The following is a 50510-nucleotide window of genomic DNA, read 5'->3' on the forward strand; positions in this document are numbered from 1 at the left end:
CCAAAACTCCTGCTGTAGAAGGCAGTGAACCACGGAGAACCAATATGATCAACAGTCTGATTGGGGTTTGACCCTAGAGCATACTCTCCCGGAATTCACCGGGAGAGACAAGGTGCATTATCGGATCGCTTTATAATGATCGCCTAGGCTCAGGCAAAAGTGACATCATTTTCCGACAATTCGGCAAGCGTAACATTTTCGATAATGATTCCGTTTGCACTACCATCAATGCTCACAAAAACGCCTTCGGACGTATCGACAGATGCGGCAACAAAGCTGTCAAAGTTTGTGATGGTATCTACGCCTCGGAACAGGAGGACATCTCCGCCATCTACGTTGAAATCGGTTACGCGATCGAGACCTCCGGACTGAACAGATTCATCGTCCCAGATAAATGTATCGGCACCACTGCCACCGGTCAGAATGTCGGAACCTGCCCCGCCCAACAACCGGTCCGAACCCTCACCACCGTTCAGTTCGTCGTCACCATCCCCACCAAGGAGATTGTCGGAACCGCTTGCGCCGTAGATATAGTCATTGCCCCCACGGCCATCATAGGTGTCATTCCCGCTAAACCCTTCCCGAAACGTCTCCGAGCTAGTGATACGGTCATCGCCGTCGCCGCCGAAAATTTGAGCCCCCGTGGTCGCCGAGCGAACATCGAGGTTGAATTTCTCTATCGTGGTGTAAGATGCGGCATCGAAAGTAAAGCCACGGGCAACGTCGTCAAAATTCACCGAGAGCGTGTCGGTTCCTTCACCGCCATCAATACTGCCGAGGTTGCCGTCACTATAAATCGAGAACGTGTCGTCACCGGCGCCGCCAGACATCTGAAACCAGTATCCGGCATAGTAGCTATCCTGCACACCGGCCGAAAAACTGTCATTGCCATCGCCACCAATCATGATGTCGCCATCTGCGTTGTAACTGATGAACGTGTCATTACCCGCGCCACCGATCAAGGTGTCCGTGCCTGGTCCTCCGTAGAGAATGTCATTACCGTCGCCGCCGTTGAGAGTGTCGTCGCCGTCACCACCATTCAGGATATCGTTACCCCGGCCTCCCAGCAGCGTATCATTGCCTTCATCCCCGGAGATATTGTCGTCGCCATTGCCACCGTCGATAATGTCATTGCCGCTGCCGCCGCGGATTTCATCGGCACCGCCTCCACCCCAGATATGATCATGTCCCGCACCGCCGGAAATCTGATCATTCCCAGCTCCAGCCACAATCTTATCGTTGCCGGCACCCGCGTGAATGTTTGCAAAGGCAAAACCTGACGCATCGATGACATCATTGCCTGCACCCGTCTGAAGATTCAGACGTTCGACATCTGTGAAATAGAGGTGATTGTCACTAACCGTTGGATCTCCCCAGTAAGCGTGCCCTTGCGCCGCACTGAACACAACGGCGTCTTGCTGGTTCGACAGATCGGCTACAAGCGTATCAATTCCTTCCCCGCCGCGTGCTGCGCCGCCGACAAAATTGAAGACAAGACGGTCATTGCCGGCCCCTCCTGTAAGTTCATCAAATCCAGATGCTTCTCCGCCGGTGGTTGTCAGAACGTCATCGCCCGCGCCCCCATCAAGAATGTCGCTGCCGCGGCCTCCATCGATAAAATCATTTCCAGTTAGACCCCATATACGGTCATTCTCGTCAGAACCGACGATATTGTCTGAATTGGTTGTGCCGACTATTTTTGCCATAGTACATCTCCTCGCATGGATGAGAACTATAGCTTAGAATTTTGGAAAATTAAGTAAGAATATATTACATATTTATTATATTTCAAATTTTGAATTATATTATTTTGTTATTATTTCTATAAGTATACTTATTCTATAAATATATTAACCTTATTATTCATAAATAATACCAATTTATAATCATATCTATATTATACTTTACTCTATCTATATTATTGTAGACCACTTGTCCCTGCGGAATGAGGCGCAGACTGATGAATTCGCGCCGTGATTAATGCCTCAAAAGTCAGATATTTCAACGATACGCCATGTATCCGACAAAGCCGGTGATCTTCCAGCGAGCGCCATCGCGACGGCAAAAATAAAGCGTTTGCCAGTTGAGACGATCAACTGTTCCGTCCTTCCTGGTTATCGTTCCATCAAATTTTTTCCGCGCGACGGCAACATTGCCCGTAATATCGATCACACTCAGGTTGGTCGCACGGAAGATACCGTCCGCCAGAGATTCAGCATATTCGACCACCGCACTTTCCGCCGCCTGTCGCAGCCATTCATCGCGATAACTTATGAGCGTCGGAAATCCCGCATCCCATTTATCGGGATCGCGATCATTGTGCGCATGAATGCCAAGGAAGCGCAATTCGTCGAAATCATCGGCCACCAGGGACCAGTCTTGCGACACGAAAGCTTCGATATCGCGCCGCACGAGCATTTCCCAAATCTGTTCGCGATCCTTGTCGCCAGCAAACGGATTGACCGCAGCCTTCATTCTATCCTCCTGATTATCCTAATTTTCCACGTGCGGCGACCGGCAGTATGTCAACGACATCTTCACCCAAAACAAGATGAACCTCGTCAAAGAGATTGGAAACGACGCAGACATGGTCGGGAATAACGCGGACCCGCAAGCCAACTTTCATGTCGGCGACGTCGCCGGTCAGTTTGCCGTGCTCCTCACTCAAGCCGATCACACGGGCGTCGGGACGCCCCATTATCTCGCCATAATCGCTCAGTCCCAACGTATCGCTGGATAGCGCCTTGGAACCGGCATCAATGATTGCGCGCTCAGATGTTGGGTGACTGACGACCGTTGAAAGCACCGTCAAGGCGCAATCATCCACTGTCCCCGCTCCCTTCGCGACCTGATAACGGTCGAAATAGATATAAGTACCAGGGCGATACTCGGTGACAACACTGTCACTGGGTTTGCGCCACATATCGGGTGTGCCCCCACTCGAAATTGTCTCACATTGAATACCGTTTGCTTCCAGCAGTTCTCGGGCCGAATAAAGCCATTGTTCAGCCTCGTCCGGCTTGCCCGCTGCGGGATAGGTCATCAGACCGCCGAAACGAAGGCCTGCACTTTGATCGATAATCCGTGCCAGTTCCAACGCTTCGGCTGGCGTCTGCACGCCACAGCGCCCCATGCCGGTGTCGCATTCGACAAGCACTTTCAACGGGTGTTTTTCATCGGTGAAACGTTCCGCCAACCCTGCAAGGGAGGTTGAATTATCAACCGTCACCGACAGCGTGATGCGTTGATGCAGGGCGTGCAGGCGGTCGAGCTTTTCCTGACCCAGAATATTATAGGGCAGGAAAATGTCCGTTAGCCCAGCATCGGCCATGACCTCTGCCTCGCCAAGCTTCTGGCAGGTGATCCCGGTCGCGCCCGCCTCCACCTGCATTCTGGCAAAGAGCGGCAGTTTATGCGTCTTGATGTGCGGGCGCAGTTTAACGCCCACTGAATCCGCATGGGCTTGCGCCTTGGCGATATTCGCTTTCACACGATCAATGTCGATGAGGATAGCGGGTGTATCCACCTCGTGCACGGTTTTCGGTCTGGTCATGTATCAGTCTCCCAGCGGCAAGCGCGGATCGTCTATGGTGAGCGTATTGAGGCTATGCTTGATGCGGCGCAGGCTTTCCAGCACCTTTGGGCCACGCGCTTCTGCTGTCGCCGTGGCGATCATATCGAGAATGGCTAGCAGCGCGAAGCGTGATGATGTCGGCTTGTAGATATTACCATCTTCATTGGCTTGATAAGGGATGAGCACGTCCGCCGCCTTGGCGAGATCGGAACCGGCAGGCGTGATCGCCACCGTCTGCGCTCCATATTGCCGCGCGACCAGCACGGCCTCTACCACCGAACGCGCAAAACCGGAGACTGAGAAAGCGATCACCGTCGTTTCATGTGTAGTGACGGCGGCATACATGCGCTGCAACTGCCCATCCACTTGCGCGCTGACAGGAAGCCCCAAGCGGAACAATCTGTTCTGCATTTCTGTTGCCAGCATGGACGAGATGCCGCCAGACCCCAGACATAGCACAGGGCCACCGGCGGCAAGCCGTTCCGCCACTTTCATCAACACGCTCATATCAAGCCCATCGCTGGCCCGCTGGATAGCGGCAATCGCCGCGTCGGTTACAGCCGTGGCTATACGACTCTCACGAACGTCACGAGCGGGAATTTCCGCCGTCAGATACTGGCCGCCAATGGCCAGCGCCTGCGCCAGAAAGAACTTGAAATCGCGAACCCCATCACAGCCAAGCGCGCGGCAGAAGCGGGTCACTGTGGGTTCGCTGACACCGGCTCTGGTCGCAATTTCCGAGATTGCCGCCTTGGAGGCGTAATCGGGATCAGCCAGCACGAGCGCAGCCAGCCGCCGGGCGGATTTCGATCCGTCCTGCGCCACGACATGCAGCCGCGTGATGATGTCGGCAACCTTGCTCATCGGAAGTTCAAAGCGGGAGACCGCTATCCTTGTCGAAAAGATGTATATGTTCGCTCTTTGCAGTTACAGGCACTTGCTCGCCCGGCGCAAGACGTACGCGCTCGCGAAACACAGCTCGTATGGGCTGTCCTGCGATCCGGCCATAAATATGCGTTTCGGGACCTGTCGGCTCGATCACCTCCACAGTGAGCGTCAGCCCCTTGCCCGTGGGCGCGACCGTGAAGTTTTCCGGCCGAATGCCCGCTTCCGCCTGCCGGACATCTGACGGCCCTGCTGAAACGGCGATTTCCTCACCCTCTCCGGTACGGAATATTCCGCCCGTCACCGTGCCCGGAATGAAGCTCATGGACGGTGAACCGATAAAGCTCGCAACGAACTTGTTGGCCGGGCGATCATAAAGATCCAATGGCGCGCCGATCTGTTGAATTTTGCCCTGATTCATAACCACGATCCTGTCGGCCATTGTCATGGCCTCGATCTGGTCATGGGTGACATAGATCACTGTCGATTTCAGCCGCTGATGCAGGGCCTTGATCTCCGTGCGCATCTGCACGCGCAACTGGGCGTCGAGATTGGAAAGCGGCTCATCGAACAGAAACACCGACGGTTCGCGCACAATGGCGCGCCCCATGGCAACGCGCTGGCGCTGGCCGCCTGAAAGCTGGCGCGGATAGCGGTCAAGATAGGAGTGGAGATTGAGGATAGAAGCCGCCCTGTCCACCTTCGCGGCCGTTTCTTCCGATTTCTCGCCGCGAATACGTGGGCCAAAACCGATATTTTCACGCGCCGTCATATGCGGAAACAGCGCATAGGATTGAAACACCATCGCGATATTGCGCTTTTGCGGTGGTAGCTCATTAGCGCGTTCCCCACCAATCAGAAGGTCACCGCCGGAAATGGGCTCAAGCCCGGCCACCATCCGTAAAAGCGTGGATTTTCCGCAACCGGAAGGGCCGACCAGCACAAGGAATTCCCCGCTTTGAATATCGAGGTCGACACGGTCGAGAACGGTCAATTGCCCGAAAGTCTTGGTGATACCGCGCAGCGAAACCTCTTTCATCGCTCAGTTCCCTCCGAGAATATCATCGAAGAAGCGGAGATTGCCCGCAGTCAGCCCGGCGTCGACAGGAAGGATCGCGCCGGTAATCCCCGATGCGCGGTCAGAGGCCAGAAATGCTACCGTTTCCGCCACTTCACGGGTGTCAACGATACGCCCCAACGGATAAAAGCGCTGCAGGCGGTCCAGCACGCTTGCATCCTGTGCGATACGATGGTCCCATGCAGGCGTTCTTATCGACCCCGGACAGACGACGTTGGCGCGTACGCCCTTCCTTCCAAACTCAACCGCAATACTGCGCGCAAAAGCATTGATTCCGGCTTTGGCTGCCGCATAAGCCGGGTTTCCGAAATGCAGGAGCCCATTGACCGAAGAAATGAAGACGAAAACACCGCTGCCCCGCGCCGCCATCGCCTGCGCCATCACATTGGAAAATCCTGCAACAGCGGTCAGGTTGAGGTCGATCTCAACCTCGATCTTGCCCTGATCCAGCCCATCGAAGGTCTCGGCGCGGGTCCAGCCCGCATTATTGATGACAATATCGGGCAATTCGGATTCCGCTATGATCCGCGTTGCAGCCAGTTCAAGTCCATCGCGATCAAGAAGATCGAAGGCGTAGCGAGCATGAAGAGCGTCGCCCGTCATCGTTTCCAATGCCGCATCGCAACCGATCACGCGGGCGCCGCGTTCAGAGAACAGTTTGACCAGCGCGCTTCCAACACCGCCACCGGCCCCGGTAACCAGCACCGACTTCCCGGCAAATTCGCCTGCTTGCTCCACGCTGTTCCCCTTTTATGTGGCAGCTTTCTGCACCTGTTTATTCCCACCAGCGTAAAAGTCAAAATGTAAGTTTGCAACAAAACTTTTCACTTGAAAGTGCCGATTAAGCCGATAATGTAAGAAAATAACAAAAATAGATCGTCATCGCACCAATGCGGGGCAAAACAAGGGAACGGGAAGATGTCTATCAACAAATGGAAGGCTGGCCTGCTGGCCGGATTGAGTATTCTAGCGCTGTCGTCGGTCGCAAATGCTGGCGAAGTACGCATGACCGTGGCGGAGTACAGCTCCAAGACCGGCCCCTATTTCGAAGAGGTCAAGAAGGCGTTTGAAGCCGCTAATCCCGGCATAACCCTCAATTTCGAAGTAGTGCCGTGGGATGTGCTTCTGCAGAAACTAACAACTGATATTTCGGCCGGCACCAATGCGGATCTTTCGATCATCGGCACGCGCTGGCTAATCGATTTCGTACAGCAGGGCATCGCCGAACCGCTCGACAGCTACATGGACGACGCATTCAAGGGCCGCTTCATCGAAACTTTCCTGTCACCGTCCGTTCTTGAAGGCAAGACCTACGGCCTGCCGATCGCGGCATCTGCCCGCGCCATGTATTACAACAAGGATCTGCTGGCCAAGGCAGGCGTTGAAAATCCGCCCGCAACCTGGGACGAACTGAGAGCCGCCGCCACCAAGATCAAGGCGCTCGGCGGAGAGAATTACGGTTTCGGCCTGCAGGGCAAAGAAATCGAGACCGACGTTTATTACTATTACGGCATGTGGTCCTACGGCACGGAAATCCTGAACAAGGACGGCACGTCAGGCCTCAGTACACCCGGAGCACTGGAAGCCGCTAAGCTTTACAAGTCGCTGATCGACGATGGCCTGACCCAACCTGGCGTCACGTCCTATGCACGTGAGGACGTGCAGAATCTGTTCAAGCAGGGCAAGGTCGGCATGATGATTACCGCACCTTTCCTTTCCAACCAGATCAAGGAAGAAGCGCCAAACCTCAAATATGGCGTTGCGGCTATTCCAGCCGGACCGACAGGCGCGCGTGGCACCTATGGCGTGACCGATTCCGTCATCATGTTCCAGAATTCCAAGAACAAGGAGGAAGCCTGGAAGGTGCTCGACTTCCTGTTCCAGACCGAATGGCGCGCCAAGTTCACGCAGGGCGAAGGCTTCCTTCCGGTCAACAAGGAAGAAGCGAAGATGGATTATTACGTCAATAATGCCGATCTCGCCGCCTTCACCGCGCTGCTGCCGGATGCCCGCTTTGCACCGATCATTCCGGGTTGGGAAGAAATTGCCGACATCACGTCCAATGCCATGCAGAGCATTTATCTCGGCAAGGGCGAACCTGATGCCGTGCTGAAGGACGCCGCCGCCAAGGCGGACGCGATCCTGAAGAAGTAGCACTCCCCGCCTGCCCGGCAGTGCCCTCGCGCCGCCGGGCTTTTTTCCTTTTCGGGATTTTGATTGCCTATGCAAAGCCGCACCCTGCCCTATCTCCTGATCCTGCCGAGCCTGCTTCTGGCTGCGGTGGTGATCTTCTGGCCCGTGGTGCATCTCGTCGAAATTGCCAGCCATGACGTGAACCGCTTCGGGCAGCTACGCGATTTCAACGACGGCGCAAATTTCACTGCGCTTTTCGCAACGCCCGATTTCCTCAATGCACTCTGGCGCACCGCACTTTGGACCGTCGCCGTGGTTGGCGGCGCGTTGATCGTTTCCATTCCAGTCGCCATCATCCTCAACATGGATTTCTATGGCCGCTCGGTAGCGCGCGTCATCGTCATGCTACCCTGGGCGGTTTCGCTCACCATGACTGCCATTGTCTGGCGTTGGGCGCTCAATGGTGAAAGCGGAATGCTCAATTCCGCACTGCGTAATCTCGGCATCATCGACAGCAACATTCAATGGCTGGCGAGCGCAGCTACCGCCTTTCCCATGCAGATACTGGTCGGTATTCTGGTCACCGTGCCGTTCACGACCACCATATTTCTCGGCGGACTGTCATCCATCCCGGAGGATCTCTACGAAGCCTCATCCCTCGAAGGCGCCAGCCTGTGGCAGCAGTTTCGCGAAATCACCTTTCCGCTGCTCAAGCCCTTCGTGAATATCGCCATCGTACTCAATACGATTTATGTCTTCAATTCATTCCCGATCATCTGGGTCATGACACAGGGCGGACCGGCCAACTCCACCGATATTCTGGTGACACATCTCTACAAGCTCGCCTTCCGGCTCGGAAAGCTGGGAGAAGCCTCCGCAGTATCGCTCATCATGCTGGCGATCCTCCTCGTCTTCACGGCAATCTATATCCGCCTCGCAATGCGGGGAGAACGCGCATGACCGGCTCAAAGCTGAAACGCACAATCATTGCCTGGGCCGTTCTGTCGCCGCTTATCGTGCTGACACTGTTTCCCTTTGCGGTGATGTTTCTTACCGCCGTCAAACCGCCACAGGAAGTCCTCTCTCCAACGTGGTGGCCAAGTACCTTCCGCTGGCAGAATTTTTCGGAAATGTGGGTCCAGACCAAATTCGGGCAGGCACTTCTGAACTCGCTTTACGTTTCGGTCATTGCTTCCGTCGGTGCCATCATCGTCTCCATTCCTGCTGCCTATGCCATGTCGCGCTTCCGCTTTGCTGGCCACGATGCATTCCGGCAATTCCTGCTCGTTTCGCAGATGATCTCGCCCATCGTTCTGGTGCTCGGTCTTTTCCGGCTGCTCGCCGCCTATGGGCTGATCGAAAGTGTCTCCGCGGTCGGTGCGGTCTATATGGCTTTCAACATCGCCTTCACCGTGTGGATGCTGCAAAGCTATTTCGACACCATACCGCGTGATCTGGAAGAAGCCTCGTGGATGGAAGGCGCCGGGCGCGGCAAGACACTGATAAAAGTGTTCCTGCCGCTTTGCCTGCCTGCAATCGCCGTGACCGCCATCTTCACCTTCATCAATGCATGGAATGAATTCGTCGTCGCACTGACCATGCTGCGCAGGCAGGAGAGCTACACGCTGCCCATACAGGTTTTCTCGCTGGTGGCCGGACGCTACACCGTCGAATGGCATTATGTCATGGCGGCGACCTTCCTCGCCACGCTGCCGGTCGCCGTCCTTTTCATCTGGCTTCAGCGTTATCTCATCAAGGGACTGGCGCTTGGGGCCGTCAAATAACCGGAGAAATCATGTCCAGAAAACAGGTCTTCGGCGCATCGCATGTGCCACTTTCCCCTGCCGTTCGCGCAGGCGACACAGTCTATATTTCGGGTCAGGTGCCAGTCGGACCAAACGGCCAGATCGTTGAGGGCGGCATTGAAGCGCAGACAAGACAGGCGCTCGAGAACGTCAAGGCCGCACTGGCACTTGCAGGCGCCACAATGGAAGACGTGGTCAAAACAACCATCTGGCTAGAAGACGCGCGGGATTTCGGGCGAATGAACGCCGTTTACGGCAGCTATTTTCCAAAAGAGCCGCCCGCGCGCACCACGGTCGAATCCCGCCTGATGATCGACATCAAGATCGAAGTCGAAGCCATCGCCTACGCACCAAAAAAATAAGCACGTCACCTCCCCGCACAGAGTATCTCCATGCGCATTTTCACTGCATCGCTTGCGACAGAAACCAATACGTTTTCACCGGTTCCAACCGACAGGGCCTCGTTCGAAATGGCCTTCTATGCTGCACCGGGCAAGCATCCGGAAACGCCGACGCTTTGCTCTTCACCTATAGTTGCATTGCGCAAACGCGCGGCGGCGGAAGGATTGATCGTCATCGAAGGCACCGCCACCTGGGCGGAACCCGGCGGGCTGTTGCAGCGGCAGGCTTTCGAGGAATTGCGCGATGAAATTCTCGATCAGCTCAAGGCGGCAATGCCCGTTGATGCAGTCGTTCTCGGCCTGCATGGCGCCATGGTCGCCCAAGGCTATGACGATTGCGAGGGTGATCTTCTGGGGCGCGTGCGCGCCATTGTCGGGCCGGATATTCTGGTTGCCAGCGAATTCGATCCGCATAGCCATCTGACGCCGAAGCGTGTCGAAAACCTCAATATTTTTGCGTCGTTCCTGGAATTTCCTCACACGGATTTTTACGAACGCGGCGAGCATGTGGTTGACCTTGCACTTGATGCCCTGAAAGGTCGTATCAAGCCGGTCATTTCCACTTTCGACTGTCATATGATCAGTGTGTTTCCCACAAGCAAAGAGCCAATGCGCTCCTTCGTCGACTGCATCAAGGCAATGCACGGTAAGGATGGTATCCTGTCCATTTCCGTCATTCATGGCTTCATGGCTGCCGATGTGCCGGAAATGGGAACCCGTATCCTCGTCGTTACCGATAATGATCCGGCCAAGGGTGCAGCACTTGCTGAAAAACTCGGGCGTGAACTGATCGCCATGCGCGAGCAAACGCTGATGACCATGTTCGACACCGATCAGGGCATCGACCGGGCGCTGGCCGCCCATGCGGCCAATCCCGCAAAGCCTGCAGTGATCGCCGATGTGTGGGACAATCCCGGCGGCGGCGTTGCAGGAGATGGAACCTATGTTCTTCGCCGCCTGATCGAACGCGGTATCGACAATATCGGCATTGCCACGATCTGGGATCCCATCGCAGTGACCTTCTGTCATGCGGCGGGCGAAGGTGCTGTGATCGACCTGCGTTTCGGCGGCAAGTCCGGCCCGCTTGGCGGCGAGCCCATCGATGCGCGCGTGACAGTCGTGAAAACCCTTGCCGAAGGCTGGCAGAGTTTTGGCCCAAGCCGCGTGACGCTTGGAGCCTCGGCGGTGATACGAATTGAAGGCACCGAGATCGACATCATTCTCAACACCAACCGGACGCAGACATTCGAGCCGAATATCTTCTCGAATATCGGCATCGACCCGATGAAGAAGGAGATGTTGGTGGTCAAATCCACCAATCATTTTCATGCAGGCTTTGTGCCGATTGCTGCCGAGATCATCTATGTCGCAGCGCCCAGTTCCTATCCGAGCAATCCGCGCACGACCAATTACCGCAAGCTCAGCCGCGCCATCTGGCCTCGCGTCGAGAACCCATGGTGAGTAAATGAAAAAGCGCGGGAACTTCCCGCGCTTTTCTCCTTGATCAACCTGCCAAGTCTAGTGCGCCAGATAGGTTGAAATAATCGGCACGTAAGTAACCAGCGCCAGAAGAATAAACAGCGCCATATACATGCTGAAAGCCTGACGGGTGAAATCTCCAACCCTTACCTTCGCAATATTGCAGACCATCAGCATGACCGTTCCGACAGGCGGTGTCAGCGTGCCAATCGACAGGTTGATAATCACGATGATGCCGAAATGCACCGGATCAATGCCCAGAGCCTTTACCGTCGGCATCAGAAGCGGAACCAGAACGATCATCAGGGCCGTGCCTTCGATCAGCGCGCCAAGGATCAGCAGGATCACGTTGACTGCCAGCAGGAACGCATAAGGATTGCTGGTAAAGGACGAGATCAGCTGCATCAGCGACTGACCTGCCTGTTCAAGCGAGAACACCCATGCAAGCGCCGACGATGCCATGATGACCAGCATGACAGACGCAGTCGATTTTGCTGTTTCGATCAGCGAATCCACCACATGCGAGACGCGCATTTCGCGATAGATCACGAAACCAATGATCAGAACCAGCGTGACAGCAACTGCACCCGCTTCCGTCGGCGTGAAGATGTTCATACGGATGCCGCCGATGATCGCGAACAGCAGCAGGACCGCTGGCCATGCCGAAGCGAGCGTCGAAATAACTTCGGCTCCGCTCATCCGCTTTTCACGGCTTGGCTTGTAGCCGCGCTTTACCGATGTGACATAAGCTGCGATCATCAGGATAATGGCGCCGAGAATACCCGGAATGACACCGGCCATGAACATCTTGCCGATGGAAACATCCGCAATCAGACCGTAGATGATGAGCGCGATACCCGGAGGAATGATCGGCGTAATCAGCGAGCCTGCAGCCGTCACCGCGCAGGAAAACGCCTTGTCATAGCCACGCTTGACCATTTCCGGCACCATCATGCGGGTGAGCATGGCGCTGTCAGCCAAGTTGGAAGCGCTGACGCCGCCCATCAGGGTCGAAACCATGATGTTGGTGAGCGCCATGCCGCCACGCATACGACCGACCAGAATTTCCGCAACCTTGATGAGACGTTCTGCAATACCGGTATGCGACATCACCGTGCCAAGCATGATGAAGAACGGAATGGCAAGCAGCGACGTATTCTGTGCCGGGCTGATGAAACGCTGCACGGCAATCGCTATCGGCATCTGGTTGAAAAACGTAAAATAGGTGAAGACCGCGATCAGAATGGCCACATAAAGGCGCATATTGAGCGCGATCAGCGCTAACATGATGAGAACGATGGTGGTCAGGTTCATGCCTTGCCTCCCGCAAAAGCGGCACGCAAGGATTTGAATGCGCCTGCAAACATATAAAGAGCGATAATGACGAAGCCGACGGGCACGGCGATATCGATCCAGTAATAGGAGACCCGCAACACGTCAGTCACTTTGAACTGAGCGGCAACCGAAAGCTTGTAACCGGCATAGGATACGTAAAGCAGGAACAGTCCCGACAGGATGGCGACGATGGCGTTGACGACATCGCGCACCTTTTCCGAAAACATATCCACGAGCATCGGAATGGCAAGATGCTGGTTGCTGCGTTCCGCAGCGACACTGCCGAGCATCACGATCCAGATCATCAACAGACCGGCCATTTCCTCGGTCCATTGCAATGGCTGATGCATCCAATAGCGCATGACGACGGCGATGTTGAACATCGCAAGCAGGATGAACAGTGGCACTGCAGCCAGCCATTCGATCAGTTTTTCAAACAGTTTCATCGGATTGAATTCCATGAGCGAACCATGCCGCAGCAACGCCGCGACATGGTGATATCCGAATAAGGATGGATCAGTTCAGTTCGGCTTTGATCTTGTCGTAAAGACCAGGCGACCATTCCGGGAACTGGGTGTAGACCTTTTCAGCGAGCGCCTTGAAAGGAGCGCGGTCGACTTCGATGATCTCGACACCGGCTTCCTTCATTTTCTCGATCATTTCATTGTCTTTTTCGATCGTCAGCTTCTGGCTGTAGAGGCCCGCATCATAGGCAGACTCATGGATCATCTTGAGCTGATCTTCCGGCAGCGTGGAGAAGAAGGCTTCGCCGCCGACGATGAGCGCCACGTTGGTCAGATAGCCAACCTTGCTCAGATATTTGGCTTCTTCCTGGAACTTCTGGCCGTAAAGAACCGAAATCGGGTTCTCAACGCCATCGATCACGCCCTGCGCCAATGCCGGGAAGGTTTCGCCCAGCGGCATCGGGGTTGGGGTCGCGCCCATGGCCTCGAAGGTCTTGATCTGCATGACATTGTTCGGCACGCGGATCTTCATTCCCTTCAGGTCTTCAGGTGTACGGATCGGCTTCTTGGAAATGATCTGACGAATGCCGTAGAGATAGTTCGGCATTACGATGTGAATGCCCTTCTTCTTCAGCTCTTCGCTTTTTTCCTTGAACCAGGGGCCGTCATAAACCTTGAACAGCTGCGCCGGATCATCGGTCAGGAACGGACCATAAAGCACGCCGAGGTCCGGATCATATTCAGCCAGAAAGCCAACGTCGGAAATGGTCACGACGTTAAGGCCCATCATGGCCTGCTCGGTCACGTCCTTCTTCGAGCCAAGCTGCGAGCTTGGGTAGAGTTCGAGCGTGATTTCACCGTTGCTGCGCTTGGCAAGATCATCTTTCCAGTAATGCATTACTTCATCGAAAGGCTCGCCGGGGTTGTTTTCATAGGCAACCTTGATCGACACATTGGCAGCATATGCAGCCATGCTTCCTGCCAGCAACATGCTGGCGGCGATCATGCCGGTAACGAGTTTCTTCATCTTTGTCCTCCCGTATGGGGTCATTAAACAATTGGCCTTGAGGCCGGTTTCCTCCACTAGCGTCCGATGCCATCCTTCCTGGCACCGAACATTTGCTTCGATTTCAGTCATGCTCGATGATGATCTTCAAAACGTTGCGATCGCCGTCCCAATAGGGAAGCGCCGCTTCAGCTTCATCGAACGGAAATACCTTCGAGATCAGCTTGTCGGCATCCGCGCCAAGCTTTTCCAGATGCGCGATAACGGCTTCGAAATCCGCGAGTGTCGCATTGCGCGATCCCATGATGTCGAGTTCCTTCAGGTTGAAGAACTGCGTCTGATAGGTGACGGGGGCCTTGGAATAGCCGACATAAACCACCCGGCCCGCAAAGCCTGCCACATCGACAGCCTGCGTGAAGGTGATCGGCAGACCGACCGCTTCAAAAGCAACGTCCACACCGTCGTCATTGGTCAGTTCCTGAACCCTCGCGACGACATCCTCACCGCCCGGCAGAGCGTGCGTTGCTCCGAATTGCAGCGCCAGTTCGCGCTTTTCAGCGCTTGGGTCAATGGCGATAACCTTCGCACCGCGCGCAAGCGCGCCGATGAGAACGCCCATGCCAATCATGCCGCAACCGAGAACAGCAACCGTATCGCCTGCCTGAACGCGTCCGCGCTCGACAGCGTGGAAGCCAACCGAAAGCGGCTCGACCAGCGCCAGATGACGAGGTGCCAGCGTATCGTTCAGGATCAGCTTTTCGGCAGGCAGCACTATCTGGTCAGCCAGGCCGCCATTCTGCTGAACGCCAAGCGTTTTGTTATAACGGCACGCATTAAGCCGACCTTTGCGACAGGACGAACACTCGCCGCAATTCGTATAGGGCAGCACGATAACCCGCTTGCCCTTGGCGTAGGCGGCATCGACGCCCTCGCCTGCTTCGATAATCTCACCGCCGATTTCGTGCCCCGGAATACGCGGTAGCTGGACCAGTGGATTAAGCCCCTTGAAGGTGTTCAGATCGCTGCCGCACAGACCCACATGCCGAACCCGCACACGGACTTGACCGGCCAGCAATGGCGTTTCGTCGATTTCTGCAAAACGTGTGACGTTTTCGCTCTCGATACGCAGAGCTTTGACCATCGAATTATTCCTGTCAGTCGTCATTAGAGAAAGGGGATCAGGTTACGGCGCCGACCTGCCAAGGCACGAATTCGTTGTCGCCATAGTCGTAGACTTCGCTCAACGTCTTCTCGCCGGATGCGACCGCGATGATATGTTCGAAAATGCGGGTGCCGGACTGCTCAATGGTCTCATCGCCAGTGACGATACCACCACAATTGATGTCCATGTCTTCCTTCATGTGCTCGTACATTTCGGAATTCGTGGCGATCTTGATGCAAGGCGAAGGCTTGAAGCCGGAAACCGAGCCGCGTCCGGTCGTGAAACAAATCACGTTGCAGCCGCCAGCCACCTGTCCGGTTACTGCGACGGGATCGTAACCCGGCGTGTCCATGAACACGAATCCGGGTTCAGTCACAGTTTCAGCGAATTCATAGACGGCCTTGAGCGGCATAGAGCCACCCTTGGCAACGGCGCCGAGCGACTTTTCCAGAATGGTGGTTAGCCCGCCGAGCTTGTTACCATGCGATGGATTGTTGTTCAGCTCGTCGCCATTACGCGCCGTGTAATCACGCCACCAGTCGATGCGCTGCAACAGCTTTTCGGCGACCGCAGGCGTTACTGCACGACGGGTCAAAAGATGCTCAGCGCCGTAGATTTCCGGTGTTTCCGACAGAACGGTCGTACCGCCATTGCGTACGATAAGGTCTGAGGCATAGCCGAGCGCCGGATTGGCCGAAATGCCGGAATAGCCATCCGACCCGCCGCATTCCAGCGCCACTTTCAACTTCGACAGAGGCTGTTTAGTGCGTACCGCCGAATTGACCAGCGGCAGCATTTCCTTGATCTCGGCAATCGCATGATCGATGGTTTTGCGCGTGCCGCCATGCTGCTGGATCGTCATGGTGCGCAGGCGTGAGCCTTCCTCCATGCGATAATGTTCGAGGATCGGCGCAATCTGGTTGGTTTCGCAGCCAAGCCCGATCAGCAATATGCCGCCGAAATTCGGATGCTTGGCATAGCCCTGAATAGTGCGTGTCAAAAGACGATAGCCTTCCGACTTGGTATTGAGCGCGCAACCGCTGCCATGCGTCAGCGCCACGACACCATCGACATTGTCGAAACCGTCGAGACCGCCCATGCGGTTGAAATAATCCGCGATGTAACGCGACACCGTAGCCGAGCAATTGACCGACGAAATCACGCCGATGAAATTGCGCGTGCCGACACCGCCAGCACCCCGGTCATAGCCCATGAAATGACGACGCTCCGCCTCGGGCAGCATACCGTGTTCATCGATATCGATGGAGAACTGATGCTCGTGTTCGGAGGGCAGCATGGCGAGGTTCTGCAAATGCACATGCTCGCCCCGAGCAATATCCTTCGTCGCAACGCCGATCACCTGACCGTATTTCAGGACTTCCTTGCCTTCCGGAATATCGCGAATAGCAACCTTGTGCCCGCGTCCGATCAGCTCGCTGGCATTGATCCCGTTAAGGCCGATCGGATCACCGGCGCGAACCGAAATGCGCGCAACCGCAACATCATCCGACGGATGCAGCAGAATAACCGGCGCAACGGCTGTATCAACGGATTCATTCATGTGTCTGACCTCACTCCCAAATCGTCCCGGCTAATCACTCGCTGGGTTCGTTATCCATCCAACGCTGCTTGGATCGATCCAGATGCGTTCGCATGGCTGCCTGCGCCTGAAGCGGATCCCTCGCTTCCAGCGCCGCATAAATGGCTTCGTGCTCGGCCAGAGCCAGAGCCCATGTATCGTTATCCTCGAAGCGCGTCCTGATATGCGACGTCAGCGGACTATGCCGCTCGTCAAAAAGGTCGCGCACGATGCGCACCAGCACGGAATTTCCCGATTGCTCGGCAATGAGCAGATGAAACTGCCTGTCGAGCTCAATGGCCTTGCGCCCGGCATCGACATTGATCTTCATTGCATCAATCGTTGCGCGCAGTTCAGCCAGCGTTTCAGGCGTCATGCGCGCACAGGCCGTGACGACCACGCTGCCTTCGACCATTTCGCGCGCCTGCATGATTTCAAGTGGGCTCTCGCCAATGGAAGCGCCATGGGACAGCGAGCGCTTTTCTGACTCTGCCGTGACGTAGATGCCGGAACCCATGCGGATTTCGACATTACCGGCGATTTCGAGCGCAATCAGCGCCTCGCGTAGCGAAGGCCGCGACACGCCAAGTTGCTGCGCCAGCTCGCGTTCAGCCGGCAGCCTGCTACCGGCAGGAAACTGGCCTTCCTGGATAAGGCTTCTCACCCGGTCTGCAATCTGCTGATAAAGCCTGCGGGGTTCCGCGGTTGCCGTAAAGTCGCTCATTGTGCTCCCAAATTCGCCTCTCCTCGAATTGGCCTTACCATATTTCCAACCGGAAAGAAGCGCAATATGCTTAAAAGCCCGAAGAATTGCGGCAAAATGCACATTTCCACATCTGAAACCGAACCAGTCTCTCGATAAAGATTCCTACTGGCTTGACCAATTTACCGTGCATCGCTTAGTTAAAACCAACGATTTATGGGAGAAGGTCATGCGCGAGAAGCCAGCGATCCTGCAGTTCGGCACCAGCCGTTTTCTGTTGGCTCATGCCGATTTCTTTGTTTCGGAGGCACTTTCGAAGGGGAAAGCCATCGGGACAATTGCCGTCGTGCAGACGACTTCAAATCCGCAGAGTAGCCAGCGCATCGCGGCTTTGAACGAGAGCGGCAGCTATCCAGTAATGATCCGTGGGCTTATCGACGGCAAGCCGTCCGAGACCGAACATCAGGCCAAAGGCGTTACCGTTGCCTATTCCGCACATCACGACTGGGCAGCGATTCTCGACCTTGGCGCCAGCGTCGATGTGATCCTCTCCAATACCGGCGACAAGGGCTATGAACTCGACAGAAGCGATGACAGCTCACTTATTGCCAATCCGGATGCATTGCCGAAGAGTTTTCCGGCCAAGCTTCTGATGCTTTTGCATCATCGCTGGCAGCACAATCCCGATGCGCCATTGTCGCTCTTTCCCTGCGAGCTGATCTCGCGCAATGGCGACAAGCTGCGCTCGATCCTCAGTGATCTGGCCCATGACTGGAAACTGTCGGACGGTTTCGTGCAATGGCTCCAAACCCGGTGCGTGTTCGCCAACAGCCTTGTCGACCGCATCGTTTCCGAACCCATCGAGCCAATCGGCGCCGTTGCCGAGCCCTACGCGCTCTGGGCAATCGAAAAGGCCGATGGCCTGACGCTCCCTTGCGAACACGACGATATCGTCGTCACCGACGATCTTGCACGCTATGAGCATCTGAAGCTCTACTTGCTGAACCTTGGCCATACGTTCATCGCGGAACAATGGCTTAAGGGCAGCCGCCCGAAAGACGAGATCGTGCTGGAAGCCATGCAGGACGAGACGATCCGGAATGAACTGGAAGCGGTCTGGCGTGAGGAAGTCCTGCCGGTATTTACTGCGGACGGCCTTGGCGAACAGGCCGAAGCTTATGTAGCTTCCGTGCGGGAACGGTTTCTCAATCCCTTCCTCAAGCACCGCATCGCAGACATTGCTTCCAATCACGAGGAAAAGAAGCGCCGCCGCTTCGCGCCGGTCATTGCCCGTGCGACGGAACTCGGCCTCAATCTCGAGCAGCGCCGCCTGAAAGCGGCTGTCGGTTAGAGCGCCGTGCGTCCCTTCGGACGCACAAAGGATGCTCTAACCGAATGAATCTACGCATCGTGCTTTCCGAAAATCGAATCCGATTTTCGGGCCGATGCTGTAATCCAGTCGTTGAGCTCGATTTCGGCGCGTTCCAGCGCGCTGTAGTTCAGCAGTTTGCGCAAAAGCGCAACCGTCACGGCACGAGCCCGGAGGTTGAAGCGCCCTTCCTCCGGCTCACCCTTTTCCTGATAAACGCCAAGTTTTTCATAGAGTTGCTGCAATCTGTTCTGGACGCTTCTCAGCGACAGATTGCGGCGACGGGCAATGACACGATCCGTAAGCCCCAGTGCGATATCGACCAGAATTTCATATTCGCTTTCGCTGAAACCGCTGGCATGTCCAAGGCTCTTTTGCTGCAGACCACGCACCTCGCGGTCGATGACACATTGTGCTTCGACAAAGATGCTGCGCAATGCCAGCCGCAGCTTGTCGTCGGACGCCGATTTCAACACGTAGCCATAAGCAGCACCTTCCGGCACGATGCGCGACACACCGCGCACATAGGCTTCATCGGCATAGTTCGACCAGAACAGGATGCGGGTTTCTGGATTTTCCTTCCAGATGGTGCGCGCGGCCTCAATGCCATTGCGCCCGCTCATCTGCAGGTCCATGACGATATGGGCTGCGCGATGCTGACGGGCCAGCTTCTCACCTGCTGAGCCGTTGTCGGCTTCCAGAACATCGCTGCACTCAGGCAATGCTGCGCGCACCGCCTCGCCAAGATAAGCGCGGTGCAATGGATCATCTTCCACGATCAGAACATGCATTTTACTCTCCGGCCTCCCGGCACATCTCTGCAGGCAGATGGATCGTCACGCTGGTGCCGCCACCTTCCGCGTTCTTCCTGATAGCGAAACTTGCAGAAATCAACCGCGCGCGCGTGCGCATATTGTCGATTCCATGCCCGCCACCAAGCCCGCCACCCGGCCTTTGCATCTGGCGATCCATCCCGATGCCATCGTCCGCGACTTCAACGTGCAGGCGACCGCCCTTGTCGCGGAACATTACGCGCAACCGGCTGGCATGGGCGTGACGGATCGTATTGTTGATCGCTTCCTGCACGATGCGGAACAGCGAAGTCGCAACCGTTTCCTCCAGCCGGTCAGCCATGCCCTCACTGTGATCATCCAGCGTCCATTCGATGGATGAGCCGCTATCACGCACCGAGCGATCAAGGTGATTTTCCGTCGCTTGCACAAAACCGAACAACTGAAGGATCGAAGGCTTGGCTTCTTCAATGATTTGCCTGAGATCGTGCATGCAATGCTGGAGCCCGCGAAACAACAGCTCAAGCTGTTCGCCTGAAGGGTCCGGGGCGTGGGTCAGCCGTTCCACATGGCGCGCAAGACGTGTCAGGTCGGCCAGCGTCTGGTCGTGCAAATCCATACCGATGCGATGGCGCTCGGTCTCCAGGGCTTCAGTCAGTTTCAGCGCACCAAATCGCAAGCCTTCCTCGCGGGCTCGTGCTTCCGTTTCCACAATAGCAGAGCGTTTGGCCTGCTCCGCAGCTCGGATTGCAAAGAAGTATGGTGCAAGCAGATCAGCGATTGATTGAGCGTTTTCCACATCCCTCAGCTGGTAGCAGGCGGGCATGAGACTGGAACAGCTCAACGCGCCTATGATATCGCCCTGCGCCTTCAAAGGCACATGCAGGCGCCCTTTCAGGTCATGCTCGATAATCGGACTGGAAAACGAACCTTCGAAATGAAAACGCGGATCCGCGCGTGCGTCATCGGTCAGAAGGTAACCAGCCTCGCCCGACAACAGAGTACGGATAGGACTGCCGGACAGAAGCGCTGGCGGATTGCGGCTCCAGGCCGTCGAAATGCCGCTCTCATAGGCGATGTGGAACTTGCCATCCAGCATCTTGATGCAGACGTCCAGATGGTCATACGGCACGATATGCGTGATCTCCGCCGCCACCGCCTGAATGATGGAATCGAAGTCAAGCTGTCCCGCCAGCAATCTGGAAATATTCAGATAGTGGTCGAGCAACCTTTGGGGCGCGAGTTCGGCCAAGCGTTTCTCCTCCAGAACGCAAATTGCTCATGAAGCTCTATAATACGCCGTGACATGCTTGGCGCGTCTTGCGGGTTCCCGCAATTTTGCTGCGGAAACCCGCAAGACAGTTGCTTCATTCGGCCTTCACAGAAGGCTTCTCTTCTTTCATCCTCGCTTCACCAGAAAATTGCCCGCAAGACAAGAGCGTAAAATCGCGTCAGGCGCAGACTGGTGCCGTTGAGGAGCGGCGGTGCGGGAGGCTCGCATCACAATCAATTCAGACGATCCGAAGTGCCGGGGCGCTGCGGGTCGTATATTGGCAACCGGGAGGAATGAATGAAACTCGCAAAAATCCTATTCGCATCCGCAGCACTGGCAGGCGTTCTCGCCGCTGGCAGCGCATTGGCCGACACATCGTCAAAGAAGATTGCATTCTCCAACAATTATGCTGGCAACTCATGGCGCCAGGCCATGCTGGAGAGCTGGGACAAGATCACCAAGGAAGCCGTAAAGGCCGGTGTGGTCGCTGCGGCTGATCCGTTCACGACGGCTGAAAATCAGGCCACAGAACAGGCCGCACAGATTCAGAACATGATCCTGCAGGGCTATGACGCTATCGTCATCAATGCCGCTTCGCCAACCGCTTTGAACGGCGCAATCAAGGAAGCCTGCGACGCGGGCATCACGGTCGTTTCCTTTGACGGCACAGTCACGGAGCCTTGCGCATGGCGCATCGCGGTCGATTTCAAGGCAATGGGCGAAGGCCAGATCGACTATCTGGCAAAGCGCTTCCCCGATGGCGGCAACCTGCTTGAAATTCGCGGCCTTGCCGGTGTTTCGGTCGACGACAATATTCATGCCGGTATCGAAGAAGGCGTGAAGAAGCATCCGAAGTTCAAGGTCGTCGGCTCCGTCAATGGCGACTGGGCCGCAGATGTCGCGCAGCGCGCCGTCGCCGGTATCCTGCCCAGCCTGCCAAAGATCGACGCTGTCGTGACGCAAGGCGGCGACGGCTATGGCGCCGCGCAGGCCTTCGCCGCCGCCAAGCGCGAAACGCCGATCATCATTATGGGCAACCGTGAAGACGAACTGCAGTGGTGGAAGCAGCAGAAAGACGCCAACGGCTATGAAACCATGTCGGTTTCGATCGCACCTGGCGTCTCCACGCTTGCTTTCTGGGTTGCCCAGCAGATTCTCGACGGCAAGGACGTGAAGAAGGACCTCGTGGTTCCGTTCCTCAGCGTCAGTCAGGAATCGCTCGACAAGGACCTCGCCAACACCCAGAAGGGTGGTGTCGCCAATGTCGAATATTCGCTGGAAGACGCGCAGAAAGTCATCGACGCCGCCAAATAAGCAGGGCGTCCACATAATCGAGCGATTGGGGCGGGGTTCGTTCCCGCCCTTTTGCATCGCCTATTCTTCAGCATTTCCAGCAATCAGTTGAGCGTATGACAGAAGCAGCAGAGAAACGGGAGGTCGTCGCGGCGCGCAATATCCGCGTGCAGTTCGGTGCGGTAAAAGCACTGGATGGCGCCGAACTCGTGATCCGCGAAGGTGAATGCGTCGGGCTTGTCGGCCACAATGGCGCCGGCAAATCCACTATCGTCAATGTCATCAATGGCGGGTTGTCGCCGCATGAAGGCAGTATTTCCTATCACGAGGAAACAGGATACGGCGTGGCGATAGCACGCAAGCACGGCGTGCGTTGCGTTTTTCAGGAATTGTCGCTGTTTCCGAACCTGACCATTGCCGAAAATGTTCGCATCATGCAGCGCGATCTGACCGGAACTGGCTGGCGCGGCAACGCCATCGAACTGATTTCCAAAAAGCTCGACGAGATTTTTCCGGGCCACAAGATCGACAGCAGCGTTACTGTCGATGAGCTTTCCATCGCCGAGCGCCAGATGGTGGAAATCGCCATCAACTTCACCGCGCCCTGCACTGCGCCAAAACTAGTTATTCTCGATGAACCGACGTCATCGCTTGATGCAGGCATTGCCGCGCAACTGATGGCGTATGTGCGCCGTTTCGTCGGCACCGGCGGTGCCGTTATCCTGATTTCGCATATGTTGGGTGAAATTCTCTCAACCTCCGACCGCATCGTGGTGATGAAGGACGGAAAGGTGGTCGCCAATCGCGCGGCAAAAGATTTCACCAATCGCAGCCTCGTCGAAGCTATGGGCAGCGTTGAGCGCGAAAAGGCCGCGCGCCGCACCGCAAAAACCGATGCGAGCGGCACGCCCGTTCTGTCCTTCGCCAAGCGTGCCACTGACATAAAGCCATTTCAGGCTTTCAAGGGCGAAGTCATCGGTCTCGCAGGGCTGGCCGGACACGGACAGACCAGGATGCTGCTCGATCTCTACTATGCACGGCGGCCGAACTGGGTTCCGGCCCGCAATTGCGAAATCGCCTTCGTTGCGGGCGATCGCAGCCTCAACGGCACTTTCCCGCTGTGGAGCATCCTGCACAATCTCACCATCGGCTCGCTGGACCGGCTGTCGTCGCTGAAACTCGTTGACCAGAAGCGGGAAGATGCCCTTGGCAGTGACTGGAAAGATCGCATCCAGATACGCACGCCGGATATGGGCAACCGCATCCTGTCGCTGTCGGGTGGCAACCAGCAAAAAGTGCTTTTCGCCCGCGCACTGGCAACCAGCGCCAACACTATTTTGATGGACGATCCGATGCGTGGCGTCGATGTCGGCACCAAGCAGGAAGTCTATGAAATCCTGCGCCATGAGGCCGAAAACGGACGCACATTCGTCTGGTACTCCACCGAAATGGACGAAATCGAACTTTGTGACCGCGTCTATGTCTTCCGCGACGGCGCTATCGTCGCGGAACTGACCGGCGAAGACAATACGGAAAAGAACGTGCTTGCAGCATCCTTTGAGGGAGGTCACGAATAATGCGCCTTTCCTCTTCCTCCGTCCGCCTGCTCACGCCGGTTTTCTCGCTGGTTCTGCTGCTTGCCGCCGTCTTCTACATGCAGCCGCGCGCCATGAGCTATACCGGGCTGAATCTGCTGTTCAATCTGGCCGTCCCCATTGCGCTAGCAACCATCGCTCAGATGCTCATCATGGCGGTCAACGATCTCGATCTCTCGATGGGCACCTTCGTGAGTTTCGTGGTCTGTGTTGCCGCAACCTATCTCAACACCACGCCCGTCATCGGGGTATTGATCCTTGTGGCAGCCATTGCAGCTTATGCAGCGCTTGGCGCACTGATCCACTTGCGTAATTTGCCCTCCATCGTCGTCACACTTGGCATGAGCTTCGTCTGGGGCGGATTTGCCGTTCTGCTGCTGCCCTCGCCCGGCGGACAGGCGCCGGACTGGGCACGCTGGATCATGACCGCCAAGCCGCCTTTCATGCCCATGGCCATTGTGGCCAGTATCCTGATCGCGGTTGTCACGCATTTCATCGTCATGCGCTCCACCTTCGGCGTGCTGATGCGTGGCGCGGGTGGTAACAGCCGCTCCATCGAGCGTGCTGGCTGGTCTGTAACGATGATCCGTGCCGGAACCTATGCGCTGGCTGCCTTCTTCGCGGTGCTGGCAGGAATTGCACTGGTCGGTCTCACCACATCGGCAGATGCCAATATCGCGTTACGTTATACGCTTCTGTCCATCGCAGGCGTTATTCTCGGCGGTGGTGAGTTTGTCGGCGGACGTGTATCGCCCATCGGTGCCGTCATCGGTGCCCTGACGCTGACGCTTGCCGGGTCCTTCCTCTCCTTCATGCGCATTTCGCCGGACTGGCAGATCGGTGCGCAAGGCGGCATTCTCATCGTGGTGCTGGCTTTGCGCCTCTTCCTTAATCGCCTCGAAAAGAGGGAGAAAAAGCAATGAGCCGTCTCGCTGTCCTTACCAACCGCCCGTGGATATGGTCGTTCATCGCCACTGCCATCGTCTGGATCATCACCATCCTCTTTACCGGTGGCGCGGGCGCACACGGGCTCTCCCACGCGGCTTTCACTTTCGCCTCCTTCTCGGTTATCGTCGGCCTCGGGCAGATGTTCGTCATTACGCTCGGCCCCGGTAACATCGATCTGTCTGTCCCAGCCAATATGACGCTTGCCGCGACACTGGCGCTCAAGCTCATGGATACGCAGGACGGCATGGTTCTGGCGGGGCTAGGCGTTGCCATTCTGGTTGGTGTTGCCATCGGCATCTGCAATTATGCGCTGATCAAGCTTCTACGCATTCCGCCCATCATCGCCACCTTGTCGATGAGCTTCCTGATCCAGTCCACCGCCATCTGGAGCAATCGCGGCCTGCGCGTGAAGCCGCCGGAAAGCCTCGCGCAGTTCACCACATCCTCCACGCTCGGCATACCCAACGTCGCCATCATAGCGCTGATCCTGTCGGTCATCGGCTGGGTGCTCCTGAAAAGGAGCATCTATGGACGCTGGATTTCGGCAATAGGCCAGAACCCTTTCGCTGCGCGTATGGCGGGCGTTCCGGTCGATGGCACGCGCTTCGTCACCTATCTCCTCTGTGCAGTGCTCGCTTCGCTCTGCGGGTTCCTGCTTGCTTGCTTTTCGGGCGGTGCGGCGCTGAACATGGGTGCGGAATATCTTTTGATGTCGATTGCCGTCGTCATCATCGGCGGCACGGCGGTTGCTGGCGGCGATTCCAACATCCCCGGCATTTGGGGAGCCGCCCTCTTCATGTTCCTCATAGTTTCGATGCTCAACACCTACGGCTTCGGCGCCGGTGTCCGTCTTGTCCTGACCGGGCTCACCATCATTGCGGTGATTATCCTCGCCAGTGGCCGACGCGCCGAGCGTTAAATTCCTTCGGAGTAACTTTCCTTGTCAAAAACTGTTTCGATTTACGAAATCCACGACGAACGCTTCAAGCAGATGATCGTGCCGAGTGCCGATCTGGACGAACTTTATAGCGACTGCCGCTGGGCAGAAGGCCCAGTGTGGTTCGGTGACCAGAACTGCCTTCTGTGGAGCGACATTCCGAACCAGCGCATCCTGCGCTGGGTACCGGAAGCCCCCGTTGGCGACAGTGTTTCAGTGTTCCGCAACCCGTCCAATTTTTCCAACGGCAATACGCGTGACCGCGAAGGACGCCTCGTCACCTGCGAGCATGGAGGTCGTCGCGTCACCCGCACGGAAGCGGATGGCAGCATCACCGTGCTCGCCGACAGCTATCAGGGCAAAAAACTCAATGCGCCCAACGACGTCATCGTGCGCTCGGACGGCACCGTGTGGTTTACCGATCCGACCTACGGCATCATGGCCGATTATGAAGGCTACAAGGCCGCCCCAGAGCAGCCTTCGCGCAATGTCTATCGGCTGGACCCGAAGAGTGGCGAGATCAATGCCGTCGTTACCGACTTCCACCAGCCGAACGGACTTGCCTTCTCGCCAGACGAAACCAAGCTCTATGTCGCCGACAGCGCTTATAGCCACGATGAGAATGCACCGCGCCACATCCGCGTCTTCAACGTGGTGGATGGTGGGGAGCGGGTTACCGGCGGCTCCGTATTCTGCACCATAGACGATGGCCTGCCAGATGGTTTCCGTTTCGATACGGACGGCAATCTGTGGACCAGCGCTGGCGACGGCGTGCACTGCTTCTCGCCGGAAGGCACGCTCCTTGGCAAGATCAAGACGCCGCAGACGGTCGCCAATGTGACCTTCGGCGGTCCCCGCCGCAACCGGCTATTCATTGCAGCGACGAAGTCGCTCTATGCGGTCTATCTCACAGTAACCGGCGCGCAGTGCCCCTGATAAAACAACGGCGGCTTTCCAAAACGAAAAGCCGCCGCTCTCTATAAGTATAGTAATTCATTGAAAAAACTGCATTCGCCACATGCCGCGTTCATGCGAACATGCCAATAATGTTTCTTTATTTAAAACGGATCTTTCCGACCCAAAACCGGAACGACCCGCATATCAGGACCGTGAATGACGGAACAAATCAGACTATGATCTCTTCTGTCCTTCAGCCTGCACTCAACAAGCAAGGCCACAGCCTTGCAGATGAGTACATTGCCCTGATGCGCTGAGGTTATATAATCCAACCGTCAACACTATGGAAACAGTTTGTCAACAAATCGGCTCAAATTACTGTGAGTAAAATTTGAAAGAACTACAGATTTTCATGATGTTACCCGTAATTTCATAGTAAATATATTAGCGATACCTTTTATAAATTCCTATTTATTTCCCATTTAGTGAAAGGATGGCATTACGCATAACAAAGACTCGCGGATAACCGGTTACGCTGAATGTCTGAGTTCAAGAGAACGGCAGCTCGGCGCGCGATAACGGACGTGACAACCGCTAATGCCTTGATATTCGACATCGACGTCGACGCCAAAAACCTCGGTTATACGCTCTGCTCGCAACACCTCGCGCGGCGTCCCGAGCGCAACGAGGCTGCCTTTGTCCATCACCGCAATACGGTCGCAGAACATTGCGGCATGGTTCAGGTCATGCAACGCAGCCACAACCGTCAGTTTCTGGCGGCTGACAAGATCGAGCAGTCCGATCTGGTGCCCGATGTCGAGATGATTGGTCGGCTCGTCCAGAAGCAGTATCTGCGGTTCCTGCGCCAAAGCGCGGGCTATATGCAAACGCTGCCGCTCGCCACCGGAAAGCGTATGCCAGCAGCGGTCGGCCAGATGCGCCATATCGACATTGACCAGCGCCTGGTCAATGATTGCATCATCCTCCTCCGACCACGGCGACAGCGCGCCGAGATAGGGCGTCCGCCCAAGTTCGACCGCCTGACGCGCCGTAATGCGTTCCGTCGTTCCTGCCTGCTGCTCGACCAGCGCCATTTTCCGTGCGATCTCGCGGCGGCTGAAACTGTCGATGGGCGCGCCGCACAGATTGATTTCACCGACGCGGCACCTGCGAACGCCGGACAGCAGGGAGAGAAAACTGGTCTTTCCCGACCCGTTCGGCCCTATGATGCCAAGAAACTCACCTTCCGTCACTTCCAGCGAAACATCTCGCAAAATCTCGACATTGCCCACCGACCAGCCGATATTGCGTGCTGAGAGGATCATGACCAAGCCCTCCTTTGTCCAAGCAACAGGGCGAAGGCCGGCGCACCGAACAAGGCCGTGATGACGCCGATCGGCAGAACCTGCCCCGGAATGATGATACGCGACAGAATATCGGCGACGATCATGAAGATCGCGCCTATGAGTGCTGCCGCAGGCAACAGCCTGCCATGGCGGACCCCGACCACCATGCGCGCCGCATGGGGAATAACAAGGCCGATAAAGCCAACCGAGCCGACAATGGAAACCATCACCGCCGTCATCATGGCGCTGACGCCAATCAGCACCGCATAGACGCGACGTACCGGTATGCCGAGCGAAGCGGCGGATTCCGTTCCGAAGGTGAAGGCATCAAGCGCACGCGCATGCCACAGGCAGATTGCAAGCCCGATCAGGCAGGCAGGTAAAGCGAGAGTGACATCGGGCCAGCGCACCCCGGAAAGATTGCCCAAAAGCCAAAACATGATACCGCGCGCCTGTTCGGCATTTGCGGCCTTTGTGACGATGAATGATGTCAGCGCATTGAAAAGTTGCGAACCGGCAATGCCTGCGAGGATGATCGCGCTGCTGCCGCGTCCGGCCCGCAACGCCAGCAGGGACACAAGGCAAAAAGCAACAATAGCGCCAATGAACGCACCCAGCGATAGCGTCAGCACGCCGGCACCTATGCCAAGAATGGCAACGCTGACAGCCCCTGTCGAGGCACCAGCGGAAATGCCCAGAATATAAGGATCAGCGAGCGAGTTTCGAAGCAACGACTGCAGAATGACACCGGATATTGCAAGCGACGCGCCGCAACATGCCGCGATAACCGCACGGCTGAGGCGATAGCTCCAGACGATCCCTTCATCGATGGGTTCGAGCGGATAACCGGCGTTCCACACCCGATTGGCCACGGTCTTCGCAACCACCTCGAGCGGTATTGCCGTTTCGCCTATCGCCGCTCCGAGCCAAAGGGCAAGAAGAAGCAGGACAAGCGAAAAGGCCAGGAAGAACACGCCGGAGCGTGCCCTTCCCTTCTGTTTGAAGCCTGTTGTCGCCGCCCGAACCGTCACTTGTTCAGGCCCGAGGCGGCAATGTCGGCGGCAAGCGTTTCGATGCCTTCGATCACGCGAAGCGAGGTGCTCATCGACTGTGCATCCATGTCGAAGACATGCTTGCCCTTGACCGCTGGCATCAGCTTCGTCACCGCATCGTTCTCAAGGAACTGGTGTTTGACGGCAATGTCGTCAGCCGGATAGCGACGGCGATCCAGTTTTGCAGCAACGATCATCGAAGGGTTCGATTTCGCAATCGTTTCCCATCCGACCGTCGGCCATTCTTCCTCGCTGTCGATCACATTCTTGATGCCGAGTGCCGAAAGAATATAGGCGGGCGCGCCAAATTTGCCTGCAACGTAAGGATCGGCATCGACCTGCGTGCTGGAGAACCAGACGACAGCCGAAAGCTTGCCGTCAGTAGACCCAATTTTTTCACGCGCAGCCGCTTCGCGCGCCCTCAGGTCGGCGACGAGTTTCTCGCCACGGTCCTGCACATTGAAGATTTCCGCCAGTTCGGTAATTTCCTGATAGACGATATCCATCTTGAACGCCGCCGTACGAACGCCGTCGCCACCGCCGGAATTGTCCTTGCCAACGCAATCGGAAGGCGAGGTATAGGCAGCGATGCCCAGTTCCTCGAACTGTTCAGGCTTTGCCACGATGCCTGTCGGGCCGACATGCCACTGGAAATCCGCCGTCACGATATCCGGCTTCTGCGCCAGAACGCTTTCAAAGCTCGGATCATTATCGGCAAGCCGCTTGACCTTGGCATTCACCTGTTCAAAGCCTTTGAGAACAGGGCCGAACCACACTGCCGTGCCGACAACCTTGTCGCCGAGACCCAGGCTGTAAAGAATCTCTGTGCTGCTCTGGCCAACTGCAACCGCGCGGGCGGGTGCCTGCTTGAAGGTAACGTCACGACCGCAGTTTTTCAGCGTCAGCGGATATTGCGTTTCCGCTGCCTGTGCGGATACCCCGCCTGCGAGAAAAAATGCAGCCGCGCAAAAGGCGGCGCGAAACGGCATCTTGCCGAGAATATTCATGAAAGTCCCCGAAATGATGAGAGAAAGACGCCCTGTCAGGCGGCGGATAAATTCCGGCGCGGAAGACGGACAGGCATATCCGGGAACATATCGAAATCATGCGATGACGATGGGAGGAAGCGTCCTGCGACGCAGAAATCTGTCATAACCGGCTCCTGCTCCGGGCATCCCCGCCCGTGACAATGGACAACACTAAACGGCAGGTCTCCTGGCTCACGAATATCTGCTGATCATCTGCCTTCCCGCGCTTCTCCGGCACAGTGGCATGACGCTTTGAACGTCACGAGGATGAACGGCAATCCGCTTACAGTTGCGGGGGCAGCCACGGTCTTGGCCCCTTTTTGGGTCGTCCTCACCGTGTTCCCTATTAATCCCCTTCGCTCTCGGTCGGGGAACCGTTGTTACACTATTACGTTGGTCCGCTGCCGTCGTCAAGCAGGTCTCGGCCGCTATTTCCAGCTTGCGGTTTTCAAGTGATTCGAAAGCCCGTTACTTAAATTGCGGCCAAACTATCGTCGCATGCGCTGGCCTATTGAATTTGTTTTCGCTAATCTCCATGTAGTTTTCTCCCGCTAGAGGAGCGGGACTTTGGGGAGGTCCGCCGCAAGGCGGCATACATTCTATCTGGGAGGACATATGCGTAGATTTATTCTGGCCCTGACGTCGGTAGCGGCGTTGGCTATGGCAGGCTCTGCTTCTGCAGAAGACTACAAGGTGCTCGCGCCTGCGGCTCCGGGCGGCGGCTGGGACCAGACGGCACGCACGATGCAGAGCGCGCTTCAGGATGAAAAGATTTCCGGCAGCGTACAGGTCATCAACGTTCCAGGCGCTGGCGGCACCATCGGCCTCGCGCAGTTTGTGAACCAAAACAAGGGCGATCCAAGCCAGCTCATCGTTGGCGGCTATGTCATGGTCGGCGCTATCCTGACCAACAAGTCGCCGGTGACACTCGACGCCATCACGCCGATTGCACGCCTCACAGGGGAATACGAAGCCATCGTCGTACCGGCATCTTCCGATATCCAGAACCTCGGCGATCTTGCCGCGAAACTGAAGGCAGATCCGGGCTCCGTTTCGTGGGGCGGCGGTTCTGCTGGCGGCACCGACCATATCACCGCTGGCCTCTTTGCCAAGGCGGCAGGGGTCGATCCGACAAAGGTCAATTACATCGCCTTCTCCGGCGGCGGTGAAGCACTGGCGGCCATTCTCGGCAATCAGGTGACCGTTGGCATTTCCGGCTACGGCGAATTCGAAGCCCAGATCAAGGCGGGTACGCTGCGCATCATCGGCATTTCGAGTGACGAGCGCGTGGAAGGCATCGACGCACCAACCTTCAAGGAAGGCGGCGTCGACGTTTCGATCCAGAACTGGCGCATGGTGGGTGCAGCTCCCGGCATCACAGCCGAACAGGAAGCTGCCATCAATGCCGATATCGAGAAAATGGTGAAGTCTGAGTCCTGGCAGAAGGCCCTTAAAGACAAGGGCTGGGCAGATACCTATCTCGCCGGCCCGGCGTTCAAGGAACAGCTCGCCAAGGACGTTGCCGCGACGGAAACCATCCTCAAGGAAATCGGCCTCGTCAAATGACAGGATCAGAACCGCAGGAAAAGCGCCGCCCGGAAGGGGCGGCGCCAGATTTCGCCGCTCTTGTCATCGCCCTTGTTCTTGCAGCTGTCGCCATTGCCATTGCCTGGTCGACGACCTACGGCAACGACGTGACGAGCTACTCGCCAGTCGGCCCGAAAACCGTTCCCTATGTCGTCGCAGCCGGATTATTCGGCCTTGCCATTTGGACCGTGTTCGAAGCCCTTCGCGGCGATTTTCCCGAGCGTGAGCATCAGGAAATTGCTCCGATGGCGTGGATCATCGGCGGTCTGGCCATCCAGATGCTGACGATGAAAACCGTTGGCTTTTCTCTGTCCACCGGCCTGCTTTTTGCGGCGACCGCGCGCGGCTTCGGCTATCGCAAATTCTGGATCAGCGTTCCCGTCGGCATCGTCTTCGCCTTCGTGATCTGGTTCATCTTTGCGCGCGGCCTGCAGCTGTCGCTGCCGTCCGGCTGGCTCGAACAATTCGTTTAGGGACGGAGCGCTTTCATGGATACTGTCGCACTTCTCGCCAACGGGCTTCTGGTGGCGCTTGAACCATCGAATCTTCTTTATGCGCTGATCGGTGTCACGCTCGGCACCGCCGTCGGCGTGCTGCCTGGCATTGGCCCAGCGCTCACCGTCGCGCTCCTTCTGCCCGTTACCTACAAGCTGGACCCGTCCGGCTCCCTCATCATGTTCGCCGGCATTTATTACGGCGGCATGTATGGCGGCTCAACCACATCGATCCTGCTGAATACGCCGGGAGAAAGCGCCTCCATCGTCACCGCGTTGGAGGGCAACAAGATGGCCCGCGCCGGACGTGGCGGGCCAGCACTTGCAACGGCGGCCATCGGCTCGTTCATTGCGGGCCTGATCGCCACTCTGGCGCTCGCCTTCGTCGCGCCATGGGTCGTGAAATTCGCCTTGTCCTTCGGGCCTTCCGAATATTTCGCGCTCATGCTTCTGGCTTTCATGACGGTCTCGGCCGCATTTGGCGATTCCACGCTGCGCGGCCTGACATCCCTGTTCATCGGACTGGCGCTGGGCCTGATCGGCATCGACCAATTGACCGGTCAGGCGCGCCTTGTCATGGGAACGCCGAACCTGCTCGATGGCATCAATGTCACCACATTGGCAGTGGCGTTGTTCGCTATTGGTGAAACCCTTGCGGTCGTGTCGAAGAAGCTTCGGCCAGAAGATGAAGTCATTGCCGTCAAGGGTTCCGTCTGGATGACCAAAAACGACTGGAAACGCTCGTGGATGCCGTGGCTGCGCGGCACCGCCATCGGCTTTCCGATCGGGGCCATGCCTGCGGGCGGCGCCGATGTATCAAGCTTCCTTTCCTATTCGGCGGAACGGCAGTTCTCGAAACATCCGGAAGAATTCGGCAAAGGCGCTATCGAAGGCGTTGCGGGGCCGGAGGCTGCCAACAATGCTTCCGCTGCCGGAACACTCGTGCCGCTTCTGACGCTTGGCCTGCCCACCACGGCGACGGCAGCAATCATGCTGGCGGGTTTCCAGCAATTCGGCCTACAGCCCGGCCCTCTGCTGTTCGTGACCAATGCCACGCTGGTCTGGGGTCTGGTGGCGAGCCTTCTCGTTGCCAATCTGATGCTGCTGGTTCTCAATCTGCCGCTGATCGGCCTGTGGGTGAAGATGCTCACCATTCCGCGTCATTGGCTCTATGCCGGCATTCTGGTTTTTGCCACGCTTGGAACAATCGGCGCGAATGCCTCAACCTCGATGCTCTTCGGCCTGCCGGTTTCGTTCGAACTCGGCCTGCTGCTGGCATTTGGTGTGCTGGGCTATGTGCTGCGGCGCTTCTCATACCCAATCGCGCCGGTTGTCGTTGGCCTGATCCTCGGACCGATGGCCGAGAAAAGCTTGCGTCAGGCACTGCAGATCAGCCAGGGCAACCCGATGACTCTGGTGCATTCCTGGGTATCGGTTGTGCTGATCGCACTGGCGATTGCCGCAGTCGTCGTCCCCATGATCATGCGCCAGCGCGGCAAGGGCGAATTGCTGAGCCAGATGGCGACAGACGAAGATTAAAAAACAAAAGCCCGGCAAAGCCGGGCTTTTTTACTCAGATACGCGTACGCTTACTTAACTGCTCAACCCTGAATACGACGGAACTGGTCAACGTCGATGCCAAGCGTCTCAAGGTCCTGGGCAGTTGGCTTCTGACCAGCGCGCACAGCAGCAGAAGCACGAACAGCGCTACCGAATTGCGCGAATGCACGACCGAAACGGTTATTGAAGCGGGTAAACATTTTTCTCTCCATCACGGACACTTCGTTAGTCCGTGACTATCAGATGGGGATCGCTCCAACGACTTAGAAGATCGGCATTTGCATGCCAGCCATGCAGTTTCGGCATGCTCCTTTCAGCCCGTCTTGATTGCGATCAATGCCGTCCGCTCGTTGGCTTGCGAAGCTCTTTTCAACCAAAGGAAGGAGCTACAGAATGTCGAATACCCCCCACACACTTGGAGAAGAGTTTCCCGGTCAGCTCGATGCCATTCATGCACTGAAGGCGAAGGATGCGCATTTTGCCCGCATCCTGGAAGAGTATGATTCCGTCAATGACCGCATCCACCGCGCCGAAACGAAGATCGCGCCCGTGAGCCAGGAAGAAGAAACGAACCTGCGCAAACAGCGCCTCACCTTGAAGGACAGCATCACCGAGGCGCTTGCCGAAGCCTGATCAGTCAACGCAAGCAACATGATAGGCCCGGCAACGGCTCAGGAGGCTTTGTCCTCAACTTTGCTGTTGTCCGGACCGACAGAGTTTTCCATCTTTCCTACCACGATCAGAACGGTGACGGCGATAAACGTCGCCATGATCGCGATATGCCAGAGGCCGAGGCCACTGGCGAGGCCGACGGATGCCGCAAGCCACATACCAGCACCGGTCGTAATGCCGGTTATTTTTCCGCGTGCGAAAATAATAAACCCCGCCGCCAGGAACGCGACGCCGCTTGTGATCGCTTCAACGAGCCGCGAAGGGTCCATCCGGATATTCTGATCATTAAATACCGGCACATTGACCAGTTCTAGCGAGACAATTGTAAAGGTAGCCGAGGCGAGACAGACCAGCATGTGGGTCTTCAGCCCGGCGGGGCGCCTCCGCCATTCCCGCTCAAGGCCGATGATGGAACCGAGCAGCGTTGCCAGCAGCATTCGCGCCAGAACCATCGGCAAACTGATTACATTGTCGTGCGTAAATTCAGCCCAGAATTGTTCCATGCCCGATAACGGGCATGGTGGGGTTTGGTTCCGCTATGGCCAAATGCTAACAACAGCGATGACCTACAGTCATTTTGCCGATGCTGGTGGAACCGTTTCTGTCGCGGCAGGCGGCAAGGAATTCTCGCCATTGGGGGTGTTCTCGTCGGGAGAAATAACAGCGCCGTAGATCTCTACCAGTACCCACACGACGAGCGCCGCCGCGATACTGACCAGCAACACTATGAGAACGGGCTTACCTTCACGGCCTTGTCTTGCTTCAGTCGGGTTGACCTGTTTCATGGATCAAATCCTCCTGTTCGTTTCAGCGGCATGAAACTTGCCGCTATAGACCTAATGGAAGGATAGGGCTTTTGTTCCAATCAGTGCGAGATGCCTTGCATCGCCTTGCCGCTAATCGATTGGTTTCATTGAGTTTGCCAAAGACTGGTGAGCGAGCGCTTCAGCACTGGCTCACACTCGCAACAAATGTATGAGGGGCAATGGTACGGTCGGTTGGAGTTGAACCAACGACCTCAGGAGCCACAATCCTGCGCTCTAACCAACTGAGCTACGACCGCGTACCTTTGTGTCGGCTGCGTGACGCTCTGGCGTCGCCGACAGGGGGTCACATACGGAGAATCGATCCATATTGCAAGTGATTATAGCTCTCTTTTTTGAGAAATTCCCAATTGCAGGATTCTATATCAAATCTTGCTCATAAAGGTCACGCGCTGGTAACCATTATAGATGACCGGCTGTGCACAACTTGGATATTGGGTCGAGCCTGTAAAATTGCCTTTCCCGCATTAACTAATGAAACAGAAAATGCAGCCCATACCCAATGGCAATGTGGACCCGCGCCCACAAGAGGCTTATTAACAGGGTGTTAACAAGCACTGCGGGCGGTCGAAAGAACAGGTAAGGACAGGTATGTCAGGATCATACCCCTTCATCGATATTGCCGCGCTGGATTCTATCCGCGAAGGCTTTGCAAAGGGCGATGTGCAGCTCGTGCTGACGCACGACCTTTCGGCAGTGCTTTGGGTCAACGGCCCCGGCGCGAAGCTTTTCGGTTTCGATCGCGTGGAAGACATGATCGGCGGCGGGCTCGATCTGCCCATAGCCACACGTCGGCAGATCGCCTCATCGAACAGCAATGCCGACGGTGAAACCCGAACCGTTTCCGTTCGTCTTGGTGGCGGATTGCGTTCCGACCTTACCCGTTTCAGCGTTTCGCACATTACACTGCCCGACGGCGTGTCCGGGCTGCTGCTGACTGCCGATGGCAAGGACGCCAAGGCCGAAGCCGTCATTTCCGGTCTCAGCGACGACAGCACGCATATCGCATTGATCGACGCAAACAGTCGGGTGATTGCCGCAAGCCTGCGTTTTGCTACGCTCGACATTTCCTCCACTACGCTGGAAGATCTGGTCATCGAAGCCGCAGACGCGACCGACCGTATCGTCAAACGCCGCATCCGTGCTGGGAAACATTCCGTGCCGGGAGCGATTGCGCGGCTGACCGACACGCCGCCCATGCATCTTCTCTGCATTATCGGCGATGCTCCCGTCGCGACGCTGGAAGCACCCGTCGCTCTGCAGGGTGAAGCCGAAGAGATACTGGAAGAGATGCTTCCGGAACCTGTAGCAGGTGCAAATACTGAAGAGGCGGCCGCCGATCAGCCAAAACCCCGCAGCTTTGTGTTCGATCAGGATGCTCCGCCAGCCCGCTTCATCTGGAAAGTAGGACCGGATGGCGTATTCAGCGAAGTATCGCCGGACCTTTCCGCAACAATCGGGCCGAATGCGGCCGACGTCGTTGGACGGCGCTTTGCTGATGTTGCAAATGTCTTCGGATTCGACCCGGATGGCAGCATTGCGGCCCTGCTCGACAAGCGCGACACATGGTCGGGAAAACGGTTGATGTGGCCGGTAGAGGGCACGGACTTGCGCGTGCCGGTCGAGCTTGCCGCCCTGCCCGTCTATTCTCGTGATCGGAAGTTTACCGGTTTCCGTGGCTTTGGTGTGGTGCGCCCGGCAGAGGCCGAGAAGGACCCGGAAGAAATCGGACTGGTGCTTGCAGGTGGCATTCCGCAGACGCGCAAACCTGTCAACGAGCCGGTTGAAACGGCAACATCTGTCGAAGACGACGACGTTCTGGCGCTCTCCGAAGACGTCGCCAATGACGATAGCCCTGTTGCAACGTTGCCCAAGCCGCCGCTGGACATCGCACCGACACCGGGGCGCCGCGAATCCGACAAGGTCATCAGCCTGCTGAATGCCTGCGCACAGGAGAAAGTGGCTGCGGATCAGGCGAAGATGCTGAAGGAACAGGAGCGCGAAGAGCGCCCCGAAGGCGGGCTGACCAAGACCGAACGCAACGCATTCCGCGAAATTGCCGACCGTCTGCGCAAGCAGGGTCTAGCCAATTCACGCGCTGAAACCGAAACGACTGCCCCATCGGAAGACACCGTTTCTGACAGCCTTCAGCCGGTCGAAAAGACTGACGCGAAAGCACCGTTCATCAGCGAAATGGCCACCGAAGAAGTCTCGCTTCCGGCCTCCGCAGATGAAACCGCTCTGCTGGCCAATCTTCCTGTGCCGGTGATCATTCATTCCGGCGATAAGATTCACTACGTCAATCAGGCTTTGCTTGATCTCACCGGCTATGAATCGCTCGACGATATTCGCGATGCAGGTGGTGTCGACGTGCTGTTCAACAGCGAAAGCGACGATGGCGAAACACGACAGGGCATGGTGCTGCGCCGTGCCAATGGCAGCGAAGAGCCTGTCGATGCGCATCTCAATGCCATTTCCTGGCGCGATGGCCGCGCACTTATGTTGAGCCTGATGCCGGTAGCTGCAACACCAGCGTCTGTTGAGGCCGTTGCCGCCCCGGCTCAAGCGCCGGTCGCCATCAATACCGATGACGAGAAGCAGGCGCTTGCGGATCATGTCGAGGAACTGAAGACCATTCTCGACACGGCGACCGATGGTGTTGTCCTTATTGATCCTGAAGGCCGCATCCGCTCCATGAACCATTCGGCCTCGGCGCTCTTCGGCTATGAACGCGACGAGACGGAAGGCAAATTCTTCTCGATGCTGTTTGCCATCGAAAGCCAGCGCGCCGCGATGGACTATCTGCATGGTCTTTCCGGCAACGGCGTTCTGAGTGTCCTCAATGATGGGCGCGAAGTCATTGGCCGTGAAGCCAAGGGCGGGTTCATTCCTCTGTTCATGACCATCGGCAAACTGCCGCATGCAGGTGGGTACTGTGCTGTTCTGCGCGACATCACGCAGTGGAAGCGCACCGAGGAAGAACTGACCAACGCACGCAAGGAAGCTGAACGCGCTTCGAGCCAGAAGACCGAGTTTCTGGCTCGTATAAGCCACGAAATCCGCACACCGCTCAATGCGATCATCGGCTTCTCCGAGCTGATGGCCGACGAGAAATTCGGCCCCATCGGCAATGATCGCTATCGGGATTACCTGCGCGACATCAATCGTTCCGGCAATCACGTGCTGGCGCTCGTCAATGACCTGCTCGACATTTCGAAGATCGAAGCGGGCGCTCTCGACATGCAGTTTGAAGCGGTCTCGCTCAATGATGCCATTGCCGAAGCCATCGCGCTGATGCAGCCGCAGGCCAATCGCGAACGCGTCATCATCCGTTCGAGCTTCCAGTCCAACCTGCCCGACATCGTTGCCGATACGCGTTCGATCAAGCAGGTGGCACTGAACCTTCTGTCCAACGCAGTGCGTTTCACCGCGCCGGGCGGCCAAGTGATCGTATCAACAAGCTATGAAATGAACGGCGATGTCGTGATGCGAGTGCGCGATACCGGCATCGGCATGACCAAATCCGAGGTCGAGCAGGCGCTGAAGCCATTCCGGCAGGTCAATGCACTGGAGCGTCGCAAGGCAGAAAGTGCAAAAGACTGGCGCAGCGAAGGCACCGGGCTAGGCCTGCCTTTGACAAAAGCCATGGTGGAAGCCAACCGGGCGCAGTTTGCGATCGATTCCACGCCTGGCCACGGCACGGTCGTCGAGGTCGCCTTCCCGCCAACCCGCGTTCTGGCCGACTGATTTCACTTTCAAGAAGCTAACGAACCTCCCCTCGCGGGAGGTTTTTTCATGCCTTTTCTCAAGCATAAAAAAAAGCGCCGGACGAACCGGCGCTATCAGAATCTCAGAGACAAAGGACACAAAAGCAATTCGCAGTGGAGCACCGGAAACGGCAGCTCGATCATCACTCAGTGTTGCATCCCTTATCGCGTGAAGCCGGTTAACGACGCCTTAAATTCTTCGTTGAGAGTTTACTCATTGGTAGCGACTGTAAAATCAGGGTTAATTTCCGTGCAGCAATTGATTAACCATAGGAAAGAAGCAGCACTGGTGATTTGATTCCATCATCTGCCACCCCAGATGATAAGTCATACATCCAGCGTCTTTGCTTTGGCCGATTGCTGGTTTACAGCTTGGAGCGCATCCCGAGAAGCGTGAAACGGTTTTCGGATAAGATGTGCGAAAAACAGTTAGAGCGCCAAGCTGATTCAATCAGATTGGCGCTTTAGTAAAACTCATTGATTGGATGGTTGATGCGCTGGCCCCGATTTACGCGCCTCATAATTGCGCTCGTCATTCTCTGCGCCGCGGCTGCAGCAACCTTGCTGGCCGTGGTGCCTTTCATCGTCTCGACCGATGCCATCCGCATTCGCGTTGCGCAGGAAATCAGCGCCTGGACCGGCTATAGCGTCGAACTCAGGCAAGCTCCTCGCTTGAAAGTGTTTCCTGTTCTGCGCGCGTCCCTGAATGGTGTGACGCTCAGCAAACTTACGGATCAGGGACAGAAGCCGCTCATGAGCGCAGACCGTATCGACGTGGAACTCTCGCCGCTCGATGCCATCATGGGACATATCTCCTTTTCCGAAACGCAGATCGTCCGCCCGCATGTCAATCTCGACGGCCCGGTTTCGAATTTCTCGCAACTCCTTGATGCCATCGCCAATTCCAACGGACGGCTCGGCACTGCAATCCGTGCGCAACGCGCCCTGCAAAAAAGCGGCTCCGGCGACAATGCGCAGGCTGCACAGCAGGCTTCGCAACCCTTCGGTCGCGTCGTGGTCCGCGATGGAACGATTGCATTCAACCGTCCGGGCAGCGAACCGGAAATCACCAATGACGAGCAGATAACCAATGTCAGTGCAACGCTGGAATGGCCACGCACATCGAGCGCTGCGACACTGAAGGGTAGCGCCAAATGGCGTGACGAAACCTCCCAGTTCAGCCTGACTGCGGCACAAGCCCTGCCGCTTCTGGCTGGTGGCACATCGGATGTGACCGCGAGCCTGACTGCCAATCCGCTAAGCCTTACCTTTCAGGGCAAGGCGAATATTTCCAAGGATCGCTTTTTCGAAGGCGATCTGACCGCCAAGACCCCGTCTCTCAGTGGCGCAGTGCGCTGGCTCAGCCTTCCTCCGATTGCAGGCAGCGCCGAAATTGGCGCGTTCTCACTGGATTCCACTATCACAGCGACACCGAAGCGGCTGAAATTTGCCGATGTGGAAATGACCGCCAGCGACAGCCCGGCCAAAGGTGTGATCGAGATCGGCCTGGAGCAGGAACAGCCTGCGGTGACTGGCACGCTGGCTTTCGATAAACTCGACCTTCGCCGCCTGTTTTCGGCCTTCATTCCGCTGCCTGACAGCGGTGCACGTTCGCCGAACGAGCGCAACAATCCTGACCGCGATGCGGTCGACACGAGTTTCATCGACCGCGCGGAAGTCGATCTTCGCCTTTCCGCACAAAACGCCACAGCAGGCCCGGTCAATATGACGGGGGTGGCAGCCGCAGTTCAGATACGCGGCGGCCGTGCCATCTTTGATATCGGCGATGCCAAAGCCTTCAACGGCATCATGCAGGCCAATGTGCAGATCGTGCGCGACTTGAAGAGCGCCAGCGGCGAGCTGCGCTTCAACGCCTCGGATATCGACAGTTCGCAGTTCTTCACCGCACTTGGCTTCGACAAGCCTTTCGTGAGCGGCAAAGGCAATGTCTCGCTTTTCATGAAAGGTCCGGCCAATCGCTGGTCCGGCCTTCTGACCAATGCGCAGGGCAATGTTTCCATTCAGCTCAACAACGGCCAGATGCAGGGTTTTGCCGTACAGGATTTTCTCACCAAGGCCCAAAGCCAGCGCTTTTTCGCTCTTGAGCGGAAGGAAAATGTTGCCCTCGCCTTCAACCGCCTGGATGTGAAAGCCAATCTGTCCGACGGTGTCGCGACGCTGGAAAATGCCCGGCTCGACACGTCCGACGGTACGCTGACACTGGCAGGAATTGTACCTTTCGTGGATCGCAGCCTGGCGCTGAGCGGCGAAGTTGTTTTCCCCAACAGCCAACCGCAACAGCAGGAAAGCACTGCCGATGGCGAGAACAATCAGCCGCCTGCGGAAACCCCGCCAGCCAAGCCGCCGCTAAATTTCTTCGTCGGCGGCTCGTGGGATCGGCCATTTATTTCACCGTCTTCGATGGGAGCGGGGCAGTAGTCTCCCGTTTACCTCTTTCGACTATACGGGCCAGCCAAAGGCCCAAATTGACCGAATATAGATCTTTCCCGAAAATCGCTACCTTTCACAGGAGCGGGAAAACGGGATCATGCCGACTCATACCCAGCCCGAGCGTTATCCCGAACTCGATGCACTGCGCGGCCTCGCGGCGAGTGTCGTATTGCTGCGGCATTTCGTGAATATTTGGCCCTATGAGGCCATGGGGCCTTACTTTTTCATTCTGCTGCGATCTCCGCTGCGCTTCTTTTTTGCCGCACATGAAGCAGTCCTGCTGTTCTTCTTGCTGAGCGGCTTCGTTCTGACGTTGCCATTCATGCGTCGCCAGCCATCCTATCCAGCCTATCTCATACGGCGCACCTGCCGGATATACTTGCCTTATCTCGTCGCGCTCTCGCTTGCTCTTACCGGTGCCCTGCTTCTGAACGGATCTATCCAGCCGCTCAGCAACTGGTTCAATCTCACATGGACTACGCCGGTGACGCCGCAAATGATTGCGCAACATGTGCTGTTCATCGGCTCTTATCCCAATGGTGAAGTGAATACAGCTTTCTGGTCTCTCGTTTATGAGATGCGGATATCGATCATATTTCCGCTACTCTTCGCCCTCACCGTGACATTGCGGCCGTCTGCTGCAATTGTAGTCGCCTTTGGGCTTTCCATTCTCGCGAACGGTTTCCGCTCTGATCCCTATACTGGCGGCTGGTGGATAACCGTACATTTTGCCAGCTTCTTCCTGCTGGGCAGTCTCATGGCGCAGAACCTGCCAGCCATACAGAGTTTCTACAAGCGGCTATCCAGCCGGATGCTTGTCGCGATCAATATCATGGCTCTCTTGCTGGTCACTTACGGCGCCGGGCCGCCCATGTTGAAGAATTGGCTTGGAGACCTGACAGACTGGGCCACGATGGCTGGACTGGTCTGGATCATCGTGCTTGCGACTTCAAGCGGCACCTTGCGCCGCTTCCTGCTGCTGCCCCTGCCCCAATTTCTCGGGCGTATTTCCTACAGTCTCTATCTGATCCATGCGACAGTGCTTTTTGCGCTCGTGCACGTGTTTTACGGGCATGTCGCCCTGATCGCGCTGCTACCCGCCTATATTGTCTTGAGTATCGGTCTTGCTACGTTGATGCATCGCTATATCGAATTGCCAACCATGGCGCAGGGCAAGCTTCTCGCGGCACGGTTTGCCTACTGACCGGATAAGGCCAGCAGGCAAATGCTCCCGTCTTACCCCATGCGGAACGCCGCCTGTTCGTCGCGGCGGCGCTGCACTTCGCGGCGCTTGTTGACGACCGAAGCAATAATGACGCCGATGGTCACCAGCGCAATGAGGATCGTACAAACCGCGTTGATTTCCGGCGTCACGCCAAGGCGCACCTGACTGTAGATCTTCATCGGCAGCGTGGTTGCACCTGGACCGGAGGTAAAGCTTGCGATCACCAGATCATCGAGCGACAGGGTGAATGCGAGCATCCAGCCCGATACCACCGCAGGCAGGATCACCGGCAACGTCACCTTCATGAAGGTTGTGACCGGCGGCGCACCCAGATCCATTGCCGCTTCCTCCAGCGAGCGGTCAAAGCTCACCAGACGCGACTGCACCACGACTGCCACGAAACACATCGAAAAGGTGATGTGCGCGAGCGTTACTGTCCAGAAGCCGCGATCGAAATTCATCGCCACGAACAACAACAGCAGCGACAGGCCGGTAATGACATCGGGCATGACCAGCGGCGCATAGACCATGCCAGAAAACAGGATACGTCCGCGAAAGCGCGTATAACGTGTCAGCGCAAGTGCTGCCAGCGTGCCCAGAACAGTTGCAATCGTTGCAGACAGAAGCCCGACGCGGATCGTCACCCATGCGGCATCCATCAGCGCCTGATTGCGAAACAGCTCGACATACCATTTGGTCGAGAACCCTGCCCAGACCGTGACCAGCCGGGATTCGTTGAACGAGTATATGACGAGCAGGACGATGGGCAGATAAAGGAACGCAAAGCCCAGAGCCACCGATGCAATGTTGAAGCGGGACCAGTTGTTCTGCATCCTATTTCCCCTTTTCCTGCTGACGCGCCTGCACCTGCTGGAAGATCACGATCGGAACAATCAGCAGGATCAGGAGCACCACAGCCACCGCCGACGACACCGGCCAGTCGCGATTGGAGAAGAATTCGCTCCAGATCGTCTTGCCGATCATCAGTGTCTGCGAACCGCCGAGAAGGTCGGGAATAACGAACTCACCCACAGCCGGAATGAACACGAGGAAGCAGCCCGCAAGCACACCCGCCAGTGACAATGGGAAGGTGATCTTCCAGAACGCGGCGAACGGTGTACAGCCGAGATCCTGTGCCGCTTCGATGAGTGAATAATCCATCTTTTCCAGCGAGGAATAGATCGGCAGCACCATGAATGGCAAATAGGAGTAGACGATACCGATAAAGATAGCCGTATCGGTGTTGAGAATATTAAGCGGCGTATCGATGATGTTGAGCCACATCAGAAACTGATTGAGCAGGCCTTCCGGCTTGAGGATGCCGATCCACGCATAGACGCGGATCAGAAACGACGTCCAGAACGGCAATATCACCAGCATCAGCAATGTCGGGCGGATCGTCGTGGGTGCACGCGCCATGCCATAGGCCATAGGATAGGCCACCAGCAAGGTCAGGAATGTGGAGATAGCCGCAATGCGGACACTCGACAGATAGGCCTTGTAATAGAGGGGATCGTCCAGCAGCCACAAATAGTTGTCGAAGGAGAGCTGCTTTATCCTCTCCCAGGTCGCAGCAAACCCCTGCGCCAGATCGAAGGTCGGTGTATAGGCCGGGATCGCCATCGCGACTTCCGACAGGGAAATCTTGAAGACGATGAAAAACGGGACAAGAAAGAATACCAGCAGCCAGAGATAAGGCACTGCGATGACGAGACGGCTGGCAATGGAAGCGACGAGCTTCTGCATGATGGCCTCCTCAGGCGGTCAGCACCAGACCGGCATCAGTATCGAAGGAAACCCAGACGCGCTCGTCATAGGTCAGCGGATTTTCAGTCTTGCGCACGGCATTGAGGCTTGCAGCCTTGATCGTGCGCCCATTTTCGAGCCGCACGTGAAACACCGTCATATCGCCGAAATAGGCAATATCCCAAAGCTCGCCTTCCACCGCATTGACCGATGCATCGTCCGGCTTTTCGCGCGTGATCCGCGTCTTTTCAGGACGCACCGCATACCAGACCTTCTGGCCCGGATTGAGTTCTTCGCGGGTCTCGGTCTGAATGTGGAAACCGAATTTTTCGGTAGCGATCTCGGCCTCGCCATTGGCGGCTTTCACCACCTCGCCTTCGATGATGTTCACATTGCCGATAAAGTCGGCCACGAATTTAGAGCGCGGCGCCTCATAGACTTCCGCCGGCGTCGCCACCTGTTTGATACGGCCCTTGTCCATCACCGCTATGCGGTCGGACATGGTCATGGCTTCTTCCTGATCGTGGGTGACGACCATGAAGGTCATGCCAAGCTTGACCTGCAAGTCCATCAGTTCGAACTGGGTTTCCTCGCGCAGCTTCTTGTCGAGCGCGCCCAGCGGCTCATCCAACAGCAGCACCTTCGGGCGCTTGGCGACGGAGCGGGCGAGCGCCACGCGCTGACGCTGGCCGCCGGAAAGCTGGTGCGGCTTGCGCTTGCCATATTGCTCCAGCTTCACGAGCTTGAGCATTTCGGCAACGCGCGCATCGATTTCAGATTTCGCCATGCCGTCCTGCTTGAGGCCGAAGGCGATATTGTTCTCTACCGTCATATGCGGAAACAGCGCATAGGACTGGAACATCATGTTGACCGGGCGCTTATAGGGCGGGATGCCGCGCATATCCTGACCATCGAGCGTGATACGGCCCGATGTCGGCTCCTCGAAACCGGCCAGCATGCGCATCAGCGTGGTCTTGCCACAGCCGGAAGCACCCAGCAGCGCGAAAAACTCGCGGTTGAAAACATTGAGCGAGAGGTCATCGACGGCAGTAAAATCGCCGAATATTTTCGTCACATTCTCAAAAGAAATGAAGGGCTTGGCCGCCGGATCGTTCCAGGGCGCAAATTTGCGGCGAAAGCTGCCAAAAGATTCCATTCCGTTCCCCTATAAACTAGAGCCGTTCCAGTTAAACGGAACCATGGAACCGCTCTATTTCTTTGCCTTACGCATTATCCGACGCAAAACCGCTCCGCACTTTTGCTGGAAATGCTTTAACCGGAACCTGATCCCGCGGGCAAAACCCACTTGTTACAAGACACAGAGCGGCCCTCCGTCTGCACAGTGGGCCGCTCTTCACGATGTCGGGCGGGACATATCGGTCCCATAGTATTTTGGCTCTTACTGGCCGGTGACGATCTTGGTCCAGGCGCGGGTGACCACGCGCTGGGTCTTGGTGTCATAAGGCGTCGGCACGAACAGCTTCTTCATGACGTCTTCGGTCGGATAGATTTCCGGATCGTCAAGAATTTCCTTGTCGATGAACTCCTGCGAAGCCTTGTTGCCATTGGCATAGAACACGTAGTTCGAAGCCTTGGCAGCCACTTCCGGGCGCATCATGTAGTTCATGAATTCAAGCGCTTCCGGCACATGCTTGGCGTCTGCCGGGATCGCCATCTGGTCGAACCAGATCAGCGCGCCTTCCTTCGGGATCGAATAGCCGATCTCGACACCCTGCTTTGCCTTTTCGGCGCGATCACGTGCCTGGAAGATATCGCCTGAATAGCCGATCGCCATGCAGATATCGCCATTGGCCAGCGCATTGATGTATTCCGACGAATGGAACTTGCGGATATTCGGGCGGATCTTGAGATAAAGATCCTGCGCCTTCTGCAGATCGTCCGGCGACGGCGAATTCGGGTCCAGACCCAGATAGTTCAGGGCCGGACGCAGCATTTCACTGGCTGAATCGAGCAGATAGATGCCGCAACCTTTAAGCTTCGCCGACTGTTCCGGGTCGAACAGCACAGCCCACGAGTCGATTGTGTCGGTGCCGAGCGCTTCCTTGATCTTGGCCTTGTTGTAGCCGATGCCGGTCGTGCCCCACATATAGTTGACGGAATATTCGTTGCCCGGATCGTAGGTTGCCGCGCGGTTCGAAATTTCGTCCCACATGTTCTTGAGGTTCGGCAGCTTGTCCTTGTCGAGTTTCAGGAACACGCCTGCCGGAATCTGACGGCCAAGGAACTCCCCCGATGGCACGACCAGATCGTAGCCGCTACCGCCGGCCAGAAGCTTGGTTTCCAGAATTTCGTTGGAGTCGTAAACGTCGTAGACGACCTTGATCCCGGTTTCCTTGGTGAAATCCTTGAGAATGGAGTCGTCGATATAATCCGACCAGTTATAGATATTGACCACCCGCTCCTGCGCACTCGCGGAAAATGTGGCAGCCGCTACAAAGCCTGTCACGACGGTCGTTGCCAGAAGGAAGGATTTGATCCCCATCATTTGCTCCAATCTGCACATTAAATTCCGGTGCAGGTTCAAGGTGGATATACTGTTTCTTTATTGCACTTTTTTAGATTGCACAGCATTCGTCAACAGGGTCGTGACAGGACGAACATAAAAATTGCATCTCAAAGGCTCCCCAAGGGGCGATGAGATTTTGGTTATGCCCGACGAATGTCAGCTCATTATTGGAAGTCGAAGGCAGAAAGTCCCGCCACCATTTCGTCCAGACCGAGCGGGCGTGTCAGCGGCGGCTCGGCGCGGGTGATACAGCCCTGTCTTTCGCACAGACGACAGGCCGGGCCGATCTCGGTATTGCCAGCCTTTGAAAGTGAAGCGCCATAGACCGTGTCGGCACCCGCTTCCAGCACACAACCAAGCAGCAACGCCGTCCTGCGTGGACGCTCGCTGAATGCGCCCTGCGGCCCCTCCAGGGTGCGGGCAATCGTCAGGAAAGCCGAGCCATCCGGCAGTTCCGCCGGTTCCACCAGCACTTGGCCCGCCTGGGCGAAAGCCGCATAGACCGGCAGCTTGGGGCATTGACCGCCGAAGCGGGTCGGAAAACCTTCGGCACCTGCAACGCGCAGGCGGTTGCCCGCATGGTCGATTTCCATGACGAAGAAGGGCAGCGCACTTGCCCCCTGCCGCTGCAACGTGGTCAGCCGGTTTGCCGCCTGCTGGAAAGAGACCCCAAACCGCGTGCGGAGCACATCGACATCATAACGAGCCCGCACAGCTGCATCGCGAAACTGGCGATAAGGCATCATCAAGGCCTGCGCCGCATAACGCGCCAGTTCGAACCGCGCGATGCGCTTTGCCTCGCCTGACGACAGTTTCAGGCCCTCTGTCTCTGCGCCGATCACCACCTGCATACGGATCAGCGCCGCCTCCATGGCGATTTCCTGCAACTGATCGAAGGGGGACAGACGCTCTGAAATAAACAGTCGCTGCGAATGCCGGTCATAACGCCTGCGCCAGTTCGGCATGGCCGCAACGGGCAGCGTGCGAACCGTGATGCCATGCTCGCGGCGAAGCCAATCCTTCAACGCGCTCGACAAATCGCCATCCGGTTTCAGCAGGGTGTAGAAACTCTCGGCCTCTTCCTCGATGCGCGGATAATGGTTGGCCCGCCGCGCCATCACATCGCGCACTTCATCCAGCGGCAGGCGCGTCGCCGAAAGCTCCGCCCCGCTTCCCTCATGCGACAGCAATTGCGACAGATCGGAGAGGCGCTGCTGCTGCTCGCGATAGGCACGGTAAAGCTTCATGATGCCGACGGCAGCATTGGGCGCAGCCTCGCCGATTTCGACCAGTTCCTGATCGCCGGGCAGTTCGCCGGTCAGAAGCGGATCGGAGAACACTTCCTTCAGACCCGTGATCGTGGAGCCGCTTTCAGCCTGAAGACTGTCAAGGTCGAGCTTGTAAACGCTGGCAAGCTTCAGCAGAAGCTGCACCGTCAGCGGTCGTTGATTGCGCTCTATCAGGTTCAGGTAAGACGGCGAAATGCCAAGCGCTTCGGCCATGGCCGTCTGGGTCAGGCCCCGTTCGTTGCGGATGCGCCTGATGCGTGGCCCGGCAAATATCTTGCGTTCGCTCACCTGGTTCTCCCGACCCATAACGGCAATTTTACAATTCATGACAAAATAGACGCAAAAATCGATTTTGACAAGATTTACAGATTTACATCGTCACCCAGTCAAAACTCCGACAGCATTACCTCAATTATATGCCCATTTCTCCGGTTTCTCTGGCACTTCAATAATCTCAGTTGTAAATCTGGTCACAGAAAGAGCGGCCACCAATTGCTCTACAAATACCGACTACAACACGAGGAGACACCGAAATGACAGATTTTTACAGCCTTATTCCTTCGGCACCAAAGGGTCGCTTCGACGGCATCCAGCGTGCGCATACGGCCGAAGATGTAAAAAGGCTGCGCGGTTCGGTGGAGATCAAGTACTCGCTCGCTGAAATGGGCGCTAACCGCCTCTGGAAGCTGATCCACGAGGAAGATTTCGTCAATGCGCTCGGCGCGCTTTCCGGCAATCAGGCCATGCAGATGGTTCGTGCCGGCCTGAAGGCGATCTACCTCTCCGGCTGGCAGGTTGCAGCGGACGCCAACACAGCATCGGCCATGTACCCGGACCAGTCGCTTTATCCGGCCAATGCCGCCCCGGAACTTGCCAAGCGCATCAACAAGACGTTGCAGCGTGCCGACCAGATCGAAACGGCAGAAGGCAAGGGCCTATCGGTCGATACGTGGTTTGCGCCAATTGTTGCCGACGCAGAAGCGGGCTTTGGCGGTCCGCTGAACGCTTTCGAGATCATGAAAGCCTTCATCGAGGCAGGTGCTGCTGGTGTGCACTATGAAGATCAGCTCGCTTCGGAAAAGAAGTGCGGCCATCTCGGCGGCAAGGTTCTGATCCCGACGGCAGCGCATATTCGCAACCTCAATGCGGCACGCCTGGCAGCAGACGTCATGGGAACGGCCACGCTGGTCATCGCCCGCACGGATGCGGAAGCCGCCAAGCTTCTGACCTCGGACATCGACGAGCGCGACCAGCCCTTTGTCGATTACGATGCGGGCCGCACGGCTGAAGGCTTCTATCAGGTGAAGAACGGCATCGAGCCATGTATCGCCCGTGCGATTGCCTATGCGCCCTATTGCGATCTGATCTGGATGGAAACATCCAAGCCCGATCTCGAACAGGCCCGCCGCTTTGCGGAAGCCGTGCACAAGGCGCATCCGGGCAAAAAGCTCGCCTATAACTGCTCGCCGTCGTTCAACTGGAAGAAGAACCTCGACGACGCCACGATTGCCAAGTTCCAGCGTGAGCTGGGCGCGATGGGCTACAAGTTCCAGTTCATCACGCTGGCCGGTTTCCACCAGCTCAACTTCGGCATGTTCGAACTGGCACGCGGTTACAAGGACCGGCAGATGGCAGCCTATTCCGAACTGCAACAGGCGGAATTTGCAGCCGAAGCCAACGGCTACACCGCGACCAAGCATCAGCGTGAAGTCGGCACCGGTTATTTCGATGCCGTGTCACTCGCAATCACCGGCGGCCAGTCTTCGACCACGGCCATGAAGGAATCGACTGAAACAGCACAGTTCAGACCGGCTGCTGAATAACAGCCCGGCGACAAACAGGAGGAATAGTTCCATGAATTCGCCAGCACGCGTCAAGGAAAGAGCAGAAGAACAATCTTCAAGCATGACCACGGATCAGCAGACCGTTATCCGTATGCTCGCCAACGATCTGCACCGCCTCAACTACACCGTCATGAAGGCGGTCGAGGCAGGCGTCTCGGTGGAACTGGTCCGCTCGGCCCGGCATCATGGCGGCGACGGCAACTGGGGCGATCTCTTGATCCCGGTTATCGTCACCCACGACAAATGATGATGCTCCTGACTATCGCCGTCGCCGCCATGTTCTTTCATTTCGTGTGCCTTCGGCAGCACGGGAACGGCGACGGCAACTGGGGCGATCTCTTGATCCCGGTTATCGTCACCCACGACAAATGATGATGCTCCTGACTATCGC

At 56.7% G+C, this 50510-nt stretch carries 47 protein-coding genes, 1 tRNA gene and 1 riboswitch; of the genes, 22 read left to right on the plus strand and 26 right to left on the minus strand.

Annotated elements, in window-relative coordinates; translation table 11 throughout:
* Positions 1–149 precede the first annotated feature (149 nt).
* The 6 genes from HWX93_RS23220 to HWX93_RS19065 form a co-directional block, all read right to left on the minus strand.
* The gene (locus tag HWX93_RS23220) at positions 150–1706 is read right to left on the minus strand and encodes a calcium-binding protein (RefSeq protein ID WP_176038342.1); all 1557 of its coding nucleotides are present in this window, start codon (positions 1704–1706) and stop codon (positions 150–152) included.
* A 295-nt stretch (positions 1707–2001) separates the two neighbouring features.
* Positions 2002–2475, minus strand: a complete 474-nt coding sequence (locus tag HWX93_RS19045) for a hypothetical protein (protein ID WP_176038343.1) — start codon at positions 2473–2475, stop codon at positions 2002–2004.
* A gap of 13 nt (positions 2476–2488) precedes the next feature.
* Positions 2489–3553, minus strand: coding sequence for a D-TA family PLP-dependent enzyme (locus HWX93_RS19050; protein ID WP_176038344.1), 1065 nt, complete (start codon positions 3551–3553; stop codon positions 2489–2491).
* A gap of 3 nt (positions 3554–3556) precedes the next feature.
* Complete coding sequence (locus HWX93_RS19055; RefSeq protein WP_176038345.1) at positions 3557–4438, minus strand: MurR/RpiR family transcriptional regulator; 882 nt, start codon at positions 4436–4438, stop codon at positions 3557–3559.
* A 7-nt stretch (positions 4439–4445) separates the two neighbouring features.
* Positions 4446–5498: an ABC transporter ATP-binding protein gene (locus HWX93_RS19060; RefSeq protein WP_176038346.1), complete on the minus strand. Its 1053-nt coding sequence runs from the start codon at positions 5496–5498 to the stop codon at positions 4446–4448.
* Between the two features lie 3 nt (positions 5499–5501).
* Positions 5502–6275 carry an SDR family oxidoreductase gene (locus HWX93_RS19065; protein ID WP_176038347.1) on the minus strand — a complete coding sequence of 258 codons (774 nt, stop codon included), beginning with the start codon at positions 6273–6275 and terminating at the stop codon, positions 5502–5504.
* A gap of 180 nt (positions 6276–6455) precedes the next feature.
* Here HWX93_RS19065 and HWX93_RS19070 point away from each other — a divergent pair, with 180 nt between their 5' ends.
* The 5 genes from HWX93_RS19070 to HWX93_RS19090 all read left to right on the plus strand — a co-directional run bounded on the left by HWX93_RS19070 (position 6456) and on the right by HWX93_RS19090 (position 11337).
* Positions 6456–7691: an ABC transporter substrate-binding protein gene (locus HWX93_RS19070; RefSeq protein ID WP_109986389.1), complete on the plus strand. Its 1236-nt coding sequence runs from the start codon at positions 6456–6458 to the stop codon at positions 7689–7691.
* A gap of 69 nt (positions 7692–7760) precedes the next feature.
* Positions 7761–8630: a carbohydrate ABC transporter permease gene (locus tag HWX93_RS19075; protein ID WP_012093248.1), complete on the plus strand. Its 870-nt coding sequence runs from the start codon at positions 7761–7763 to the stop codon at positions 8628–8630.
* A complete protein-coding gene (locus tag HWX93_RS19080; RefSeq protein WP_176038348.1) occupies positions 8627–9454 on the plus strand; it encodes a carbohydrate ABC transporter permease in 828 nt (275 codons plus the stop codon). The genes HWX93_RS19075 and HWX93_RS19080 overlap by 4 nt, the downstream gene beginning before the upstream one ends.
* Before the next feature lie 11 nt (positions 9455–9465).
* Positions 9466–9837, plus strand: coding sequence for a RidA family protein (locus HWX93_RS19085; protein ID WP_176038349.1), 372 nt, complete (start codon positions 9466–9468; stop codon positions 9835–9837).
* A 30-nt stretch (positions 9838–9867) separates the two neighbouring features.
* The gene (locus HWX93_RS19090; protein ID WP_176038350.1) at positions 9868–11337 is read left to right on the plus strand and encodes a M81 family metallopeptidase; all 1470 of its coding nucleotides are present in this window, start codon (positions 9868–9870) and stop codon (positions 11335–11337) included.
* A gap of 57 nt (positions 11338–11394) precedes the next feature.
* Here the strand turns inward: HWX93_RS19090 and HWX93_RS19095 are convergent, their stop codons facing one another.
* The 6 genes from HWX93_RS19095 to HWX93_RS19120 form a co-directional block, all read right to left on the minus strand.
* Positions 11395–12669: a TRAP transporter large permease gene (locus HWX93_RS19095; protein ID WP_109986384.1), complete on the minus strand. Its 1275-nt coding sequence runs from the start codon at positions 12667–12669 to the stop codon at positions 11395–11397.
* Positions 12666–13136, minus strand: coding sequence for a TRAP transporter small permease (locus HWX93_RS19100; RefSeq protein ID WP_176038351.1), 471 nt, complete (start codon positions 13134–13136; stop codon positions 12666–12668). The genes HWX93_RS19095 and HWX93_RS19100 overlap by 4 nt, the downstream gene beginning before the upstream one ends.
* A 70-nt stretch (positions 13137–13206) precedes the next feature.
* Positions 13207–14181 carry a C4-dicarboxylate TRAP transporter substrate-binding protein gene (locus HWX93_RS19105; protein ID WP_176038352.1) on the minus strand — a complete coding sequence of 325 codons (975 nt, stop codon included), beginning with the start codon at positions 14179–14181 and terminating at the stop codon, positions 13207–13209.
* 103 nt (positions 14182–14284) lie between these two features.
* Positions 14285–15301, minus strand: coding sequence for a zinc-binding alcohol dehydrogenase family protein (locus tag HWX93_RS19110; protein WP_176038353.1), 1017 nt, complete (start codon positions 15299–15301; stop codon positions 14285–14287).
* 37 nt (positions 15302–15338) lie between these two features.
* Positions 15339–16883: a UxaA family hydrolase gene (locus HWX93_RS19115; RefSeq protein ID WP_176038354.1), complete on the minus strand. Its 1545-nt coding sequence runs from the start codon at positions 16881–16883 to the stop codon at positions 15339–15341.
* A 34-nt stretch (positions 16884–16917) separates the two neighbouring features.
* Positions 16918–17625, minus strand: coding sequence for a FadR/GntR family transcriptional regulator (locus HWX93_RS19120; protein ID WP_109986379.1), 708 nt, complete (start codon positions 17623–17625; stop codon positions 16918–16920).
* A 208-nt stretch (positions 17626–17833) separates the two neighbouring features.
* Here HWX93_RS19120 and HWX93_RS19125 point away from each other — a divergent pair, with 208 nt between their 5' ends.
* On the plus strand, positions 17834–18955 hold the full coding sequence (locus HWX93_RS19125) for a mannitol dehydrogenase family protein (protein ID WP_176038355.1): 1122 nt from the start codon (positions 17834–17836) through the stop codon (positions 18953–18955).
* Between the two features lie 50 nt (positions 18956–19005).
* Here the strand turns inward: HWX93_RS19125 and HWX93_RS19130 are convergent, their stop codons facing one another.
* Both HWX93_RS19130 and HWX93_RS19135 read right to left on the minus strand, forming a co-directional pair.
* Positions 19006–19764, minus strand: coding sequence for a response regulator transcription factor (locus tag HWX93_RS19130; RefSeq protein ID WP_176038356.1), 759 nt, complete (start codon positions 19762–19764; stop codon positions 19006–19008).
* 1 nt (position 19765) lies between these two features.
* Positions 19766–21016: a GAF domain-containing sensor histidine kinase gene (locus HWX93_RS19135; protein WP_176038357.1), complete on the minus strand. Its 1251-nt coding sequence runs from the start codon at positions 21014–21016 to the stop codon at positions 19766–19768.
* Positions 21017–21334: 318 nt separating this feature from the next.
* Here HWX93_RS19135 and HWX93_RS19140 point away from each other — a divergent pair, with 318 nt between their 5' ends.
* The 5 genes from HWX93_RS19140 (at position 21335) to HWX93_RS19160 (ending at position 26746) form a co-directional block, all read left to right on the plus strand.
* Complete coding sequence (locus tag HWX93_RS19140; protein WP_176038358.1) at positions 21335–22351, plus strand: ABC transporter substrate-binding protein; 1017 nt, start codon at positions 21335–21337, stop codon at positions 22349–22351.
* Between the two features lie 95 nt (positions 22352–22446).
* A complete protein-coding gene (locus HWX93_RS19145) occupies positions 22447–23907 on the plus strand; it encodes an ATP-binding cassette domain-containing protein (RefSeq protein ID WP_176038359.1) in 1461 nt (486 codons plus the stop codon).
* The gene (locus HWX93_RS19150; protein WP_176038360.1) at positions 23907–24848 is read left to right on the plus strand and encodes an ABC transporter permease; all 942 of its coding nucleotides are present in this window, start codon (positions 23907–23909) and stop codon (positions 24846–24848) included. Before HWX93_RS19145 ends, HWX93_RS19150 begins: the two co-directional genes overlap by 1 nt.
* Entirely contained in the window at positions 24845–25792 is a 948-nt protein-coding gene (locus HWX93_RS19155; RefSeq protein WP_176038361.1) for an ABC transporter permease, read from the plus strand. The genes HWX93_RS19150 and HWX93_RS19155 overlap by 4 nt, the downstream gene beginning before the upstream one ends.
* 72 nt (positions 25793–25864) lie before the next feature.
* Positions 25865–26746, plus strand: coding sequence for an SMP-30/gluconolactonase/LRE family protein (locus tag HWX93_RS19160; RefSeq protein WP_176038373.1), 882 nt, complete (start codon positions 25865–25867; stop codon positions 26744–26746).
* Positions 26747–27237: 491 nt separating this feature from the next.
* Here HWX93_RS19160 and HWX93_RS19165 read toward each other — a convergent pair whose 3' ends face one another.
* From HWX93_RS19165 to HWX93_RS19175, 3 genes are read right to left on the minus strand one after another with little or no spacing between them, the layout of a single operon-like run.
* Positions 27238–28032, minus strand: coding sequence for an ABC transporter ATP-binding protein (locus HWX93_RS19165; protein WP_176038362.1), 795 nt, complete (start codon positions 28030–28032; stop codon positions 27238–27240).
* Positions 28029–29084, minus strand: coding sequence for a FecCD family ABC transporter permease (locus HWX93_RS19170; RefSeq protein WP_419191099.1), 1056 nt, complete (start codon positions 29082–29084; stop codon positions 28029–28031). Before HWX93_RS19170 ends, HWX93_RS19165 begins: the two co-directional genes overlap by 4 nt.
* Positions 29081–30112 (minus strand): ABC transporter substrate-binding protein, encoded by a 1032-nt coding sequence (locus HWX93_RS19175; protein ID WP_176038363.1) that lies wholly within the window; start codon positions 30110–30112, stop codon positions 29081–29083. The genes HWX93_RS19170 and HWX93_RS19175 overlap by 4 nt, the downstream gene beginning before the upstream one ends.
* 180 nt (positions 30113–30292) lie before the next feature.
* Positions 30293–30527: riboswitch (cobalamin riboswitch) on the minus strand.
* Positions 30528–30748: 221 nt separating this feature from the next.
* Here HWX93_RS19175 and HWX93_RS19180 point away from each other — a divergent pair.
* From HWX93_RS19180 to HWX93_RS19190, 3 genes are read left to right on the plus strand one after another with little or no spacing between them, the layout of a single operon-like run.
* Positions 30749–31699, plus strand: coding sequence for a Bug family tripartite tricarboxylate transporter substrate binding protein (locus HWX93_RS19180; RefSeq protein WP_061346962.1), 951 nt, complete (start codon positions 30749–30751; stop codon positions 31697–31699).
* Positions 31696–32193: a tripartite tricarboxylate transporter TctB family protein gene (locus HWX93_RS19185; RefSeq protein WP_061346961.1), complete on the plus strand. Its 498-nt coding sequence runs from the start codon at positions 31696–31698 to the stop codon at positions 32191–32193. The genes HWX93_RS19180 and HWX93_RS19185 overlap by 4 nt, the downstream gene beginning before the upstream one ends.
* Before the next feature lie 15 nt (positions 32194–32208).
* Positions 32209–33753 carry a tripartite tricarboxylate transporter permease gene (locus HWX93_RS19190; RefSeq protein WP_109986368.1) on the plus strand — a complete coding sequence of 515 codons (1545 nt, stop codon included), beginning with the start codon at positions 32209–32211 and terminating at the stop codon, positions 33751–33753.
* A gap of 62 nt (positions 33754–33815) precedes the next feature.
* Here HWX93_RS19190 and HWX93_RS19195 read toward each other — a convergent pair whose 3' ends face one another.
* Positions 33816–33974, minus strand: a complete 159-nt coding sequence (locus HWX93_RS19195) for a hypothetical protein (RefSeq protein WP_100229493.1) — start codon at positions 33972–33974, stop codon at positions 33816–33818.
* 193 nt (positions 33975–34167) lie between these two features.
* Between HWX93_RS19195 and HWX93_RS19200 the strand changes: the two genes are divergently transcribed.
* On the plus strand, positions 34168–34407 hold the full coding sequence (locus tag HWX93_RS19200; RefSeq protein ID WP_176038364.1) for a YdcH family protein: 240 nt from the start codon (positions 34168–34170) through the stop codon (positions 34405–34407).
* 38 nt (positions 34408–34445) lie between these two features.
* On the opposite strand, the gene HWX93_RS19205 is transcribed toward HWX93_RS19200, so the two are convergent.
* From HWX93_RS19205 to HWX93_RS19215, 3 genes are all read right to left on the minus strand, one after another.
* The gene (locus HWX93_RS19205) at positions 34446–34949 is read right to left on the minus strand and encodes an MgtC/SapB family protein (protein ID WP_176038365.1); all 504 of its coding nucleotides are present in this window, start codon (positions 34947–34949) and stop codon (positions 34446–34448) included.
* A 69-nt stretch (positions 34950–35018) separates the two neighbouring features.
* Positions 35019–35231, minus strand: a complete 213-nt coding sequence (locus tag HWX93_RS19210) for a hypothetical protein (protein WP_176038366.1) — start codon at positions 35229–35231, stop codon at positions 35019–35021.
* Between the two features lie 201 nt (positions 35232–35432).
* A tRNA-His gene (locus HWX93_RS19215) sits at positions 35433–35509 on the minus strand.
* A 352-nt stretch (positions 35510–35861) separates the two neighbouring features.
* On the opposite strand from HWX93_RS19215, the gene pdhS reads away from it, so the two are divergent.
* From pdhS to HWX93_RS19235, 4 genes are all read left to right on the plus strand, one after another.
* On the plus strand, positions 35862–39017 hold the full coding sequence (gene pdhS, locus HWX93_RS19220; RefSeq protein ID WP_176038367.1) for a cell-division control histidine kinase PdhS: 3156 nt from the start codon (positions 35862–35864) through the stop codon (positions 39015–39017).
* 48 nt (positions 39018–39065) lie between these two features.
* Positions 39066–39335: a hypothetical protein gene (locus tag HWX93_RS19225; RefSeq protein WP_146206465.1), complete on the plus strand. Its 270-nt coding sequence runs from the start codon at positions 39066–39068 to the stop codon at positions 39333–39335.
* A gap of 194 nt (positions 39336–39529) precedes the next feature.
* Positions 39530–41476 carry an AsmA family protein gene (locus tag HWX93_RS19230; protein ID WP_176038368.1) on the plus strand — a complete coding sequence of 649 codons (1947 nt, stop codon included), beginning with the start codon at positions 39530–39532 and terminating at the stop codon, positions 41474–41476.
* Between the two features lie 109 nt (positions 41477–41585).
* The gene (locus tag HWX93_RS19235) at positions 41586–42692 is read left to right on the plus strand and encodes an acyltransferase family protein (RefSeq protein WP_176038369.1); all 1107 of its coding nucleotides are present in this window, start codon (positions 41586–41588) and stop codon (positions 42690–42692) included.
* Positions 42693–42724: 32 nt separating this feature from the next.
* Here HWX93_RS19235 and HWX93_RS19240 read toward each other — a convergent pair whose 3' ends face one another.
* The 5 genes from HWX93_RS19240 to HWX93_RS19260 form a co-directional block, all read right to left on the minus strand.
* Entirely contained in the window at positions 42725–43546 is an 822-nt protein-coding gene (locus HWX93_RS19240; protein ID WP_010659111.1) for an ABC transporter permease, read from the minus strand.
* A 1-nt stretch (position 43547) separates the two neighbouring features.
* Positions 43548–44459: an ABC transporter permease subunit gene (locus HWX93_RS19245; RefSeq protein ID WP_176038370.1), complete on the minus strand. Its 912-nt coding sequence runs from the start codon at positions 44457–44459 to the stop codon at positions 43548–43550.
* A 10-nt stretch (positions 44460–44469) separates the two neighbouring features.
* A complete protein-coding gene (locus tag HWX93_RS19250; RefSeq protein ID WP_010659113.1) occupies positions 44470–45615 on the minus strand; it encodes an ABC transporter ATP-binding protein in 1146 nt (381 codons plus the stop codon).
* A 243-nt stretch (positions 45616–45858) separates the two neighbouring features.
* Positions 45859–46962, minus strand: coding sequence for a polyamine ABC transporter substrate-binding protein (locus HWX93_RS19255; protein WP_176038371.1), 1104 nt, complete (start codon positions 46960–46962; stop codon positions 45859–45861).
* A 188-nt stretch (positions 46963–47150) separates the two neighbouring features.
* Complete coding sequence (locus HWX93_RS19260) at positions 47151–48563, minus strand: helix-turn-helix domain-containing protein (protein ID WP_176038372.1); 1413 nt, start codon at positions 48561–48563, stop codon at positions 47151–47153.
* Between the two features lie 245 nt (positions 48564–48808).
* Here HWX93_RS19260 and aceA point away from each other — a divergent pair, with 245 nt between their 5' ends.
* The 3 genes from aceA to HWX93_RS23185 are packed head-to-tail and all read left to right on the plus strand — an operon-like array spanning position 48809 to position 50491.
* On the plus strand, positions 48809–50098 hold the full coding sequence (aceA, locus tag HWX93_RS19265; RefSeq protein WP_010659116.1) for an isocitrate lyase: 1290 nt from the start codon (positions 48809–48811) through the stop codon (positions 50096–50098).
* Between the two features lie 31 nt (positions 50099–50129).
* A complete protein-coding gene (locus tag HWX93_RS19270; RefSeq protein ID WP_010659117.1) occupies positions 50130–50366 on the plus strand; it encodes a hypothetical protein in 237 nt (78 codons plus the stop codon).
* Complete coding sequence (locus HWX93_RS23185; RefSeq protein ID WP_268904588.1) at positions 50366–50491, plus strand: hypothetical protein; 126 nt, start codon at positions 50366–50368, stop codon at positions 50489–50491. The genes HWX93_RS19270 and HWX93_RS23185 overlap by 1 nt, the downstream gene beginning before the upstream one ends.
* Positions 50492–50510: the final 19 nt, after the last annotated feature.

The organism is Brucella tritici, assembly GCF_902825325.1.
Lineage (GTDB): Bacteria > Pseudomonadota > Alphaproteobacteria > Rhizobiales > Rhizobiaceae > Brucella.

Coding starts and splice junctions, on each gene's coding strand:
- HWX93_RS19105 (WP_176038352.1), bottom strand. CDS start 14,181: ATGAAGAAACTCGTTACCGGCATGATCGCCGCCAGCATGTTGCTGGCA.
- HWX93_RS19130 (WP_176038356.1), bottom strand. CDS start 19,764: ATGCATGTTCTGATCGTGGAAGATGATCCATTGCACCGCGCTTATCTT.
- HWX93_RS19175 (WP_176038363.1), bottom strand. CDS start 30,112: ATGAATATTCTCGGCAAGATGCCGTTTCGCGCCGCCTTTTGCGCGGCT.
- HWX93_RS23185 (WP_268904588.1), top strand. CDS start 50,366: ATGATGCTCCTGACTATCGCCGTCGCCGCCATGTTCTTTCATTTCGTG.
- HWX93_RS19085 (WP_176038349.1), top strand. CDS start 9,466: ATGTCCAGAAAACAGGTCTTCGGCGCATCGCATGTGCCACTTTCCCCT.
- HWX93_RS19245 (WP_176038370.1), bottom strand. CDS start 44,459: ATGCAGAAGCTCGTCGCTTCCATTGCCAGCCGTCTCGTCATCGCAGTG.
- HWX93_RS19125 (WP_176038355.1), top strand. CDS start 17,834: ATGCGCGAGAAGCCAGCGATCCTGCAGTTCGGCACCAGCCGTTTTCTG.
- HWX93_RS19165 (WP_176038362.1), bottom strand. CDS start 28,032: ATGATCCTCTCAGCACGCAATATCGGCTGGTCGGTGGGCAATGTCGAG.
- HWX93_RS19195 (WP_100229493.1), bottom strand. CDS start 33,974: ATGTTTACCCGCTTCAATAACCGTTTCGGTCGTGCATTCGCGCAATTC.
- HWX93_RS19160 (WP_176038373.1), top strand. CDS start 25,865: ATGATCGTGCCGAGTGCCGATCTGGACGAACTTTATAGCGACTGCCGC.
- HWX93_RS19075 (WP_012093248.1), top strand. CDS start 7,761: ATGCAAAGCCGCACCCTGCCCTATCTCCTGATCCTGCCGAGCCTGCTT.
- HWX93_RS19115 (WP_176038354.1), bottom strand. CDS start 16,883: ATGAATGAATCCGTTGATACAGCCGTTGCGCCGGTTATTCTGCTGCAT.
- HWX93_RS19095 (WP_109986384.1), bottom strand. CDS start 12,669: ATGAACCTGACCACCATCGTTCTCATCATGTTAGCGCTGATCGCGCTC.
- HWX93_RS19255 (WP_176038371.1), bottom strand. CDS start 46,962: ATGGGGATCAAATCCTTCCTTCTGGCAACGACCGTCGTGACAGGCTTT.
- HWX93_RS19190 (WP_109986368.1), top strand. CDS start 32,209: ATGGATACTGTCGCACTTCTCGCCAACGGGCTTCTGGTGGCGCTTGAA.
- HWX93_RS19120 (WP_109986379.1), bottom strand. CDS start 17,625: ATGAGCGACTTTACGGCAACCGCGGAACCCCGCAGGCTTTATCAGCAG.
- HWX93_RS19090 (WP_176038350.1), top strand. CDS start 9,868: ATGCGCATTTTCACTGCATCGCTTGCGACAGAAACCAATACGTTTTCA.
- HWX93_RS19145 (WP_176038359.1), top strand. CDS start 22,447: ATGACAGAAGCAGCAGAGAAACGGGAGGTCGTCGCGGCGCGCAATATC.
- HWX93_RS19150 (WP_176038360.1), top strand. CDS start 23,907: ATGCGCCTTTCCTCTTCCTCCGTCCGCCTGCTCACGCCGGTTTTCTCG.
- pdhS (WP_176038367.1), top strand. CDS start 35,862: ATGTCAGGATCATACCCCTTCATCGATATTGCCGCGCTGGATTCTATC.
- HWX93_RS19210 (WP_176038366.1), bottom strand. CDS start 35,231: ATGAAACAGGTCAACCCGACTGAAGCAAGACAAGGCCGTGAAGGTAAG.
- HWX93_RS19050 (WP_176038344.1), bottom strand. CDS start 3,553: ATGACCAGACCGAAAACCGTGCACGAGGTGGATACACCCGCTATCCTC.
- HWX93_RS19235 (WP_176038369.1), top strand. CDS start 41,586: ATGCCGACTCATACCCAGCCCGAGCGTTATCCCGAACTCGATGCACTG.
- HWX93_RS23220 (WP_176038342.1), bottom strand. CDS start 1,706: ATGGCAAAAATAGTCGGCACAACCAATTCAGACAATATCGTCGGTTCT.
- HWX93_RS19045 (WP_176038343.1), bottom strand. CDS start 2,475: ATGAAGGCTGCGGTCAATCCGTTTGCTGGCGACAAGGATCGCGAACAG.
- HWX93_RS19155 (WP_176038361.1), top strand. CDS start 24,845: ATGAGCCGTCTCGCTGTCCTTACCAACCGCCCGTGGATATGGTCGTTC.
- HWX93_RS19230 (WP_176038368.1), top strand. CDS start 39,530: ATGCGCTGGCCCCGATTTACGCGCCTCATAATTGCGCTCGTCATTCTC.
- HWX93_RS19205 (WP_176038365.1), bottom strand. CDS start 34,949: ATGGAACAATTCTGGGCTGAATTTACGCACGACAATGTAATCAGTTTG.
- HWX93_RS19055 (WP_176038345.1), bottom strand. CDS start 4,438: ATGAGCAAGGTTGCCGACATCATCACGCGGCTGCATGTCGTGGCGCAG.
- HWX93_RS19110 (WP_176038353.1), bottom strand. CDS start 15,301: ATGGTCAAAGCTCTGCGTATCGAGAGCGAAAACGTCACACGTTTTGCA.
- HWX93_RS19100 (WP_176038351.1), bottom strand. CDS start 13,136: ATGAAACTGTTTGAAAAACTGATCGAATGGCTGGCTGCAGTGCCACTG.
- HWX93_RS19270 (WP_010659117.1), top strand. CDS start 50,130: ATGAATTCGCCAGCACGCGTCAAGGAAAGAGCAGAAGAACAATCTTCA.
- HWX93_RS19080 (WP_176038348.1), top strand. CDS start 8,627: ATGACCGGCTCAAAGCTGAAACGCACAATCATTGCCTGGGCCGTTCTG.
- aceA (WP_010659116.1), top strand. CDS start 48,809: ATGACAGATTTTTACAGCCTTATTCCTTCGGCACCAAAGGGTCGCTTC.
- HWX93_RS19185 (WP_061346961.1), top strand. CDS start 31,696: ATGACAGGATCAGAACCGCAGGAAAAGCGCCGCCCGGAAGGGGCGGCG.
- HWX93_RS19200 (WP_176038364.1), top strand. CDS start 34,168: ATGTCGAATACCCCCCACACACTTGGAGAAGAGTTTCCCGGTCAGCTC.
- HWX93_RS19250 (WP_010659113.1), bottom strand. CDS start 45,615: ATGGAATCTTTTGGCAGCTTTCGCCGCAAATTTGCGCCCTGGAACGAT.
- HWX93_RS19240 (WP_010659111.1), bottom strand. CDS start 43,546: ATGCAGAACAACTGGTCCCGCTTCAACATTGCATCGGTGGCTCTGGGC.
- HWX93_RS19180 (WP_061346962.1), top strand. CDS start 30,749: ATGCGTAGATTTATTCTGGCCCTGACGTCGGTAGCGGCGTTGGCTATG.
- HWX93_RS19225 (WP_146206465.1), top strand. CDS start 39,066: ATGCCTTTTCTCAAGCATAAAAAAAAGCGCCGGACGAACCGGCGCTAT.
- HWX93_RS19140 (WP_176038358.1), top strand. CDS start 21,335: ATGAAACTCGCAAAAATCCTATTCGCATCCGCAGCACTGGCAGGCGTT.
- HWX93_RS19060 (WP_176038346.1), bottom strand. CDS start 5,498: ATGAAAGAGGTTTCGCTGCGCGGTATCACCAAGACTTTCGGGCAATTG.
- HWX93_RS19070 (WP_109986389.1), top strand. CDS start 6,456: ATGTCTATCAACAAATGGAAGGCTGGCCTGCTGGCCGGATTGAGTATT.